Annotated in this window: 45 protein-coding genes (1 of these 45 running past the window's edge); 42 read left to right on the top strand and 3 right to left on the bottom strand. The window is 73.0% G+C overall.

The genetic code is table 11. The annotated features are described in order from the left end of the window. The first annotated feature begins 760 nt into the window (after positions 1 to 760). The 5 genes from aroC (at position 761) to GCL84_RS03605 (ending at position 5,662) form a co-directional block, all read left to right on the top strand. A complete protein-coding gene (gene aroC, locus GCL84_RS03625) occupies positions 761 to 1,951 on the top strand; it encodes a chorismate synthase (RefSeq protein WP_156753893.1) in 1,191 nt (396 codons plus the stop codon). After that, complete coding sequence (locus GCL84_RS03620; RefSeq protein ID WP_156753892.1) at positions 1,948 to 2,481, top strand: shikimate kinase; 534 nt, start codon at positions 1,948 to 1,950, stop codon at positions 2,479 to 2,481. Before aroC ends, GCL84_RS03620 begins: the two co-directional genes overlap by 4 nt. Further along, the gene (aroB, locus tag GCL84_RS03615; RefSeq protein ID WP_197522994.1) at positions 2,478 to 3,590 is read left to right on the top strand and encodes a 3-dehydroquinate synthase; all 1,113 of its coding nucleotides are present in this window, start codon (positions 2,478 to 2,480) and stop codon (positions 3,588 to 3,590) included. Before GCL84_RS03620 ends, aroB begins: the two co-directional genes overlap by 4 nt. Further along, the gene (gene aroQ, locus GCL84_RS03610) at positions 3,587 to 4,018 is read left to right on the top strand and encodes a type II 3-dehydroquinate dehydratase (RefSeq protein ID WP_156753891.1); all 432 of its coding nucleotides are present in this window, start codon (positions 3,587 to 3,589) and stop codon (positions 4,016 to 4,018) included. Before aroB ends, aroQ begins: the two co-directional genes overlap by 4 nt. Positions 4,019 to 4,159: 141 nt before the next feature. After that, complete coding sequence (locus GCL84_RS03605; RefSeq protein WP_156753890.1) at positions 4,160 to 5,662, top strand: glycoside hydrolase family protein; 1,503 nt, start codon at positions 4,160 to 4,162, stop codon at positions 5,660 to 5,662. Here the strand turns inward: GCL84_RS03605 and GCL84_RS03600 are convergent. Next, on the bottom strand, positions 5,649 to 6,089 hold the full coding sequence (locus GCL84_RS03600; protein WP_156753889.1) for a B-4DMT family transporter: 441 nt from the start codon (positions 6,087 to 6,089) through the stop codon (positions 5,649 to 5,651). The two genes, GCL84_RS03605 and GCL84_RS03600, sit on opposite strands and share 14 nt — an antisense overlap. A gap of 87 nt (positions 6,090 to 6,176) precedes the next feature. On the opposite strand from GCL84_RS03600, the gene GCL84_RS03595 reads away from it, so the two are divergent. From GCL84_RS03595 to nusB, 3 genes are read left to right on the top strand one after another with little or no spacing between them, the layout of a single operon-like run. Beyond that, complete coding sequence (locus GCL84_RS03595) at positions 6,177 to 7,244, top strand: M24 family metallopeptidase (RefSeq protein WP_156753888.1); 1,068 nt, start codon at positions 6,177 to 6,179, stop codon at positions 7,242 to 7,244. 41 nt (positions 7,245 to 7,285) lie between these two features. After that, complete coding sequence (gene efp / locus GCL84_RS03590; protein WP_156753887.1) at positions 7,286 to 7,849, top strand: elongation factor P; 564 nt, start codon at positions 7,286 to 7,288, stop codon at positions 7,847 to 7,849. 1 nt (position 7,850) lies between these two features. After that, the gene (nusB, locus tag GCL84_RS03585; protein WP_156753886.1) at positions 7,851 to 8,270 is read left to right on the top strand and encodes a transcription antitermination factor NusB; all 420 of its coding nucleotides are present in this window, start codon (positions 7,851 to 7,853) and stop codon (positions 8,268 to 8,270) included. Positions 8,271 to 8,425: 155 nt separating this feature from the next. On the opposite strand, the gene bldD is transcribed toward nusB, so the two are convergent. Continuing rightward, the gene (bldD, locus tag GCL84_RS03580) at positions 8,426 to 8,914 is read right to left on the bottom strand and encodes a transcriptional regulator BldD (RefSeq protein ID WP_018686187.1); all 489 of its coding nucleotides are present in this window, start codon (positions 8,912 to 8,914) and stop codon (positions 8,426 to 8,428) included. Positions 8,915 to 9,168: 254 nt separating this feature from the next. Between bldD and pyrR the strand changes: the two genes are divergently transcribed. The 21 genes from pyrR to GCL84_RS03475 all read left to right on the top strand — a co-directional run bounded on the left by pyrR (position 9,169) and on the right by GCL84_RS03475 (position 30,994). After that, positions 9,169 to 9,756, top strand: a complete 588-nt coding sequence (gene pyrR, locus GCL84_RS03575; RefSeq protein WP_156753885.1) for a bifunctional pyr operon transcriptional regulator/uracil phosphoribosyltransferase PyrR — start codon at positions 9,169 to 9,171, stop codon at positions 9,754 to 9,756. Further along, complete coding sequence (locus GCL84_RS03570) at positions 9,753 to 10,703, top strand: aspartate carbamoyltransferase catalytic subunit (RefSeq protein WP_156753884.1); 951 nt, start codon at positions 9,753 to 9,755, stop codon at positions 10,701 to 10,703. The genes pyrR and GCL84_RS03570 overlap by 4 nt, the downstream gene beginning before the upstream one ends. Beyond that, positions 10,700 to 11,992, top strand: a complete 1,293-nt coding sequence (locus tag GCL84_RS03565) for a dihydroorotase (RefSeq protein ID WP_156753883.1) — start codon at positions 10,700 to 10,702, stop codon at positions 11,990 to 11,992. Before GCL84_RS03570 ends, GCL84_RS03565 begins: the two co-directional genes overlap by 4 nt. Then, complete coding sequence (locus GCL84_RS03560; RefSeq protein ID WP_156753882.1) at positions 11,989 to 12,522, top strand: PH-like domain-containing protein; 534 nt, start codon at positions 11,989 to 11,991, stop codon at positions 12,520 to 12,522. Before GCL84_RS03565 ends, GCL84_RS03560 begins: the two co-directional genes overlap by 4 nt. After that, positions 12,515 to 13,639, top strand: a complete 1,125-nt coding sequence (gene carA, locus GCL84_RS03555) for a glutamine-hydrolyzing carbamoyl-phosphate synthase small subunit (protein ID WP_156753881.1) — start codon at positions 12,515 to 12,517, stop codon at positions 13,637 to 13,639. The genes GCL84_RS03560 and carA overlap by 8 nt, the downstream gene beginning before the upstream one ends. A gap of 23 nt (positions 13,640 to 13,662) precedes the next feature. Beyond that, positions 13,663 to 14,838 carry an AAA family ATPase gene (locus GCL84_RS03550; RefSeq protein ID WP_197522993.1) on the top strand — a complete coding sequence of 392 codons (1,176 nt, stop codon included), beginning with the start codon at positions 13,663 to 13,665 and terminating at the stop codon, positions 14,836 to 14,838. Further along, complete coding sequence (locus GCL84_RS03545) at positions 14,835 to 15,458, top strand: DUF4276 family protein (RefSeq protein WP_156753879.1); 624 nt, start codon at positions 14,835 to 14,837, stop codon at positions 15,456 to 15,458. Before GCL84_RS03550 ends, GCL84_RS03545 begins: the two co-directional genes overlap by 4 nt. Continuing rightward, on the top strand, positions 15,458 to 18,769 hold the full coding sequence (gene carB / locus GCL84_RS03540; protein WP_156753878.1) for a carbamoyl-phosphate synthase large subunit: 3,312 nt from the start codon (positions 15,458 to 15,460) through the stop codon (positions 18,767 to 18,769). The genes GCL84_RS03545 and carB overlap by 1 nt, the downstream gene beginning before the upstream one ends. After that, positions 18,766 to 19,587, top strand: coding sequence for an orotidine-5'-phosphate decarboxylase (pyrF, locus tag GCL84_RS03535; RefSeq protein WP_156753877.1), 822 nt, complete (start codon positions 18,766 to 18,768; stop codon positions 19,585 to 19,587). Before carB ends, pyrF begins: the two co-directional genes overlap by 4 nt. A 407-nt stretch (positions 19,588 to 19,994) precedes the next feature. Then, complete coding sequence (gene mihF / locus GCL84_RS03530) at positions 19,995 to 20,312, top strand: integration host factor, actinobacterial type (protein WP_075976531.1); 318 nt, start codon at positions 19,995 to 19,997, stop codon at positions 20,310 to 20,312. After that, a complete protein-coding gene (gene gmk, locus GCL84_RS03525; RefSeq protein ID WP_156753876.1) occupies positions 20,313 to 20,924 on the top strand; it encodes a guanylate kinase in 612 nt (203 codons plus the stop codon). 40 nt (positions 20,925 to 20,964) lie between these two features. Continuing rightward, entirely contained in the window at positions 20,965 to 21,252 is a 288-nt protein-coding gene (rpoZ, locus tag GCL84_RS03520; RefSeq protein WP_197522992.1) for a DNA-directed RNA polymerase subunit omega, read from the top strand. Beyond that, positions 21,249 to 22,502 (top strand): bifunctional phosphopantothenoylcysteine decarboxylase/phosphopantothenate--cysteine ligase CoaBC, encoded by a 1,254-nt coding sequence (gene coaBC, locus GCL84_RS03515; protein WP_156753875.1) that lies wholly within the window; start codon positions 21,249 to 21,251, stop codon positions 22,500 to 22,502. Before rpoZ ends, coaBC begins: the two co-directional genes overlap by 4 nt. A 56-nt stretch (positions 22,503 to 22,558) precedes the next feature. Next, complete coding sequence (gene metK / locus GCL84_RS03510; RefSeq protein WP_235925967.1) at positions 22,559 to 23,764, top strand: methionine adenosyltransferase; 1,206 nt, start codon at positions 22,559 to 22,561, stop codon at positions 23,762 to 23,764. Between the two features lie 75 nt (positions 23,765 to 23,839). Next, positions 23,840 to 24,265 carry a DUF5313 family protein gene (locus GCL84_RS03505; RefSeq protein WP_156753874.1) on the top strand — a complete coding sequence of 142 codons (426 nt, stop codon included), beginning with the start codon at positions 23,840 to 23,842 and terminating at the stop codon, positions 24,263 to 24,265. 21 nt (positions 24,266 to 24,286) lie between these two features. Continuing rightward, positions 24,287 to 26,302, top strand: a complete 2,016-nt coding sequence (locus GCL84_RS03500) for a primosomal protein N' (protein ID WP_197522991.1) — start codon at positions 24,287 to 24,289, stop codon at positions 26,300 to 26,302. Between the two features lie 275 nt (positions 26,303 to 26,577). Next, positions 26,578 to 27,123 (top strand): peptide deformylase, encoded by a 546-nt coding sequence (def, locus tag GCL84_RS03495; protein WP_156753873.1) that lies wholly within the window; start codon positions 26,578 to 26,580, stop codon positions 27,121 to 27,123. Beyond that, positions 27,123 to 28,052: a methionyl-tRNA formyltransferase gene (gene fmt, locus GCL84_RS03490; RefSeq protein WP_156753872.1), complete on the top strand. Its 930-nt coding sequence runs from the start codon at positions 27,123 to 27,125 to the stop codon at positions 28,050 to 28,052. The genes def and fmt overlap by 1 nt, the downstream gene beginning before the upstream one ends. Continuing rightward, complete coding sequence (locus GCL84_RS03485) at positions 28,049 to 29,485, top strand: RsmB/NOP family class I SAM-dependent RNA methyltransferase (protein WP_156753871.1); 1,437 nt, start codon at positions 28,049 to 28,051, stop codon at positions 29,483 to 29,485. The genes fmt and GCL84_RS03485 overlap by 4 nt, the downstream gene beginning before the upstream one ends. Then, positions 29,482 to 29,991, top strand: coding sequence for a flavoprotein (locus GCL84_RS03480; RefSeq protein ID WP_156753870.1), 510 nt, complete (start codon positions 29,482 to 29,484; stop codon positions 29,989 to 29,991). The genes GCL84_RS03485 and GCL84_RS03480 overlap by 4 nt, the downstream gene beginning before the upstream one ends. 28 nt (positions 29,992 to 30,019) lie before the next feature. Beyond that, positions 30,020 to 30,994 (top strand): asparaginase, encoded by a 975-nt coding sequence (locus tag GCL84_RS03475; protein ID WP_156753869.1) that lies wholly within the window; start codon positions 30,020 to 30,022, stop codon positions 30,992 to 30,994. On the opposite strand, the gene GCL84_RS03470 is transcribed toward GCL84_RS03475, so the two are convergent. After that, complete coding sequence (locus tag GCL84_RS03470; RefSeq protein WP_156753868.1) at positions 30,991 to 32,133, bottom strand: hypothetical protein; 1,143 nt, start codon at positions 32,131 to 32,133, stop codon at positions 30,991 to 30,993. The two genes, GCL84_RS03475 and GCL84_RS03470, sit on opposite strands and share 4 nt — an antisense overlap. Before the next feature lie 161 nt (positions 32,134 to 32,294). On the opposite strand from GCL84_RS03470, the gene GCL84_RS03465 reads away from it, so the two are divergent. From GCL84_RS03465 to tyrS, 13 genes are all read left to right on the top strand, one after another. Continuing rightward, positions 32,295 to 33,488 (top strand): cytochrome P450, encoded by a 1,194-nt coding sequence (locus tag GCL84_RS03465; protein ID WP_235925966.1) that lies wholly within the window; start codon positions 32,295 to 32,297, stop codon positions 33,486 to 33,488. A gap of 83 nt (positions 33,489 to 33,571) precedes the next feature. Further along, complete coding sequence (argC, locus tag GCL84_RS03460) at positions 33,572 to 34,588, top strand: N-acetyl-gamma-glutamyl-phosphate reductase (protein WP_156753867.1); 1,017 nt, start codon at positions 33,572 to 33,574, stop codon at positions 34,586 to 34,588. Further along, the gene (gene argJ / locus GCL84_RS03455; RefSeq protein ID WP_407924359.1) at positions 34,585 to 35,796 is read left to right on the top strand and encodes a bifunctional glutamate N-acetyltransferase/amino-acid acetyltransferase ArgJ; all 1,212 of its coding nucleotides are present in this window, start codon (positions 34,585 to 34,587) and stop codon (positions 35,794 to 35,796) included. Before argC ends, argJ begins: the two co-directional genes overlap by 4 nt. After that, positions 35,793 to 36,677, top strand: a complete 885-nt coding sequence (argB, locus tag GCL84_RS03450; RefSeq protein WP_156753866.1) for an acetylglutamate kinase — start codon at positions 35,793 to 35,795, stop codon at positions 36,675 to 36,677. Before argJ ends, argB begins: the two co-directional genes overlap by 4 nt. After that, positions 36,677 to 37,897, top strand: a complete 1,221-nt coding sequence (locus GCL84_RS03445) for an acetylornithine transaminase (protein ID WP_268891318.1) — start codon at positions 36,677 to 36,679, stop codon at positions 37,895 to 37,897. Before argB ends, GCL84_RS03445 begins: the two co-directional genes overlap by 1 nt. 3 nt (positions 37,898 to 37,900) lie before the next feature. After that, entirely contained in the window at positions 37,901 to 38,821 is a 921-nt protein-coding gene (argF, locus tag GCL84_RS03440; protein WP_156753865.1) for an ornithine carbamoyltransferase, read from the top strand. Then, positions 38,818 to 39,339, top strand: coding sequence for an arginine repressor (locus tag GCL84_RS03435; RefSeq protein WP_156753864.1), 522 nt, complete (start codon positions 38,818 to 38,820; stop codon positions 39,337 to 39,339). The genes argF and GCL84_RS03435 overlap by 4 nt, the downstream gene beginning before the upstream one ends. After that, complete coding sequence (locus GCL84_RS03430; RefSeq protein ID WP_156753863.1) at positions 39,336 to 40,529, top strand: argininosuccinate synthase; 1,194 nt, start codon at positions 39,336 to 39,338, stop codon at positions 40,527 to 40,529. Before GCL84_RS03435 ends, GCL84_RS03430 begins: the two co-directional genes overlap by 4 nt. 169 nt (positions 40,530 to 40,698) lie before the next feature. Then, positions 40,699 to 42,126: an argininosuccinate lyase gene (gene argH, locus GCL84_RS03425; RefSeq protein WP_156753862.1), complete on the top strand. Its 1,428-nt coding sequence runs from the start codon at positions 40,699 to 40,701 to the stop codon at positions 42,124 to 42,126. Beyond that, a complete protein-coding gene (locus tag GCL84_RS03420) occupies positions 42,123 to 42,638 on the top strand; it encodes a hypothetical protein (RefSeq protein ID WP_156753861.1) in 516 nt (171 codons plus the stop codon). The genes argH and GCL84_RS03420 overlap by 4 nt, the downstream gene beginning before the upstream one ends. After that, positions 42,626 to 43,261, top strand: coding sequence for a DNA-3-methyladenine glycosylase (locus tag GCL84_RS03415; protein WP_156753860.1), 636 nt, complete (start codon positions 42,626 to 42,628; stop codon positions 43,259 to 43,261). Before GCL84_RS03420 ends, GCL84_RS03415 begins: the two co-directional genes overlap by 13 nt. Further along, on the top strand, positions 43,258 to 43,518 hold the full coding sequence (locus GCL84_RS03410) for a DUF3253 domain-containing protein (RefSeq protein WP_156753859.1): 261 nt from the start codon (positions 43,258 to 43,260) through the stop codon (positions 43,516 to 43,518). Before GCL84_RS03415 ends, GCL84_RS03410 begins: the two co-directional genes overlap by 4 nt. A gap of 18 nt (positions 43,519 to 43,536) precedes the next feature. After that, on the top strand, positions 43,537 to 44,556 hold the 5' portion of the coding sequence (gene tyrS / locus GCL84_RS03405; protein WP_156753858.1) for a tyrosine--tRNA ligase. 264 nt of this gene lie beyond the right edge of the window; the window shows 1,020 of its 1,284 coding nt (coding positions 1-1,020); its start codon is at positions 43,537 to 43,539; its stop codon lies beyond the right edge, outside the window.

Below are 44,556 nucleotides of genomic sequence, written 5' to 3'. Positions count from 1 at the left end.
GCCCGGCCCAACCCAGCCCGGTCCAGCCCAACCCAGCCCAGCCCGGTCCAAGCCGATTCGGCCCGGCCGGCCCTGCCCGACTCAACCGGGCCCTGCCCAGCCCGGTTCGCTCTGACCCGACTCAGCCCAACCCGATCCGCTCCGACCGGTCCGGTCCCACCCAGCTCAACCCAACCCAGCGCGGTCCGATCAACGGACCCCACCCCAGCTCGGTGCGGCCAACACAACTGGCTCGCCCATCCGGCTCACCCCCTTGCCAGCCCAGCCCAGCCACCCCGAACAGTGACCCAACCAGCCCAATCCTGACCAACCGCCCTGCTTAGTTACCTGCGCACCTCAACCTGGCTCAGTCGAGTCGCACCTGACCCGACCAACCACAACCACCGCCAACACGGCACGAACCTGACGCGGTCAAACCCCGGCCCGAAGTCCCGCCACCCAACTCCACCACCCCTGCCCGCCAAGCCGGCCGACCAACCAAACCTCCAGCCCACCCGACCAATCCCACCTCTCGCCGCGCCACCCCGACACTGCCCACTCGGCCAGAACCCCCACCAGGCACGGACCAGCCCAGCCCCACCCCGTGCGGCGACCTCAGCCCCACCCCACAAGCGCCGCTCAACCCACCCACCTGCGGCACACATCACCCTAGGTCACAACCCCCAACCACCACCGGACCCAGAGATACTCACCCGGGCGCGGAGCAACCCCCAACCGGGTTGACCTCGGCGGCATCCCGCTGACATGACAGGATTCAGACGTGCTTCGTTGGATTACTGCTGGAGAGTCGCACGGGCCCGAGCTGATGGCCGTGCTCGAGGGGATGCCCGCTGGGGTGGGGGTGACCTCGGCTGAGCTGGGCGAGCAGTTGGCGCGGCGGCGGCTGGGGTTCGGGCGGAGTCCTCGGATGGGGTTCGAGACCGACCAGGTGGAGTTCGTCGGCGGGGTCCGGCACGGGCTCACCCAGGGCGGGCCGGTGGCGGTGCGCATCGCCAACGCCGAGTGGCCCAAGTGGGAGAAGGTCATGTCGGCCGATCCGGTCGACCAGGCCGAGCTGGCCGAGTTGGGGCGCAACGAGCCGCTGACCAGGCCGCGGCCGGGGCACGCGGATCTGCCCGGCATGCAGAAGTACGACTTCCCCGAGGCTCGGCCGGTGCTCGAGCGCGCCAGTGCCCGGGAGACCGCCAGTAGGACGGCGCTGGGCACCGTCGCCAAGTCGTTCCTGCGGCAGTTGCTGGACATCGAGGTGGTCAGCCACGTCGTCTCGATCGGGGGGGCGGTCGCGCCGGAGGGGCCGTTGCCGTTGCCCTCGGACCTGGCGGCGATCGATGAGAGCCCGGTGCGGGCGTTCGGGCAGGTGGGCACCGACGCGATGGTCGCCGAGGTGGAGGCGGTCAAGAAGGCCGGGGACACCGTGGGCGGGGTCATCGAGGTGATCGCCTACGGGCTGCCGCCCGGTCTGGGGTCGCACGTGCACTGGGACCGGCGGTTGGACTCGCGGCTGGCCGGGGCGCTGATGGGCGTGCAGGCCATGAAGGGCGTCGAGGTCGGCGACGGGTTCACCACGGCCACCCGGTGGGGCAGCCAGGCGCACGACGAGATCGACCGGGACCCGGGGTCGGTGACCGGGGTGAGCAGGCGCTCGAACCGGGCCGGGGGCCTCGAGGGCGGCATCACCAACGGTGAGCCGCTGCGGGTGCGGGTGGCGATGAAGCCGATCTCCACCGTGCCCAGGGCGCTGTCCACCGTCGACGTGGTGACCGGGGAGCCCGCCGTGGCGATCCACCAGCGGTCGGACGTCTGCGCGGTGCCGCGCGCCGGGGTCGTCCTCGAGTCGGTGGTGGCGCTGGTGCTGGCCGAGGCCGCGTTGGAGAAGTTCGGCGGCGACTCGCTGAACGAGACCCGCCGCAACGCCGAGGGGTACCTCGAGGCGCTGCGGAAGCGCTGGTGAGCCCGGTCGCGGTGGTGGTCGGTCCGCCGGGGGCGGGCAAGACCACCGTCGGCGAGGCGTTGGCGGACGCGTTGGGGTTGGGGTTTCGCGACACCGACGCCGACATCGTCGCCGCGCAGGGCAGGCCGGTGACCGACATCTTCGCCACCGACGGCGAGGCGGTGTTCCGCGAGCTGGAGGAGCAGGCCGTCGCCGCGGGTCTGGCCGAGCACCCCGGGGTGCTGGCGCTGGGTGGCGGGGCCGTGCTCTCCGAGCGCACGCGGGAGCTGCTGGCCGCCCACCACGTGGTGTTCCTCAACGTGGGCATGGCCGAGGGGATGCGCCGCACCGGCCTGTCGGTGGCCCGGCCGCTGCTGGTCGGGATCAACCCGAGGGCCAAGTTCAAGGAGTTGCTCGAGGCGCGGCTGCCGCTCTACCGGCAGGTGGCCTCCGTCGAGGTGCTGACCGACGGCCGGGACCCGGTCGAGGTCGCCGCCGAGCTCGCGGGCGCGGTGCGCGCGGGGACTGACACAGACCAGGAAGGGCGTTGACGGTGCAGCCGGTTCGGATCAGGGTGGCCACCGGCCGCCCGTACGACGTGGTGATCGGCAGGGGGCTGCTCGACGAGGTCGTCGCCGCCGTGGCGGGGGCGTCGAAGGTGGCGATCATCCACCAGCCGACGCTCGCGGCCACCGCGGAGGCCACCCGCGACGAGCTGGTCAAGGCCGGGCTGGACGCGCACCGGGTGGAGATCCCGGACGCCGAGGACGGCAAGGCGCTGTCGGTGGCGGCGTTCTGCTGGGAGGTCTTCGGCCGGATGGGCCTCGACCGGCAGGGCGCGGTGCTGGCCCTGGGCGGCGGCGCGGTCACCGACCTGGGCGGGTTCGTCGCCGGGACCTGGATGCGCGGCATCAAGCTGGTCAACGTGCCGACCACGCTGCTGGCCATGGTCGACGCCGCCCTCGGCGGCAAGACCGGGATCAACACCGAGGCGGGCAAGAACCTGGTCGGGGTGATCCACGAGCCCTCGGCCGTCCTGGTCGACCTGGCCACCCTGTCCTCGCTGCCGCGCCACGACCTGGTCGCGGGCATGGCCGAGGTGGTCAAGGGCGGGTTCATCGGCGACCCGGTGATCCTCGACCTGATCGAGGCCGACCCGGCGGCGGCGCTGGACCCCGAGGGCGAGGTGCTGCCCGAGCTGATCCGGCGCAAGGTCCAGATCAAGGCCGACGTGGTCGCCGCCGACCTGCGCGAGTCCGACCTGCGGGAGATCCTCAACTACGGCCACACCCTGGGCCACGCCATCGAGCGCCGCGAGCGCTACCGCTGGCGCCACGGCGCGGCGATCAGCGTCGGCATGGTCTTCGCCGCCGAACTGGCCCGGCTCGCGGGCAAGCTCGACGACGCCACCGCCGACCGGCACCGCGCCGTGCTGACCACGCTGGGCCTGCCGGTCAGCTACGACGCGGACGCGCTGCCGCAGCTCGTGGAGTCCATGCTCGGGGACAAGAAGACCAAGTCCGGCGTGCTGCGCTTCGTCGTCCTCGACGGCCTGGCCAAGCCGACCCGGCTGGAGGGCCCGGACCCGGCGCTGCTGGCCGCCGCCTACTCGGCGGTGGCGGGCGAGGGCGGCAAGGGCCCGGGGGCGGTCCTGCTGTGAGGGTGCACGTCCTCAACGGCCCCAACCTGGGCAGGCTGGGCACCCGCGAGCCGGAGGTCTACGGCTCGACCACGCACGCCGACCTGGTCGCGCTGTGCGAGGCGACGGCGGCCGAGCTGGGCATCGAGGTGCTGGTCCGCCAGACCGACGCCGAGGCGCAGATGCTCGGCTGGCTGCACGAGGCCGCCGACGAGCGCGCGCCGGTCGTGCTCAACGCCGCCGCGTGGACGCACTACTCGATCGCGGTCCGCGACGCCGCCGCCCAGCTCAACGCCCCACTGCTGGAGGTGCACATCTCCAACGTGCACAAGCGGGAGCCCTTCCGGCACACCAGCCACCTCAGCGACATCGCCACCGGCGTGATCGTCGGCCTCGGCGTCGACGGGTACGCCCTGGCCCTGCGCTGGCTGGCGGCGAACGCGGGCTGAGCCCAGGTCTCGACGGACGCCTGGCCGCATGGCACAGGGCAGGAGGGCACGGGGCAGAGGCACGGGGCTCGCACAACCCGGCCTAGACTGTTCCCGGCGCCGATCCCCGACGGCGCCACTGGCACGGAGGTCCCCACCCGCATGCCGAGCAGGCTCCGGCGCGCCCTGACCTCGACCGCGACCGTGGTCGCCCTGGTCGCCGCGTCCGGGTGCACGATCGACGCCAAGGGCATCACCGAGCCCAGCGCGCCCCCCGGCACCACCGCCACGCCTCCGCCCCAGCAGGTCAACCCGGTCGTGCTCGGCACCGACCGGCCCCGCGCCAGCGGCGGCGTGGTCGCCGCGGGCGGGCTGGACGCGGTCTACAACTACGCGCCGACGCTGATCGTGGAGAACGGGGTGCACCGGATGTGGTGGTGCAGCCAGATCGGGACCGCCCTGCCGCCCGGCGACGACGTGCTCCACGCCGAGGCCCCGAGCCCCAACGGGCCGTTCGTCGCCCCGGACGGCTCCCCGGGGATGGCGGTGTTCTCCGGCAGCACGACCGGGTGGGACGGGGTGCACACCTGCGACCCGTCGGTGATCAAGGTCGCCGGGACCTACTACCTCTACTACACCGGCGCGGCGGGCGAGCACGCCTACGGCAACGCCATCGGGCTGGCCACCAGCCCGGACGGTCGGAGTTGGACCAGGGCCAACGGCGGGCAGCCGATCGTCACCTCGGCCAACGACGTGGGCAGGGAGAACACCTACGGCGCGGGCCAGCCCGCGGTCGTGCACCTCGACGGCTGGTTCTACCTGATGTTCACCGACACCACCGGCCGCGGCGCGGGCTTCAACGGGGCGGGCCAGTTCGTCCTGCGCTCCCGCGACCCGGCCTTCGGCGCGGACGTGGAGGCGCTCGGTGAGGGCGGCTTCGCCCGGGCCACCGGCACCGAGGTCCGCGAGCGCTCGGTGGTCGACGCGTTCAGCGCCGACATCATGTGGGTCGACCCGCTCAACGCCTTCGCCATCGCCCACGAGACCAGCGACGGCACCACCCTGACCTTCTGGGACGTCGGGTTCACCCGCCACCCGCACGAGCCGGTGACCATCCCCGGCCCGTGGAAGGAGGGCCCCGGCCTGGTCCGCGACCCCGAGGGGCACGCGCTGCCGTCGTTGGAGGACCCGTGCCAGCGGCTCCCGGTCGACCTCGTGCGGGCCACCGCGCACCGCGACGCCCCGACCGACCTGCGTGCCTTCGGCGCCGACCTCACCGGCACCGCGGCCTGCCTGGACCCGCAGCGCGCGCTGCGCACCCTGGAGGGCTTCGCCATGCCCTCACCCGCGCGCACCGTCGACATGGTCGTGCACGGCGGGGTCGTGCGCATCGAGCGCCGCAGCGTCGCCGAGCGGCTGGCGCTGCGCATCCTCGACCACCGCGTCCCCGCGCTCGACGCGGTGCCGGTCGCGGCCCACCTCGGCGCCTCGGCCACCGCCATCGAGTCCCCGCCCCGCGGGATGGGGCTCGTCCTCGACGACAAGCGGCTCTGGGCCCTGTCCGACCCCATCCTGGCCGCGCTCAACGCCTCCACGTTCGACAAGGTGTCACCCCTCGAGTGGGACGCCTACCAGCGCGGCCCCGACCTCGTCAGCCGCCGTTAGCCCGCGGCCGCGGCTCGACCTCGGCGCCCACAGCGCGCCCGCCCTCCAAACGCGGCCCCACCACCAACCCCAGCCCCGCGGGCAACAACACCAACAACGCCGAGAACGCCGCCCCACCCGTCAGCGCCTGCCCCAGCGAACTGACACCGGTCTGATCCACGAACAACGCCCGCCCGACCACCGACAACACCGCGGACCCCACACCCGCCACCACCGAGGCCAGCACCCACGCCCACCCGCGCCCAGGAACCACCCGCCACCCGTCAACCGCCGCCCACACAGCGGCGACACCCACCAGCACACCGAGGGAAACCGCCTCGACCACGGTCTGCCCCGTGGGGTTGGCCGCCTTCACCCCCGCGACCACCACCGTGATGACCGCGTGCACGACCGCCAGAACCGCTCCCCGAACCACCCACAGACGCATCACCAGAGCCTAAGCGCAGGTGCGCCCCCGTGTCCGGGGCGGCGAGCGCCAACCGGGTGGAGGGCGGTCGAGACGTAGGCTCCCGGCATGGCAACCCACGCTCACCGGCGAGCCGCGCTCAGGCAACTCCTGGCGGCCCGCGAACTCGACGCGCTCCTGGTCACGGACCTGGTGAACATCAGGTACCTGACCGGTTTCACCGGTTCCAACGCCGCACTCCTCGTCACCCACGCGGAGGAGAGCAGCCTGTTCTGCACCGACGGGCGCTACATCGAGCAGGCGGCGGTGGAGGTCCCCGACCTGACCACCCTCGACGGGCGCGCGAGCGCCCAGGTCCTCGCCGAGCGGGCCGCGGGCGCGGTCGGCTTCGAGTCGCGGCACGTGACCGTTGACGGCCTCGACGAGTTGCAGGGGCGCAGCCGGGCGCGGTTCACCCGGGCGCCGGATCTCGTCGAGCGGCTGCGGCTGGTCAAGGACGAACGCGAGGTCGAGGCGCTGCGGATGGCGTGTGCCGCCGCCGACCGGGCGTTGGCCGACCTGGTCGAGCGCGGGGGGCTGGTGGGGCGGACCGAGCAGGAGGTCGCGCTCGACCTGGAGCGGCGGATGCTCGACCACGGCGCCGAGGAGCGGTCGTTCCCCAGCATCGTGGCCGCGGGCGCCAACTCCGCCGTCCCGCACCACCGGCCGGGCGCCGCGGTGCTGCGGACCGGCGACTTCCTCAAGCTCGACTTCGGCGCGACCGTCGACGGCTACCACTCCGACATGACCCGCACCCTCGTCCTGGGCAAGGCGGCCGACTGGCAGCGGGAGGTCTACGACCTCGTCGCGCGGTCGCAGCAGGCGGGGGTGGACGCGCTCGCGCCGGGCGTGGCGGCCAGGGACGTCGACCGGGCCGCGCGCGCGGTGGTCGAGGCGGCGGGGGAGGGGGAGCGGTTCGTCCACGGCCTCGGCCACGGCGTCGGACTGCAGGTCCACGAGGCCCCCAGCCTGGCCAAGACCGCCGAAGGTACACTCTCCGTCGGTATGGCGGTCACCGTCGAACCGGGTGTGTACCACTCCGGCCGCGGCGGCGTCCGCATCGAGGACACGCTCGTCGTGCGGGACACCGGTCCCGAGCTCCTCACGCTGACCACCAAGCAGCTCATGGTCGTCTGACCCACGGCCATCCACGCGCTGATTACAGGAGATCGAAGCAAGTGGCCTCGACGAACGACCTGAAGAACGGCCTGGTGCTCAACCTCGAGGGCCAGCTCTGGACCGTCACCGAGTTCCAGCACGTCAAGCCGGGCAAGGGCCCCGCCTTCGTGCGGACCAAGCTCAAGCACGTGATGACCGGGAAGGTCGTCGACAAGACCTTCAACGCCGGGGTCAAGGTCGAGACCGCCACCGTGGACCGCCGCGACATGACCTACCTGTACAACGACGGCACCGAGTACTACTTCATGGACGGCGACACCTTCGAGCAGATCGGCATCTCCGTCGAGGTGGTCGGCGACGCCGCGAAGTTCCTGCTCGAGAACGGCAAGGCCACCATCTCCTCGCACGAGGGCGTGCCGCTGTTCATCGAGCTACCGACCTCGGTCGAGCTGGTCATCGAGCACACCGACCCCGGCCTGCAGGGCGACCGCTCCACCGGCGGCACCAAGCCCGCCAAGCTGGAGACCGGCGCCGAGATCCAGGTGCCGCTGTTCGTCACCACCGGCGAGAAGGTCAAGGTCGACACCCGCGACGGGCGCTACCTCGGCCGCGTCAGCAGCTGACGTGGGAGCCCGCAGCAAGGCCCGCAAGCGCGCCGTCGACCTGCTGTTCGAGGCGGCGGTGCGCGGCAGCGACCCGGTGACCATCATGGCCGACCGGGTCGGCTCGCCGGACGTGCCGCCGATCAACGACTACACCGTGGCGCTGGTCGAGGGCATCAGCTCGCACCGCACCCGGATCGACGAGCTGCTCACCGAGCACGCCGAGGGCTGGTCGCTGGCCAGGATGCCCGCGGTCGACCTCGCCGTGCTGCGGCTGGGCCTCTACGAGCTGCTCTGGGCCCAGGACGTGCCCGACGCGGTCGCGATCGATGAGGCCGTGCAACTGGCCAAGTCGCTGTCCACCGACGACTCGCCGCGGTTCATCAACGGCGTGCTCGGCCGCATCGCCGGTATCGCCGACCGCCTCCGCGCCACCCTGTAGCGCTGACGCCGGAGAAGCCCGCACACGGACCTGTGTGCGGGCTTCTCCGGCGTCTGGAACGCCCGACCCGCTCGCGCCGCCAGCCGCACGTCCCCACCTGGGCCGGGGACGGCACCGGGTGGGGAAGTGGGGGCGGGAGGGCGGCAGCGCTCGGCTCAGTCCTCCTTGGAGGGCCTGGCCTCGGGCGGGAGCACCCCCCAGTCGATGAGCTGCTCGGTGAGCTCACCCGGGGTCATGTCGTAGATGATCGCCAGCGACCGCAGGTCCTCGGTGCGGATGGACAGGACCTTGCCGTTGTAGTCGCCGCGCTGGCTCTGGATGGTCGCGGCGTAGCGGGCCAGCGGGCCCACCTTCTCGGCAGGGAGCTGTTGCAGCCGCTCCAGGTTGATCACGATCTTGGTGGCGGGCTCGGCCCCGGAGGGAACGCGGCCCTCCGGCAGCAGCTCCACCACCGGGACGCCGTAGAAGTCCGCCAGTTCGGCGAGCTTCTGCACGGTCACCGCGCGGTCGCCGCGCTCGTAGGAGCCGACGACCACCGCCTTCCAGCGGCCACCGGACTTCTGCTCGACGCCGTGCAACGACAGCCCCTGCTGCTGGCGGATGGCACGGAGCTTGGCTCCCAGCGCCTTGGCGTAGTCGCCCATACGGCGGTTCTCCATTTCCTTCGCCCCGTCGGCGCTCAAGCCCGCCGCGGGTAGCTTCACCTCAACACGCAGAGTAATGGTTACCCACAGTTGCCACCAGGTCAAGCCGATCCGGCGTCCGGGCGTCGCCGAAGCCACATCCACCACCCGTTCGAAACCGGCTGTGACCCTGATACGGTCGCACCGATCCCAGGTCAGAGGATCGACCGACATCCTTTAAGGACCCGTCCGGTGAGGCGGGGAAGGAGTCCGCCGTGCCGCCGCGAGACCGTGGCGCGCCGGAACCGGCCGGGCAGCGCGAGCTGCTGTCGGCCGGAGACGTCGCGCGCACCATCGCCCGAATGGCCCATCAGGTCATCGAGAAGACATCGCTCGGTGCTTCCGGCGCCGCGCCGGTCGTCCTGCTCGGCATCCCCACCAGGGGCGCGCCGCTGGCGACCAGGCTGGCCGAGCGGATAGCCGAGTTCTCCGGTGTGAGCGTGCCCACCGGCGCGCTCGACATCACCCTCTACCGCGACGACCTGCGCCGCAGGCCGACCCGCCCGATCGGCGAGACCGCGCTGCCGCCCGGCGGCGTCGACGACGCCCTGGTCGTGCTCGTCGACGACGTGCTGTTCTCCGGCCGCACCATCCGCGCCGCCCTCGACGCGCTGCGCGACGCGGGCCGCCCGCGCGCGGTGCAGCTCGCGGTGCTGGTCGACCGCGGCCACCGCGAGCTGCCCATCCGCGCCGACTACGTGGGCAAGAACGTGCCCACGGCGCGCTCGGAGGAGGTCCGCGTGCTGCTGGCCGAGACCGACGGCCGCGACGGCGTCGTGCTGTTCCGGGAAGGAGACGGGTGAAACACCTGCTGGGCACCGAGGGCCTCGACCGCGACACCGCGCTCGCCGTGCTGGACACCTCGGACGGTCTCAAGCGGACGCTGCTGGGCCGGGAGGTGCGCAAGCTGCCGACGCTGCGCGGCCGGACCGTGATCACGATGTTCTACGAGAACTCCACCCGCACCCGCGTGTCCTTCGAGATCGCCGGGAAGTGGATGAGCGCCGACGTGGTCAACGTCTCCGCAGGCGGGTCCTCGGTGAGCAAGGGCGAGTCGCTGCGCGACACGGCGCTGACCCTGGCCGCCGCGGGCGCCGACTGCGTGATCGTGCGCCACCCCGCCTCCGGGGCCGCGCACCGGCTGGCCGGGTGGCTGGCCGAGGCCGGGACCAGCGTGGTCAACGCGGGCGACGGCACCCACGAGCACCCCACCCAGGCGCTGCTGGACGCGGCCACGCTGCGGGACCGGCTCGGCGACCTCGCGGGCAAGCGGATCGGCGTGGTCGGCGACGTGCTGCACAGCCGGGTCGCCCGGTCCAACGTGCACCTGCTGACCACCCTGGGCGCGGAGGTCGTGCTCATCGCCCCGCCGACCCTGCTGCCCACCGGGGTGGCGGGCTGGCCGGTCGGCGCGGGCGGGTCGCTGGTGGTCACCCACGAGCTCGACGCCGAGCTGCCCGGCCTGGACGCGGTGATGATGCTGCGGGTGCAGGCCGAGCGCATGCACGGCGGGTTCTTCCCGTCGGCCCGCGAGTACGCCATCGCCTACGGCCTCAACGCGAACCGGCTCTCGCTGCTGCCCGCGCACGCCCCCGTGCTGCACCCGGGCCCGATGCTGCGCGGCATGGAGATCTCCGCCGCCGTGGCCGACTCGCCCCGGGCCGCCATCACCCAGCAGGTCACCAACGGCGTGCACGTGCGCATGGCCGTGCTGTACCACCTGCTGGCCGGAGAAGAGGATCAATCGTGAGCAGCCTGCTCATCCGGGGCGCCAAGCCCTACGGCGAGGGCGAGCCGGTGGACATCCTGGTCCGCGACGGCGTCATCGCCGCCATCGAGCCCAAGATCGATCACGACGCCGACGAGGTGCTGGACGCGGGCGGCCTGGTCGCCCTGCCCGGGTTCGTCGATCTGCACACCCACCTGCGCGAACCCGGCCGCGAGGACACCGAGACCATCGAGACCGGGTCGCGGGCCGCGGCGCTGGGCGGGTACACCGCCGTGTTCGCCATGGCCAACACCGACCCGGTCGCCGACAACGCCGTGGTCGTCGAGCACGTGTGGCGGCGCGGCCGGGAGGTCGGCCTGGTCGACGTGCACCCGGTCGGCGCGGTCACCGTCGGGCTCAAGGGCGAGCGGCTCGCCGAGCTGGGCACGATGGCCCGGTCCGCGGCGGGCGTGCGGGTGTTCTCCGACGACGGCCTGTGCGTGGCCGACCCGCTGATCATGCGCCGGGCCCTGGAGTACACCAAGGCGCTCGACGCGGTGGTCGCCCAGCACGCCGAGGAGCCCCGGCTGACCGTCGGCGCGCAGGCGCACGAGGGCGAGCTGGCCGCGCGGCTGGGCCTGGCCGGGTGGCCCGCGGTGGCCGAGGAGTCGATCGTGGCCCGCGACTGCCTGCTGGCCCGCCACGTCGGCGCCCGGCTGCACGTCTGCCACGTCTCCACCGCGGGCACCGCGGACGTGCTGCGCTGGGCCAAGGCCCGCGGCACCACCGTCTCCGCCGAGGTCACCCCGCACCACCTGCTGCTCGACGACTCGCGGCTGAGCACCTACGACCCGGTCAACAAGGTCAACCCGCCGCTGCGCACGAGCACCGACGCCGCCGCCCTGCGCGCCGCGCTCGCGGACGGCACAGTGGACTGCGTGGCCACCGACCACGCCCCGCACGCGGCGCAGGACAAGGACTGCGAGTGGTCCGCCGCGCGGCCGGGGATGCTGGGCCTGCAGACCGCGCTGCCGATCGTCGTGCAGACGATGGTCGGCCCCGGGCTGCTGGACTGGCGCGGCGTGGCGCGGGTGATGAGCGAGCGCCCCGCCGAGATCGCCGGGCTGGCCGACCACGGCCGCCCGATCGCCGTCGGCGAGCCCGCCACCCTGGCGCTGGTCGACCCGGCGGGCCGCTGGACCGTGCGCGGGGCCGACCTGGCCAGCGTCGCCGCGAACACTCCCTACGAGGGCATGGAGCTGCCGGGCGTCGTCGTGGCGACCCTGCTGCGCGGAGCCCTCACCGCCCGAGACGGGAAGGCCACCAAGTGACCCGCCTAGTGCTGACCCTGCTGACGCTGGCGGTGATCCTGCTGTTCGCCCTGCTCATGTGGTGGGGCTACCGCGGCCGCGCCCGCAGGCAGGCCGCGCAGCTCCCCGCCTTCCCGCCCGTGCCCGACGGTCTGCTGGCCAAGGCCCGCGCGGGCGAGCTGGAGGCGCTGCTGCCGCCGAGCACCGGCGTCTACGCCAGCACGGTGACCGAGGCGAGCTGGCAGGACCGGGTCGCCGTCGGCGACGTCGGCTTCCGCGCCAACGCCACCGCGCACCTGCTCCCCGACGGGGTGCTGTTCGACCGCGAGGGCGCCACGGCCGTGTGGATACCGGCGGCCGCCGTGCGCACCGCGCGCACCGAGGCCGGGATCGCCGGGAAGGTGATGGGCCGCGACGGCCTGCTCGTCGTCCGCTGGGACGTCGACGGGCACGGGTTCGACACCGGCTTCCGGGCCGACGACAAGGACGACTACGACAGGTGGGTGCCCGCTGTGCGCGCGCTGAACCCGGAGGTGAAGACCGGTGAGTGACACCAGTTCCCCCGCCGCGCTGGTCCTGGAGGACGGCCGGGTGTTCCCCGGCGAGGCCTACGGCGCGCGCGGCGCGAGCTTCGGCGAGGTGGTGTTCTGCACCGCCATGACCGGCTACCAGGAGACCCTGACCGACCCCTCCTACCACCGGCAGATCGTGGTGCAGACCGCCCCGCAGATCGGCAACACCGGCTGGAACGGCGAGGACGACGAGTCCGCCCGCATCTGGGTGTCGGGCTACGTCGTGCGCGACCCCGCGCGCGTCCCGTCGAACTGGCGCTCCACCGGGACCCTCGACGCCGCGCTGGTCGACGGCGGCGTCATCGGCATCAGCGGCGTCGACACCCGCTCGCTGACCCGGCACCTGCGCGAGCGCGGGGCGATGCGCGCCGGGGTGTTCTCCGGCGAGGCGCTGCGCGACCGCGACGCGATGGTCGCGCGCGTGCTGGAGAGCCCGAAGATGGCCGGGTCCGAGCTGGCGGGCGAGGTCACCACCGCTGAGGCCTACGTCGTGCCCGCCGACGGCGAGCGCCGCTTCCGGGTGGCCGCGATCGACCTGGGCATCAAGTCCAACACCCCCCGGATGCTGGCCGCCCGGGGCGTCGAGACCCACGTCCTGCCCTCCACCGCCACCATCGACGACGTCCTCGCCGTCGAGCCCGACGGCGTCTTCCTGTCCAACGGCCCCGGCGACCCCGCCACCGCCGACGGGCCGGTCGCGCTGACCAGGGCCGTGCTGGAGCGCGAGATCCCGCTGTTCGGCATCTGCTTCGGCAACCAGATCCTCGGCCGCGCCCTGGGCCTGGACACCTACAAGCTGCGCTACGGCCACCGCGGCGTGAACATCCCGGTGATCGACGTGGCCACCGGCAAGGTCGCGATCACCTCGCAGAACCACGGCTTCGCCCTCGCGGGCGAGCCGGGCAAGCCCTTCGACACCCCGTTCGGGGCCGCCGAGGTCAGCCACTACTGCCCCAACGACGGCTGCGTCGAGGGCGTGCGGGCGCTGGACGTGCCCGCCTTCTCCGTGCAGTACCACCCCGAGGCCGCCGCGGGCCCGCACGACGCCGCGGACCTGTTCGACCGCTTCGCCGAGCTGATGGAGGGCAACCGCTGATGGCCGCCCGGGCTGGGAAACCAGTGATCGCGAAGTTGCGAATACGCAACTACCGGGTGCTCCGCGATGTCACCTTTGAAGATCTCACGCCGCTGACGGTGCTTTTCGGTCCAAATGGAAGTGGGAAGTCCACCGTATTCGACGTTTTTGCCTTTTTGCACGAGGCTTTTACCACCAATCTGCGCCGAGCGTGGGACGGCCGCAACCGGTTGAGCGAGATTCGCAGCCGGGGGGCCGAGGGACCTGTCGAGTTTGAGCTGAAGTACCGGGAGACCCCCAGTTCGCGGCTTGTGACCTACAAGCTTGCGCTCGACGAAAGGGGGGGAGGCCCTGTCGTCGTCGACGAACGACTGCAGTGGAACACCGCTCCCGGGTCTGGGCGTCCGCGCGACATCCTCTCGTTCTCCGAGGGGGTAGGCGAGGTCTACGACGAGCAAGCGGGCATCAAGGTGTCGGAGCGGCTCGACTCGCCTGATCTGCTCGCGGTGAGCAGCCTGGGCCAGCTCAGCCGCTACCCGCAGGTCTCCGCGCTGCGGCGGTTCATCACGGGTTGGTACCTGTCGTACTTGAACATCGACCTGGTCCGGTCCCAGCCGATGGCTGGTCCCCAGGAGCGGTTGTCGGTCACCGGTGACAACTTGGCCAACGTCATCCAGTACCTCGGCGAGCAGCACCCCGACCGCCTTGCCACCATTTTCGACGTGCTGGGCAGGCGAATCCCATCGCTGGAGAGCGTCGAATCCGAGCAGATGGCTGACGGCAGGCTCTTGCTGAGGCTGAAGGACAAACCGTTCGACGCGCCCGTGCTCGCCAAGTTCGTGTCGGACGGCACGCTGAAGCTCCTCGCCTACCTCACCGTGTTGTACGACCCCGACCCGGCCTCGATTGTCGGCATCGAGGAGCCGGAGAACCAGTTGCACCCGCGACTCCTGTTCGACCTCGCGGAGGAAGCCCGTTCCGCCGCCGGGCGAAGCCAGATGCTGGTGACGACGCACTCTCCGTACTTTGCTGACGCGCTGCGCCCGAATGAGCTTTGGGTCCTTTTCCGGGATGAGACGGGCTACGCCCGGACGATGCGTGCGTCCGACATCCGGGAGCTGACTGACATGGTGGACGCGGGTGGCTCCCTGGGCAGCCTGTGGATGGAGGGCTATTTCGGGGTTGGCGATCCGCTGGTCAGGTCGGGGCGACCGCGATGACCACGGGCGAGTACCTCGAGGTCCTCGTTGAGGAGCGGTCAGCGGCTGCGGCGCTGCGGCGCCTGCTGCCCAAGATCGTTCCAGCCGTGTCATTCGAGATTCGGGAGTTCAACGGCAAGACCACCTTGTTGAAGAACCTCCCTTCTCGTCTCGCCGGTTATGCGAAGAGGTTGCGTTGGCAGCCGGTCAAGATCGTGATCTTGGTCGATCGGGACGATGACGACTGCGTCGAGTTGAAGCGCGACCTTGATCGCATGGCCGAAGACGCGGGCCTGGTCGTTACGGGCAGGCCAGGTGATGTGCACTTGGTGAACAGGATCGCGATCGAGGAACTCGAAGCTTGGTTCTTCGGCGATGTGCCCGCGATCAACCGAGCGTATCCGAAGGTTCCGCTCAGCCTGGGGAGCAAGGCGGGGTTTCGTGATCCTGACGCGATCAAGGGCGGGACGTGGGAGGCGTTGGAGCGGGTCTTCAAATCCCACGGGTACCACCAGTCCGGTCTCCGCAAATTGGAGGCGGCTGACGCCATTGCCTTGACCATGAATGTCGAGGCTAATGAATCCGCAAGTTTCCAGAAGTTCCGCGACGGTGTTCGTCGTTTGATGGAGGGCAGCAACTGATGGCCAAGCGCGAGGACATCAAGCACGTGCTGGTGATCGGGTCCGGCCCGATCGTCATCGGCCAGGCCTGCGAGTTCGACTACTCCGGGACCCAGGCCTGCCGGGTGCTGCGCGAGGAGGGCATCCGGGTCAGCCTGGTCAACTCCAACCCGGCCACGATCATGACCGACCCGGAGTTCGCCGACGCGACCTACATCGAGCCGATCACGCCCGAGTTCGTGGAGAAGGTCATCGCCGCCGAGCGCCCGGACGCGATCCTGGCGACCCTCGGCGGGCAGACCGCGCTCAACACCGCGGTCGCCCTGCACGAGCGCGGGACCCTGGCCAAGTACGACGTCGAGCTGATCGGCGCCGACATCGACGCCATCCAGCGCGGCGAGGACCGGCAGAAGTTCAAGGACATCGTCGCCGAGATCGGCGGCGAGACCCCGCGCAGCCGGGTCTGCCACTCCATGGCCGAGGTGCGCGAGACCGTCGAGGAGCTGGGCCTGCCGGTCGTCATCCGGCCCTCGTTCACCATGGGCGGCCTCGGCTCCGGCCTGGCCTACACCGCCGAGGACCTCGAGCGGCTGGCGTCGCTGGGGCTCACCGAGTCCCCGGTGACCGAGGTGCTCATCGAGGAGTCCGTGCTCGGCTGGAAGGAGTTCGAGCTGGAGCTGATGCGCGACAAGCGCGACAACGTCGTCGTCATCTGCTCCATCGAGAACATCGACGCCATGGGCGTGCACACCGGCGACTCGGTGACCGTCGCCCCGGCGATGACGCTGACCGACCGCGAGTACCAGCACATGCGCGACGTGGGCATCGACGTGCTGCGCGCGGTCGGCGTCGAGACCGGCGGCTGCAACATCCAGTTCGCCATCCACCCGCAGACCGGGCGGATGGTCGTCATCGAGATGAACCCGCGGGTGTCGCGGTCCTCGGCGCTGGCGTCGAAGGCCACCGGCTTCCCGATCGCCAAGATCGCCGCCAAGCTGGCCATCGGCTACACCCTCGACGAGATCACCAACGACATCACCAAGGAGACCCCGGCCTCCTTCGAACCCACGCTCGACTACGTCGTGGTCAAGGTCCCCCGGTTCGCCTTCGAGAAGTTCCCCGGCGCCGACCCGACGCTGACCACCACGATGAAGTCCGTCGGCGAGGCGATGGCCATCGGCCGCAGCTTCCCCGAGGCGCTGGGCAAGGCGCTGCGGTCGATGGAGACCAAGGCCGCCGGGTTCTGGACCACGCCCGACCCGGACCCGGTGACCCTCGATGGGGCCATCGACGCGCTGCGCACCCCGCACGACGGCAGGCTCTACACCCTCGAGCGGGCGCTGCGGATGGGCGCGACGATCGACGAGGTGCACCAGGCCAGCGGCATCGACCCGTGGTTCATCGACCAGATCGCCGCGCTGGAGGAGCTGCGCGCGGAGATCATCGACGCGCCCGTGCTCGACGGCCTGCTGCTGCGCCGGGCCAAGCGCTCCGGCCTGTCCGACCGGCAGATCGCCGCGCTGCGCCCCGAGCTGGCTGGCGAGGACGGGGTGCGCACGCTGCGCCACCGCCTCGGCGTGCGGCCGGTGTACAAGACCGTCGACACCTGCGCGGCCGAGTTCGCCGCCACCACCCCGTACCACTACTCGGCCTACGAGCTCGACCCCGACGCCGAGACCGAGGTGGCCCCGCAGCGCGACCGGCCCAAGGTGCTGATCCTGGGCTCCGGGCCCAACCGCATCGGGCAGGGCATCGAGTTCGACTACTCCTGCGTGCACGCGGCGATGGCGCTGCGCGAGGCCGGGTTCGAGACCGTGATGGTCAACTGCAACCCGGAGACCGTCTCCACCGACTACGACACCTCCGACCGGCTCTACTTCGAGCCGCTGACCTTCGAGGACGTCCTCGAGGTCGTGCACGCCGAGCAGGTCTCGGGCACCGTCGCGGGCGTCGTGGTGCAGCTCGGCGGGCAGACCCCGCTCGGCCTGGCGCAGCGGCTGGCCGACGCGGGCGTGCCGATCGTGGGCACCCCGCCGGAGGCCATCCACCTCGCCGAGGACCGCGGCGCGTTCGGCGACGTGCTGACCGGCGCGGGCCTGCCCGCGCCCAAGTACGGCACCGCGACCTCCTTCGCCGGGGCCAAGCGGATCGCCGACGAGATCGGCTACCCGGTGCTGGTGCGCCCCTCCTACGTGCTCGGCGGGCGCGGCATGGAGATCGTCTACGACGAGGGGTCGCTGGCCGGCTACATCGAGCGCGCCACCGAGGTCTCCCCGGAGCACCCGGTGCTGGTCGACCGGTTCCTCGACGACGCCATCGAGATCGATGTCGACGCGCTCTGCGACGGCACCGAGGTCTACCTCGGCGGCGTCATGGAGCACATCGAGGAGGCGGGCATCCACTCCGGCGACTCGGCGTGCGCGCTGCCGCCGATCACGCTGGGCAAGATGGACCTCGACGCCGTGCGCCGCTCCACCGAGGCCATCGCCTTCGGCGTCGGGGTGCGCGGCCTGCTCAACGTCCAGTACGCGCTCAAGGACGACGTGCTCTACGTGCTGGAGGCCAACCCGCGCGCCAGCCGCACCGTGCCGTTCGTGTCCAAGGCGACCGCCGCGCCGCTGGCCAAGGCCGCCGCCCGGGTGATGCTCGGCGCCACCATCGCCGAGCTGCGCGCCGAGGGCATGCTCAACGCCGTCGGCGACGGCGCGGAGCTGCCGGAGGGCGCGCCCGTCGCGGTCAAGGAGGCGGTGCTGCCCTTCCACCGGTTCCGCACCAAGGACGGCCAGGGCGTCGACTCGCTGCTGAGCCCGGAGATGAAGTCCACCGGCGAGGTCATGGGCATCGACTACTCGTTCGGCACCGCGTTCGCCAAGTCGCAGACGGCCTCCTACGGCTCGCTGCCCGGCAGCGGCAAGGTGTTCGTCTCGGTGGCCAACCGGGACAAGCGGGCGATCATCTTCCCGGTCAAGCGGCTCGCCGACCTGGGCTTCGAGATCCTGGCGACCTCGGGCACCGCGCTGGTGCTGCGCCGCAACGGCATCCCGTGCACGGTGGTGCGCAAGCACTTCGAGGGCGCGGACAACATCGTCGACCTGATCCGCGCGGGTGAGGTCGCCATGGTCGTCAACACCCCGTACGGCAACCACGGCCCGCGCGTCGACGGCTACGAGATCCGCACGGCGGCGGTGTCGCGCGACATCCCGTGCATCACCACGATCCAGGGCGCCGCGGCCGCGGTGCACGGCATCGAGGCGATGATCCGCGACGACATCGGGGTCCGGCCCCTGCAGGAGCTGCAGCGGGCCCTGCGCGCCGAGATGGCGGGCGAGTGAGCCCGTTCGGCGCCCGCCTGGCCGCCGCGGTGGCGGCCAGGGGGCCGCTGTGCGCGGGCATCGACCCGCACCCGGGCCTGCTGGCCGACTGGGGCCTGCCGCGCGACGCCGCGGGCCTGGAGCGGTTCGCGCGCACCGCCGTGGAGGCGCTGGCGGGCGAGGTGGCCGTGGTCAAGCCGCAGTCGGCGTTCTTCGAGGCGTTCGGGTCCCGGGGCGTGGCGGTGCTGGAGCGGGTCATCGCCGAGTCGCGGGCCGCGGGCGCGCTGGTGCTGCTCGACGTCAAGCGCGGCGACATCGGCTCGACCATGGCCGCCTACGCCGAGGCGTACCTGTCCGACGGGTCGCCGCTGGCCGCCGACGCGGTGACGCTGTCGCCGTTCCTCGGCTTCGGCTCGCTCGACCCGGCGCTGGACCTGGCCGCCGAGACCGGCCGCGGCGTGTTCGTGCTGGCGATGACCTCGAACGCGGAGGGCGCCTCGGTGCAGCGCGCGGTCGACGACCGCGGCCGCACCGTCGCGCAGAACGTCGTCGACGCCGCCGCCGCGCGCAACACCGGCGCGACCCCGCTCGGCTCGGTGGGCCTGGTCGTCGGCGCGACCGTGGGCGCCACCGGCCTGGACCTGTCCGCGCTCAACGGCCCGGTGCTGGCCCCCGGCCTCGGCGCCCAGGGCGCGGGGCCCGAGGACCTGCGCCGGGTGTTCGGGCCGTCGCAGGCGCACGTGCTGCCCGCCAGCTCGCGCGACATCCTGCGGCACGGCCCGGACCCGGTCGCGCTGGCGGCGGCCGCACGGGCGGTGAACGCCTCGCTGCTCGCCTGACTGGCGGGTTCGCGACAGAAGTCGATCATCGCGACGCGGCGCGGAAGAAGCGGCGAAATGGGTATTTGATGCCCGTTTCGCCGTTTTTTTCGGTCAAATGGCGTCTTCGCAGGTGAGAGGCCGCATGAAGCGAGTGGTCTGTCCGGGTGGGACCGTGCCGCGCTCCGGCGTGTCGCGCGCGACACTTTCGCCCCCCGCAGCCGTCCGATCGCGGTCGGTCACCGGACGGAGCCGATCATCCGCGCTATGATCGCCGCAGGTCGTAGCCCCGGTGTCACTGTTCGTTGATCAACTTTTCGGCTCCGGTCACGGTGCGCACAGGGCGGACCCGCGTTGTCTCCCCTGGCCAGGGGTCGGTAACGTCGCGGCACCGATCCGGAAGAAATCCCACCCCCACGGAGGAAATCGTGGCCCTTCCCCAGCTGACCGAGGAGCAGCGGGCCGCAGCGCTGGAGAAGGCGGCTGCCGCCCGTCGCGCGCGAGCCGAACTCAAGGAGCGCCTCAAGCGCGGCGGCACCACTCTCAAAGAGGTGCTGGCGCAGTCCGACAATGACGAGGTCCTGGGCAAGATGAAGGTCACCGCGCTGCTCGAGGCCCTCCCGGGCGTCGGCAAGGTGCGTGCCCAGCAGATCATCGAGCGCCTCGAGATCGCGCCCAGCCGCCGTCTGCGCGGCCTCGGCGACCGTCAGCGCAAGGCCTTGCTCGCCGAGTTCAGCGGCGAGTGAGTGAGCTCCTCAGCAGGCTTTGAGCCGAGGCCGGGCACCACCCGGCCTCGGCTCACTGTTGTGTCCGGCCCGTCCGGCGTCGGCAAGTCCAGCGTGGTCGCCGCGCTGCGCGCGCTGCACCCGGACCTCTACTTCTCGGTCTCGGTGACCACCCGCCCGCCCCGCCCCGGCGAGGTCGACGGGCAGCACTACCGGTTCGTCGACAAGGCCGAGTTCGACCGCCTCGCGGGCGCGGGCGAGCTGCTCGAGCACGCCGAGTACGCGGGCAACCACTACGGCACCCCCCGCGCCGCCGTCGAGGCGGCGCTGGACGCGGGCAGGCCCGCGGTGCTGGAGATCGAGCTGCAGGGGGCGCGGCAGGTGCGTGCCGCGATGCCCGAGGCGCAGTTGGTCATGCTGGTGCCGCCGTCCTGGGAGACCCTGGTCACCCGGCTCGTCGGCCGCGGCACCGAGGACGAGGCCCTGATCGCCAAGCGGCTGGCCGTGGCCAAGGACGAACTGGCCGCCGAATCGGAGTTCGACAAGGTGCTCATCAACAGCGATGTTCGGGTTGCCGCCAGCGAGTTGCTAACCTGGGTGCTCACAGACAGTTCTGAGCAGGGTCGGTCCTGAGCCGCCCCCTGCCTTCTTCTAGCTAGTTGGAGCGTTGCGCGTGATCACCTCTCCCGAGCTGGGCGCACCCGGCGAGCCGTCGAGCACCCTCGAGGGCATCACCAACCCGCCCATCGATGACCTGCTCGACAAGGTCAGCTCGAAGTACGCGCTGGTCATCTACGCGGCCAAGCGCGCACGCCAGATCAACGACTACTACGCCCAGCTCGGCGAGGGCCTGCTGGAGTACGTCGGCCCGCTCGTCGAGCCGGGCCCGCGCGAGAAGCCGCTGTCGATCGCGCTCCGCGAGATCCACGCGGGCCTTCTCGAGCACACCGAGGGCGAGTGACCCAGCGGCCCCGCGTCGTCCTCGGCGTCGGCGGCGGCATCGCCGCCTACAAGGCGTGCGAGGTCCTGCGCGGTCTCACCGAGACCGGTCACGACGTGCGGGTCGTGCCCACGGCGGCGGCGCTGAACTTCGTCGGCGCCGCCACCTTCGAGGCGCTGTCCGGGAACAAGGTGCACACCGGCGTGTTCGCCGACGTGCCCGAGGTCCCGCACGTGCGCCTCGGGCAGGAGGCCGACCTGGTCGTCGTCGTGCCCGCCACGGCGGACCTGCTGGCCAAGGCCGCGCACGGCCTGGCCGACGACCTGCTGACCAACACCCTGCTCACCGCGCGCTGCCCGGTCCTGCTGGTCCCGGCGATGCACACCGAGATGTGGGAGCACCCCGCGACCCGCGCCAACGTCGCGACGCTGCGCTCGCGCGGCACCGTGGTCGCCGAGCCCGCCAGCGGCAGGCTGACCGGCAAGGACACCGGCAAGGGGCGGCTGCCCGCCCCGGCCGAGATCACCGACCTGGCCCGGCTGCTGATCGAGCACCCGGGCGCGCTGCCGCGCGACCTCGAGGGCCTGCGCGTGGTCGTGTCCGCTGGCGGCACGCGCGAGCCGCTGGACCCGGTGCGCTGGCTGGGCAACCGCTCGTCGGGCAAGCAGGGCTACGCGCTGGCCCGCACCGCCGTGCAGCGCGGGGCCGAGGTCACCCTGGTCTCCGCGCACACCCAGGCGCTGCCCGAGCCCGCCGGGGCCGTCGTCGAGCACGTGGGCACCGCCGAGCAGTTGCGCGAGGCCGTGCACCGGGCCGCCGCCGAGGCCGACGTCGTGGTGATGGCCGCCGCGGTCGCCGACTTCCGGCCCGCCGAGCGGGTCGAGCACAAGATCAAGAAATCCGACGACGAGCCGGACCCCGCCATCGCGCTGACGCGCAACCCGGACATCCTGGCCGAGCTGGTCCGGGCCCGCCGCGAGGTCCCGCGCCCGGCGCAGACCGTCGTCGGCTTCGCCGCCGAGACCGGCGACGGCGGCACCGGGGTGCTCGACTTCGCCCGCGCCAAGCTCGCCCGCAAGGGGTGCGACCTCCTCGTGGTCAACGCCGTCGGGGAGGGCAAGGCGTTCGAGACCGAGGACAACTCTGGCTGGCTGCTCAGCGCGGACGGCTCCGAATGGCCGATCCGACTCGGCTCAAAGGCCCGAATGGCGACCGAAGTGTGGGACGCCGTGATCAAATTGCGCACTGGGTCCGCCGATGCGCCAGGCTAGGGCCATCGGCCAGCTCGTGAATCGACCTTGAACTGCGAAACGGAGTGGGAAACGGCGTGAGTGACAACAAGGGCCTGCGGCTGTTCACCTCTGAATCGGTGACCGAGGGGCATCCGGACAAGATCTGTGACGCGATCAGCGACTCGATCCTCGACGCCCTGCTCACCGAGGACCCCCGCTCCCGGGTGGCGGTGGAGACCCTGGTGACCACCGGCCAGGTGCACGTCGCGGGCGAGGTCACCACGAGCGCCTACGCCGACATCCCGGCCATCGTCCGGGAGCGCATCCTCGACATCGGCTACGACTCCTCGGCCAAGGGCTTCGACGGCAACTCCTGCGGCGTCAACATCGCCATCGGCGCGCAGTCCCCGGACATCGCCCAGGGCGTCGACACCGCGCACGAGTCGCGGGTCGAGACCAGCGACGACGAGATCGACAAGCAGGGCGCGGGCGACCAGGGCCTGATGTTCGGCTACGCCAACACCGACACCCCGGAGCTGCTGCCGCTGCCGATCGCGCTGGCGCACCGGCTGGCCCGCCGCCTGACCAAGGTCCGCAAGGACGGCGTGCTGCCCTACCTGCGCCCGGACGGCAAGACCCAGGTCACCATCGGCTACGACGGCGACCGCGCGGTCAGCCTGGACACCATCGTCGTGTCCTCCCAGCACGCCGAGGGCGTCGACCTGGACAAGCTGCTCGGCGTCGACGTGCGCGAGCAGGTCGTGGCCCCCGAGCTGGCCAACCTGGAGCTCGACACCGACAACGTGCGGCTGCTGGTCAACCCCACCGGCCGCTTCGTCATCGGCGGCCCGATGGGCGACGCGGGCCTGACCGGCCGCAAGATCATCGTCGACACCTACGGCGGCTTCGCCCGCCACGGCGGCGGCGCGTTCTCCGGCAAGGACCCGTCGAAGGTCGACCGCTCGGCCGCCTACGCCATGCGCTGGGTCGCCAAGAACGCGGTGGCCGCGGGCCTGGCCGACCGCATCGAGGTGCAGATCGCCTACGCGATCGGCAAGGCCGCCCCGGTCGGCCTGTTCGTGGAGACCTTCGGCACCGAGAAGGTCGACCCGGCCAAGATCGTGTCCGCGATCAAGGAGGTCTTCGACCTGCGCCCGGCCGCGATCATCCGCGACCTGGACCTGCTGCGCCCGATCTACGCGCCGACCGCCGCGTACGGCCACTTCGGCCGCACCGACATCGAGCTGCCGTGGGAGGCCACCGACCGCGCCGAGGCCCTCAAGAGCCTCGCGGGCGCCTAGCGGCCCCAGCACGTTCCAACGGGCCGCCACCGGGTATACCGGTGGCGGCCCGTTGTCGTGACCAGAGGAGGTGGCATGCGCTTCGTCCGTCCCAATCCGCTGCACTGGCTCTGGTACGCCGTCGGCGGGACGCTGCCCGAGCGCAACCGCATGTGGGTGCTGTGGGACCTGACCACTCGCACCTGGGTGCTGCGGCACTTCGCCAGGGTGATGGTGCTGTTCCTGCCGATCTGGCTGGTGCTGCTGGTCCCCGGGCCGCTGTCGCTGCGGCTGTCGATGGTCGCCGCGGGCTACGCGACCGGCCTGTACTTCTCGCTGTCGTTCATGGAGGACGCGGCCGAGCGGCGGCTGGTCAAGCACGGTTTCCCGGCCGGGATCAACCGCGACATCCGCGAGGGGTCCGGCAGCCGCGACCGCGCCGAGGTCGCCGAGCTCTACGCCTCGCTGTACGCCGACGGCCCGTCCGACGGTGGTGCTGACCCGGACCGCCGCGAGCGCTGAGCGTCTGGTAGACCCTCGTCCATGGCCACCCCACCCGCGAGCGCGGACGCGCTGTTCGAGGTGACCATCCCCAAGCCTGCGCCGCCCAAGGGCGCCGCCGCGGAGCTGCCGGTGGCCCGCGTGTGCGTGGAGGTCTCGGCGCACAACGTCAATAAGCTGTTCGAGTACTGGGTGCCCGCGAGCGCGGCGGAGACGGCCGTGCCCGGCTGCCGGGTGCGGGTCCGGTTCTCCGGGCAGCTCGTGGCCGGGTTCCTCATCGAGCGGGTCGCCGAGGCCGAGTACGAGCGCGACCTGATGCTGCTCGAGCAGGTCGTGTCCCCGGAGCCGGTGCTGACCCCGCAGACGGTCGAGCTGTGCCGGGCGGTGGCCGAGCGCTACGCGGGCAACCTGTGCGACGTGCTCAAGGAGGCCGTGCCCGCCCGGCGGCCCAAGCCGGAGAGCGAGCCGCCGCCCGAGCCGGTGCCCGCCCCGCCGCGACCCGCCGCCGAGGCGTGGTCGCGCTACCAGTGGGGGCAGGCGTTCCTCAACGCCGTCAACGCGGGCAGGCAGGCGCACGCGGTGTGGCAGGCGCTGCCGGGGGAGGACTGGCCCGCCCGCTTGGCCGAGGTCGCCGCCACGGCGGCCGCGGGCGGGCGCGGCGCGGTCGTCGTCGTCCCCGACCACCGCGACGTCGCCAGGGTGCACGCGGCCTGTGTCGCCCTCGTCGGCGCGGGCGCGGTGGTGGCGTTGTCGGCCGACCAGGGCCCGTCGGCCCGGTACCGCTCCTGGCTGTCGGTGCGCCGGGGCGGCCCGCGCATCGCCGTCGGCGCGCGCAGCACCGCCTACGCCCCGGTCGCCGACCCCGGCGTGTTCGTGGTGTGGGACGACGGCGACGACCAGCACTCGGAGATCAGCGCCCCGCACACCCACGCCCGCGACGTGCTGATCACCCGCGCCGAGCTGACCGGCGCGGCGGTGCTGGTGGCGGGGTTCGCCAGGACCGCGGAGGCCCAGCGCCTGGTCGACACCGGCTGGGCGGTGCAGCTCGTGGCCGCCCGCGACCAGCTCCGCGCCGCCGCCCCCCGGGTCACCGCCCTCGGCGAGCACGACAGCCAACTCGCCCGCGACGAGGCCGCCCGCACCGCCCGCATCCCCGCGGTGGCCTTCGAGGCCGCCCGCGCCGCCCTCAGCGCGGGCCGCCCGGTCCTGGTCCAGGTCCCGCGCCGGGGCTACGTGCCCGCCCTGACCTGCCAGGACTGCCGCGCCCCCGCCCGCTGCCGCCGCTGCGCGGGCCCCCTGCAACTCCCCGGCGACAGCCCCCCCACCTGCCACTGGTGCGCCGCCGTCGACGCCAACCACCGCTGCTCGGCCTGCGGCTCCCGCAAACTCCGCGCCGCCGTCGTCGGCGCCAAGCGCACCGCCGAGGAACTGGGCAGGTCCTTCCCCGGCCACCCCATCCGCACCTCCGGCGGCTCCGACATCCTCGCGTCGGTCCCCGCCAAACCCGCCCTGGTGATCGCCACCCCCGGCGCCGAACCAGTGGCCGAGGGCGGCTACGGCGCCGCCCTCCTCCTCGACGGCTGGGCCCTGCTGGGCCGCTCCGACCTGCGCGCCACCGAGAAGGCCCTCCGCCACTGGATGGCCGCCGCCGGCATGGTCGTCCCCGCCGCCCACGGCGGCCGCGTCGTGGTGCTCGCGGATTCCACCCTGGCCCCCGTCCAGGCCCTGGTCCGCTGGGACCCCGCCTGGCACGCCAGCCTGGAACTGGCGGGCCGCACCGAACTCGGCTTCCCCCCAGCGGTCCGCATGGCGGCGGTCGACGGAACCCCCGAAGCCGTGGCGACCCTCCTCAACGCCCTGGCCCTCCCCGACAACGGCGAGGTCCTGGGCCCCGTCCCGCTGGACGACCAGGGCGCCACCGAACGCGCCCTCATCCGCGTCCCCCGCCCCCAGGGCCACCAACTGGCGGCAGCCCTCTCCACGGCACTGACCTCCCGCGTGGTCCGCAAGGACCCCACCCCCGCCCGAGTCCGCATGGACCCCCAAGACCTGGTCTAGCCAACCCCCCAGCACCGCCCACCGCCCCAACCAGGTGTGGCCTTCGGCCCCCCGGTTTCCACGCTACCGCCAGGGACCGACACTTCCGACGCCTGAGACCGAGTTGTCCACAGCCTCCAAAAAGCACCCGGCGCCCAGCAACGCGAAGGCTGGATCCAGCGCCCCCCACCACAAGCGCCCCACCCAGAAGCACCTGCTCGCCGGAGAGCACACCCCACCAGAAGCACAGCCCCCACCGGCATAGACTGGTCCCCCAGCAACCACAAAGGGGAAGCATGACCGTCCAGCCCGTCCGCCTGTTCGGCGACCCAGTGCTGCGCACCCGCGCCGCCGAGGTCACCGACTTCGACCGCGAGTTGCGCAACCTCGTGCGCGACCTGTGGGACACGATGGAGAACCAGGGCGGCGCGGGCCTCGCGGCCCCCCAACTCGGTGTCGGGCTGCGGGTGTTCACCTACCACTGCGGCACCGAGGAAGGCCACCTGGTCAACCCCGTGTGGACCGCCCTCGACGACGAGGACCAGGACGGCCCGGAGGGCTGCCTGTCGATCCCCGGGCACTACTGGGACTGCGTCCGCAAGAAGAACGTCGTCGCGCGCGGGTTCGACCTGCACGGTGAGCCGCTGGAGGTGCGGGGCAGCGACCTGCTGGCGCGCTGCATCCAGCACGAGACCGACCACCTCGACGGGGTGCTGTTCCTCGACCGGCTCGACGACGAGACCCGCAAGACCGCGATGCGCGAGATCCGCCGGGCCGAGTGGTTCGACGGGACGGCGCCCACCATCAAGCAGAGCCCGCACCCGCTGTTCGGGGCGCGCTGATGCGGCTGGTGTTCGCGGGCACGCCGGAGCCTGCCCTGCCCGCGCTCAAGGCGCTCATCGACTCCCCGGACCACGACGTGGTCGCGGTCGTGACCAGGCCGGACGCGCAGGCCGGGCGGGGGCGCAAGGTGCTGCGGTCGCCGGTGGGGGCGCTGGCCGACGAGCACGGCATCGAGGTGCTGACCCCGGTCAAGGCCAGCGAGCCGGAATTCCTCGACCGGCTGCGCGAGCTGGCCCCGGACGCCTGCCCGGTGGTCGCCTACGGGGCGATCCTGCGCAGGGCCGCGCTGGAGATCCCGGCGCACGGCTGGATCAACCTGCACTTCTCGGTGCTGCCCGCCTGGCGCGGCGCCGCGCCGGTGCAGGCCACGCTGCGCCACGGCGACGAGTTCGCCGGGGCCAGCACGTTCCGCATCGTCAAGGAGCTCGACGCCGGACCGGTGTTCGGCGTGCTGACCGAGCAGGTGCGCCCGGACGACACCGCGGGGGCGCTGCTCGCGCGGCTGGCCGAGTCCGGGGCCGGGCTGCTGCTGCGCACCCTCGACGGCATCGCCGACGGGTCGCTGGTGGCGGTGGACCAGCCCGCCGACGGGGTCAGCTTCGCGCCGAAGATCGCCGTCGAGGACGCGCGCGTGGACTTCGCGCTGCCCGGCATGGCCGTCGACCGGCTCGTGCGGGCGGTGACCCCGGACCCGGGGGCGTGGGCGCTGTTCCGCGGGGAGCGGGTGAAGCTGGGCCCGGTGACCCGGGCCGAGTCCGAGGTGGAGCTCGAGGCGGGCGAACTGCTCGTCGAGCGCAAGCGGGTGCTCGTGGGCACCGCGACCTGGCCGGTGGCGCTCGGCGAGGTCCAGCAGCAGGGCAAGAAGCGCATGCGTGCGGCCGACTGGGCGCGCGGGAGCAGGATCGAAGCGGGAGAGTCTCTGTCGTGACCCAGCAAGGCAAACGGCCGCAGCGCGGCGCCGCCAGCGGACCCCGGCGCGCGCACCCGCCGAAGCGGCCGAGCGGTCCGGCGCGCCCGCCGTCGGAGGACCAGGCCCGCCGCGCCGCGCTGGACGTGCTGCGCGCGGTCCGCGCCGACGACGCCTACGCCAACCTGGTGCTGCCCAAGTTGCTGCGCGACCGGCGCATCACCGGCCGCGACGCCGGACTGGCCACCGAGCTGGCCTACGGCGCCTGCCGGGCGCGCGGCCTGCTCGACGAGGTCATCGCCGCCTGCTGCGACCGCCCACTGGCCAAAGTGGAGCCCCAGTTGCTCGACGCGCTGCGGCTGGGCGCCTACCAGTTGCTGCGCACCAGGATCCCCGCGCACGCCGCCGTCGCGGCCACTGTGGACCTGGTCCGCAACGACCTCGGCTCGCGGGTGACCGGCTTCGCCAACGCCGTGCTGCGCCAGGTCGCCGAGCGCGACGAGGCGGCGTGGCTGGACAAGCTCGCCCCGGCCGCCGACGAGGACCCGGTGGGCAACCTGGCCGCGCACACCGCGCACCCGCGCTGGATCGCCCGCGCCTTCGCCGACGCACTGGGCACCACCGGCGACGAGCTGGCCGCCGCGCTGCGCGCCGACGACTCCCGCCCGCTGGTGCACCTGGTGGCCCGGCCCGGCGAGGTCTCCGCTGAAGAGCTGGCGGCGATGACCGGCGGCGACCCCGGCCCGTACTCGCCCTACGCGGTGCACCTGGACGCGGGCTCGGGCGACCCGGGCGCGCTCGACCCGGTGCGCGAGAAGCTCGCGGGCGTGCAGGACGAGGGCAGCCAGTTGTGCGCGCTCGCCCTGACCCGCGTTCCGCTGGAAGGCGGCGACGAGGCCTGGCTGGACCTGTGCGCGGGCCCCGGCGGCAAGGCCGCGCTGCTCGGCGCGCTCGTCGGCATCTCCGGCGGCACGCTCGACGCCGTCGAGCAGACCCCGCACCGGGCCGCGCTGGTCGAGCGGATCACCTCCGGTCTGCCGGTCAAGGTGCGCGTCGCCGACGGCCGCGACCCCGGCCTGCCCGCCGACCACTACGACCGGGTGCTGGTCGACGCGCCGTGCACCGGCCTGGGCGCGCTGCGCCGCCGCCCGGAGTCGCGCTGGCGCCGCCAGCCCTCCGACGTCGGCGACCTGACCAAGCTCCAGCGCGAGCTGCTCACCTCCGCGCTCGGCCTGGTCCGCCCCGGTGGCGTCGTGGCCTACGTGGTCTGCTCCCCGCACCTGTCCGAGACCGAGGGCGTGGTCGCCGCCGTGGCCCGCAAGACCGGCGCGACGGTCCTCGACGCGCGCCCCTCGTTCCCCGACGTCCCCCACCTGGGCGAGGGCCCGTACGTCCAGCTCTGGCCGCACCGCCACGGCACCGACGCGATGTTCTGCGCCCTGCTCCAGCGGTGACCGACCGGATCCTGGGCCTCGTCGCCGCCGCCTGCGGCGGCGGCGAGACCCGTTTCCGCGCCGAGCTGGCCGAACCGGCGGCCGCCCTGGGCTGGCGCCTGGCCATCACCGCCACCCCCACCTTCGGCCGCTGGCTCGACGCCAACGGCGAGACGGAGAGGTTGCAGGCCCTGACCGACCTCCCGGTCCGCCACCACTCCCGCCTGCCGACCGACCCCAAGCCCTACCCCCGGCCGGACGCGTTCGTCTTCGCCCCGGCCTCGGCCAACTCGGTGGCCAAACTGGCCATGGGCATCGCCGACAGCCAAGCCCTCACCCACCTCAACCAGGCCCTGGGCAGCCCGGGCGTCCCGGTGGCCGTGGGGACGCTGGTGTCGGGGGAGTCGGCGGCCCACCCGCTCTGGCCGACGCACCTGGCCACCCTGCGCGCGGCGGAGGCCAGCGTGGTCGACCTGCTCACCGTCGGCCGGTGGACCTCCCTGCTCGACCTCATCGGCAACCCCTAGCCACACCGGGCAGCGTTACCGTGAGCCCATGACGAGGATCTCGGTGTTGGCGATGGGCGGCACCATCGCGATGGCCCCGGTCGCGACCGGTGGCGTCGCCCCCGCACTCGACGCGGAGTCCCTGGTGGCCGCGATCCCGGAGCTGGCGGGCAGCGGCGTGGAGATCACCGCCAGGACCCTGCGCTCGCTGCCCAGTCCCTCGGTCGGCTTCGACGACCTCAAAGCCCTGCACGCCGCGATCGCCGCCGAACTGGCCGACGGCGCCGACGGGGTCGTGGTCACCCACGGCACCGACACCCTCGAGGAGTCGGCCTTCCTCCTGGACGCCACAGTGGACACCCCGGCCCCCGTCGTCGTCACCGGCGCCATGCGCCACCCCACCGCCGCGGGCGCCGACGGACCGGCCAACCTCCTCGCCGCCGTCCGGACCGCGGCCGACACCGCCGCCCGCGACCTCGGCGTCCTGGTGGTGCTCAACGACGAGGTGCACGCCGCCCGCCACGTCGTCAAGGCGCACACCACCAGCCCCGCCGCCTTCGTCTCACCCGGCACGGGCCCACTCGGCCTGCTCGTCGAAGGCGCCCCTGCCCTCCGCCGCCTCGCCCCGGTGCGCCCCGCGCTCCCCATCCCCGCGAACACCCCGAGGATCGGCCTGTTCACCATCTCCCTCGGCGACGACGGCGAGGTGCTGCGGCTGGCCGCCCCGGCTCTCGACGGCGCGGTCCTGGCAGCGGTGGGCGGCGGCCACGTCCCGGCGGCGATGGTCCCCGCCGTCGCCGAGGCCGCCGCGCGGATACCGGTCGTGCTGACCTCCCGGGCCGGGGCGGGCCCAGTGCTGACCGGCACCTACGGCTACCCCGGCTCGGAGATCGACCTGCTCGCCAGGGGCGTGCACCACGGCGCGGCCCTGCACCCGCTCAAAGCCCGGCTCCTGCTCCACCTGCTGGTGGCCGACGGCGCCGCCCGGGAACAGGTCGGCGCCGTGTTCGCCCGCTACCGCTAGCGGGTCACGAACGGGACGGTCTGGCCCGCCGCGCCCCGGTAGGTGCCGACCACCTGGTCCCGGTACGGGTCGAGCCGCACGGACACCTCGGTGGCGCCGTCGGGCAGCGCGATCTCCGCCCGGTCCTGGCCGCGCAGCAGGGACAGCTCGCAGTCGAGGTCGGCGTCGACCTCGACGCAGTCGCGGATCAGGACCGTCTCGCGTTCGTTGACCTCCACGGCGTAGGCGTAGGCGCCGTCCGGGGTCAGGTCGATCGGCCTGCCGTCGCGCCACATCGTCGCGTGCGAGCCCACGCCCGGGATGTAGGAGGAGCCGACCACGACCCCGGAGCCGTTGGCCCGGTGGGCAGGCGTGTACCGCCCGTCGACGGAGCCGCCGTAGAAGGCGTTCCCGGTGGGGTCGAGGGGCGGCAGCTCCGTGCGCGCGTCGCCGCGGACGACCTGCGCGTGCCAGATCGGGTCCCGACCCACCACGCGCCACTCCTGCGCCAACAGCTCGCCGGTGCGGGTGAACTCGATGGGCAGCAGCGCCGACTGCCCCGACACGGTCCGGGGCGCGCCGCCCGCCGCGTCCCACACCAGGGTCCTCTCGCTGGTGGTGGTGAACACGCGCGCGGCGACGTCGCCGCGCCTGCTGATCGTCGCCTCGCTCGGCTCGGGGAAGGGGTAGTCGGCGAGCAGGCGGGTGTGGCCCGCCCGCCACAGCGAGAGCTGGGTGCTCGTGGCCGTCGTCGCCCGCACCAGGACGTGGCCCAGGTCGCTGAGGCCGATGGCCTCGCTGGTGTCGAACCCGGCCGGGTGCAGGTCGAGGCGCCTGCCCGCGATCCACGCGGTCGCGCGGCCGTTGTGCGCGCCCGCGACAGCCCCGAGGTCGTTCGCGTCGATCACGGTGCTGACGCCGTCGAGCGGCTCTAACGGGACCACGCGGAAGCCGGTCCACCGCACGGCCCGCGATCTGCCGGGAACGCCCGCGGTGCCGTAGACGCCGGAGGCGGTGCTCTCCACAGCGGTCCCGAGGGTCGCGCCGAGCGGCAGGGGCAGGGGCCGGGTGGTCAGTGCCGGGTCGGCGGCGGCGGGCAGGGCGGTCGCGGCGAGCAGGGCGGCGACGGCGAGGGCGCAGGAGGCCAGGCTTTTTCGCATGTCGCCGACGATGGCAGGCCCGGGTGTGGGAAACATCCGCCAAGCCGGTCCACACTCACGCCCTGCGACGGGGTCGGGTCACTCATTTGCCCGATGAACCCACCCCGTCCCCGTGGCACGGTCGAGGGGCGACCCCGAACCCCACCACGATGGAGGCGCCCGTGACCCAGGCTTCCGAGCTGCCGCTGCACATGCGCCGCGAAGGCTTCCAGCTCGGCCCCGACCTGCTCGGCCTGCGCGAGACCGGGGAGGTCCCGAGGGTGCGGGTGCGGCTGGGCATGGAGGCCTGGCTGATCACCCGGCACGAGGACGTGCGCCGGGTGTTCGCCGACCCTGTGACCTTCGCCAACGACCCGCGCAAGGCCACGCGGCGGCTGGACGTCTTCGGCGCCTCCGAGGAGGAGCGGCGCCAGGCGCTGGCGGGCAACCTGCTCGCCCTCGACCCGCCGGAGCACACCCGGCTGCGCAAGGCGCTGGCGGGCGCGTTCACCGTGCGCCGGATGCGCGCGCTGGAGCCGCGGGTGGCCGAGATCGTCGACGAGCACCTGGACGCCATGCAGGCCAAGGGGCGCGCCGACCTGGTCGCCGACTTCGCCCTGCCGATCCCGTCGCTGGTCATCTGCGAGCTGCTCGGCGTCCCCTACGCCGACCGGGACTCCTTCCAGGCCCGCACCGCCAAACTGGTCGACGTCTCGCTGCCCGCCGACGAGCTGTTCGCCGAGGCCCGCCGCATGCGCGAGTACATGCTCTCCCTCGTCCGGCAGGCCAGGGCCGACCCCGGCGACGACCTGATCGGCGCGCTGGTCCAGCACGGGTCGGACTTCACCGACGACGAGCTCGCGGGCATGGGCAACCTGCTGCTCATCGCGGGCCACGAGACCACCGCCAACATGCTCGGCCTGGGCACCCTGGCCCTGCTGCGCCACCCCGATCAGCTCGCCGCCCTGCGCGCGGACCCCGACCTGATCGGCAACGCGATCGAGGAGCTGCTGCGCTGGCTGAGCATCGTGCACACCGGCACCCTCAAGATCGCCACCGCCGACACCGAGATCAACGGCCACCCCATCGTCAAGGGTGACCTGCTCGTCGTCTCGATCCCCATGGCCAACCGCGACCCCGCCGCTGTGGACGACCCCGACCGCCTCGACCTGAGCAGGCCGGACATCGCCCACCTGGCCTTCGGTCACGGCATCCACCACTGCCTCGGCGCCCCGCTGGCCAGGATGGAGCTGCGCACGGCCTTCCCCGCCCTGCTCAACCGCTTCCCGGACCTGCGCCTGGCCCCCGGGGCCGAGCCTGCCTTCCGCTCGTTCAGCGTCGTCTACGGCGTCGCGGAGCTGCCCGTGGAGTGGTGAGACGCCGGATCGGCGCTGTGCGGTTCGACACCTCCGGGTGAAGGCGATTGATTGATATTGCACGAGCGTGCATAATCATCCATATGACGATCCGGATCGCGGTGGCGGGCGCCAGCGGCTACGCGGGCGGCGAGCTGCTGCGCCTGCTGCTCGCGCACCCCGAGGTGGAGATCGGCGCGCTGACGGCGGGGGGCAACGCGGGCTCGCCCCTCGGCGAGCACCAGCCGCACCTGCTGCCGCTGGCCGACCGGGTGCTGGCCGAGACCACGGCGGAGACCCTCGCGGGCCACGACGTGGTCTTCCTGGCCCTGCCGCACGGGCGCTCGGCGGAGATCGCCGCCCAGCTCGGGGATGCCGTCGTCATCGATTGCGGCGCCGACCACCGGCTGACCGACGCCGCCGCGTGGGAGCGGTGGTACGGCGGCGAGCACGCCGGGCACTGGCCCTACGGCCTGCCCGAGTTGCCCGGCGGCCGCGCGGCCCTGCGCGGGACCAAGCGCGTCGCCGTCCCCGGCTGCTACCCGACGGTCAGCACCCTCGCCCTCGCCCCGGCCGTCGCCGCCGGACTGGTCGAGCCGGACGTCACCGTCATGGCCGTGTCCGGCACCTCCGGCGCGGGCAAGTCCAGCAAGCCGCACCTGGTCGGCTCGGAGGTCATGGGCTCGCTGAGCACCTACGGCGTCGGCGGCGCGCACCGGCACACCCCGGAGATCACCCAGAACCTGAGCGCGCTCGCGGGCGCCCCGGTCGCGGTGTCGTTCACCCCCGTGCTGGCCCCGCTCCCGCGCGGCATCCTCGCCACCTGCACGGCCAAGCTCGCCTCGTCCGAGGACCCGCGCGCGGTCTACCAGAAGGCCTACTCCGACGAGCCGTTCGTGCACCTGCTGCCCGAGGGCCGTTGGCCCACCACCGCCGCCGTGCTCGGCTCCAACGCCGTCCAGTTGCAGCTCACCGTCGACGCCGACCTCGGCAAGCTCGTCGTGGTCGCCGCCGTCGACAACCTGACCAAGGGCACGGCGGGCGCCGCCGTGCAGTCCATGAACCTCGCCCTCGGCCTCCCCGAGACGACGGGCCTGTCCACCGTGGGGGTAGCGCCGTGAGTGAGACCAGCGCCGTGAGTGCGACCAGCGCCCCGATCGACCGGGGCAGCGGGGTCGCCGCGCCGAGGGGCTTCACCGCCGCGGGCGTCGCCGCGGGCATCAAGGCCAACGGCAAGCCGGACATGTCGCTCGTGGTCAACGAGGGCCCCGCCACCGTCGCCGCGGGCGTGTTCACCCGCAACAAGGTCAAGGCCGCCCCGGTGCTGTGGTCGCAGCAGGTGCTCACCACCGGCGCGCTCAAGGCCGTCGTGCTCAACTCCGGCGGGGCCAACGCCTGCACCGGCCCCGGCGGGTTCCAGGACACCCACGCCACCGCGGAGAAGGTCGCCGAGGTCCTCGGCCTCGGCGCCGTCGACGTCGCGGTCTGCTCCACCGGCCTGATCGGCGAGCGGCTGCCCATGCCCGCCGTCCTCGGCGGGGTGGACGCCCTGGTGAAAGCGCTTGCGCACGGGGTGGACAGCTCGCTCGAGGCCGCCACCGGCGTGCTGACCACCGACACCCGGCCCAAGCAGGCCGCGCTGGCCCACAAGTCCGGCTTCACCATCGGCGGCTTCGCCAAGGGCGCGGGCATGTGCGCGCCCAACATGGCCACCATGCTCAGCGTCGTCACCACCGACGCCGACATCGACCAGCCCACCGCCGACGCCGCCCTGCGCGCCGCGATCGAGCACACCTTCAACCGCCTCGACATCGACGGCGGCACCTCCACCAACGACACGCTGCTGCTGCTGGTCTCCGGCGCCTCCGGGGTCGCCCCCGACGCGGAGACCTTCACCGCCGCGCTCACCGACCTCTGCGCCGACCTGGTCGCCCAATTGCAGGCCGACGCCGAGGGCGTCACCAAGCACGTCACCATCAAGGTCACCGGCGCGCGCACCGACGCCGAGGCGGTCGCCACCGCCCGCGAGGTCGCCCGCGACAACCTGTGCAAGACCGCCTTCTTCGCGGGCGACCCGAACTGGGGCCGCATCGCGATGGCCGTCGGCAACGCGCCCACCGAGTTCGACCAGTCCGGCCTGGACATCACGCTCAACGGCACGGTCGTCTGCAAGGACGGCTTGGGTGTCGGCGACCGGCTCGACGCCGACCTGTCCGGCCTCGACATCCTGGTCGAGATCGACCTGCACGCGGGCGAGGGCAAGGGCACGGTGCTCACCACCGACCTGTCGCACGCCTACGTCGAAGAGAACAGCGCCTACTCCTCATGACCAGCCCCACCGAGAAGGCCGCGATCCTCGTCGAGGCCCTGCCCTGGCTGCGGCGGCTGAACGGCGCGCTCGTCGTGGTGAAGTACGGCGGCAACGCCATGATCGACGACGAGCTCAAGAAGGCCTTCGCCGAGGACATGGTCTTCCTGCGCCTCGCGGGCCTGCGCCCGGTCGTCGTGCACGGCGGCGGCCCGCAGATCAGCGCCATGCTCAAGCGCCTCGGCATCGCCGGGGAGTTCCGCGGCGGCCTGCGCGTCACCACCCCCGAGACGATGGACGTCGTGCGGATGGTGCTCGTCGGCCAGGTCAGCCGGGAGCTGGTCGGTCTGATCAACCACCACGGCCCGCACGCGGTCGGCATCTCCGGCGAGGACGCGCGGCTGTTCACCGCCGAGCGCCGCACCACCGTCGTCGACGGCGAGGTCGTCGACCTCGGCCAGGTCGGCGACGTGGTCACGGTCAACCCCGACGCCGTGCTCGACATCGTCCGCGCCGGGCGCATCCCGGTGGTGTCCACAGTGGCCCCCGACGTCAACGGCGTCCCGCACAACGTCAACGCCGACACCGCCGCCGCCGCGCTCGCCGTGGCGCTGGAAGCCGAGAAGCTCGTGGTCCTCACCGACGTCGAGGGCCTCTACGCCGACTGGCCCGACCGCTCCTCGCTGCTGCCCGAGATCCGCGCGTCGCGGCTGCGCGAGCTGCTGCCGAGCCTGGAGAGCGGCATGGTCCCCAAGATGGAGGCGTGCCTGCGGGCCGTCACCGGCGGGGTGCCGCGCGCGCACGTCATCGACGGGCGCCTGGCGCACTCCGTGCTGCTGGAAGTGTTCACCGAGACCGGAGTCGGCACCATGGTGCTGCCCGACCAGGAAGGGAGTGAGTAGTGGACACGTGCTCCGTCGAATCGAATGAGGACGGCCAGCGCCGCTGGAAGTCCGCCATGCAGGACAACTACGGCACGCCCGCCCTGACCCTGGTCCGCGGCGAGGGCGCCCACGTCTTCGACGCCGACGGCAACCGGTACCTCGACCTCGTCGGCGGCATCGCCACCAACGCGCTCGGCCACGCCCACCCCGCCGTCGTCGAGGCGGTCAGCACCCAGATCGCCACCCTCGGCCACACCAGCAACCTCTACGTCAACCCGGTCGCGCTGGAACTCGCCGAGGCCCTGCTCGACGCCGCGGGCCTCACCGGCCAGGCCAAGGTCCTGTTCGCCAACTCCGGGGCCGAGGCCAACGAGACCGCGCTCAAGCTCAGCAGGCTCACCGGCCGCACCAAGGTCGTCGCCTGCGAGGGCGCCTTCCACGGCCGGACCATGGGCGCGCTCGCGCTCACCGGCCAGCCCGCCAAGCGCACCCCGTTCGAGCCGGTCACCCCCGGCGTCACGCACATCCCGTACGGCGACGTCACCGCGCTCGAGGCCGCCGTCGACACCGACACCGCCGCGCTCTTCCTGGAACCGGTCCTCGGCGAGGGCGGCGTCGTCGCCGCCCCCGACGGCTACCTGCAGGCCGCCAGGGAGATCACCGCCGCCGCGGGCGCGCTGCTGGTCCTCGACGAGGTGCAGACCGGCCTCGGCCGCCTCGGGAGCTGGTTCGCCTTCCAGCAGGCAGGCATCACCCCCGACGTGTTCACCCTGGCCAAGGGCCTCGGCGGCGGGCTGCCGCTGGGCGCCTGCGTCGCCGTCGGCGCCGCGGCCGAGCTGTTCGGCCCCGGCCAGCACGGCACCACCTTCGGCGGCAACCCCGTCTCCGCCGCCGCGGGCCTCGCCGTGCTGCGCACCATCGCCGCCGACGACCTGCTGGCGCACGCGGCCGCGCTCGGCAAGGACATCGCCGCCGGGGTCGAGGCGCTCGACCACCCGCTGGTCTCCCGAGTCCGGGGGCGCGGGCTGCTGCTCGGCATCGCGCTGACCGCCCCGGCCGCCGCCGAGGTCGCCGCCGCCGCGCTCAAGACCGGGTACCTGGTCAACAACGTCCAGCCCGACGTCGTCCGGCTCGCCCCGCCGCTGATCCTCACCGACGAGCAGGCAGGCGCGTTCCTCGCCGACCTGCCCGCCATCCTCGACAGCGTCCCCATGCCCGCAACAACACCGGAGGGCTGAGCTGTGGTCCGCCACTTCCTGCGCGACGACGACCTGACCCCGGCCGAGCAGCGCCAGGTCCTCGACCTGGCCAAGGAGCTCAAGGCCGACCCGCTCGGCAACCGCGCGCTCGAGGGCAAGTCGGTCGCGGCCATCTTCGAGAAGAACTCCACCCGCACCCGGCTGTCGTTCGACGTGGGCGTGCACCAGCTCGGCGGGCACCCGATCATCGTCGACGGCCGCACCATGCAGCTCGGCCGCGAGGAGACCATCGAGGACACCTCCCGGGTGCTCTCGCGCTACGTCGACGCCGTCGTCTGGCGCACCTACGCCCAGAAGCGCATCGAGGCCATGGCCTCGGTCTCCGACGTCCCGGTGGTCAACGCCCTGACCGACGAGTTCCACCCCTGCCAGGTCCTCGCCGACCTGCAGACCGTCGAGGAGCGGCTCGGCCGACTCGCCGGGGTCACCCTCACCTACCTCGGCGACGGCGCCAACAACATGGCCCACTCGCTGCTGCTCGGCGGCGCCACCGCGGGCCTGCACGTGCGCGTCGCCGCCCCCGAGGGCTTCCAGCCGCAGGACAACTTCATCCTCGACGCCAAGCGGCGGGCCACCGAGACCGGCGGCAGCGTCGAGGTGCACACCGACCCCGTCTCCGCCGTCACCGGCTGCGACGTCCTGGTCACCGACACCTGGACCTCCATGGGCCAGGAGAACGACGGCCGCGACCGGACCGGCGCCTTCCGCCGCTTCCAGGTCAACGCCGAGCTGCTCGGCCTGGCCAACGACGGCGCCATCGTCCTGCACTGCCTGCCCGCCCACCGCGGCTGGGAGATCACCGACGAGGTCCTCGACGGACCGTCCAGCGCCGTCTGGGACGAGGCCGAGAACCGCCTGCACGCGCAGAAGGCGCTACTGGCCTGGCTGGTGACCCAGGCGTGACCACCACCCGCGCCGCGCGCCACGCGCGCATCGTCGCCCTCATCGCCGAACGGCCGGTGAACAGCCAGACCGAGCTGGCCCGGCTGCTCGCCGAGGACGGCGTCGAGGTCACCCAGGCCACGCTCTCGCGCGACCTGGACGAACTGGGCGCGGTCAAGCTGCGCGCCGCCGACGGCGGCGCGCCGGTCTACCTCATCCCCGAGGATGGCAGCCCCGTGCGCGGCGTGCACGGCGGCACCTCCAGGCTGAGCAAGCTGCTCTCCGAGCTGCTGGTCTCCGCCGAGGGGTCGGCCAACCTCATGGTGCTGCGCACGCCGCCCGGCGCCGCGCAGTTCCTCGCCAGCGCGATCGACCGCGCCGCGCTGGTGGAGGTCGTCGGCACCATCGCCGGGGACGACACCATCATGGTCATCTGCCGGGAGCCGGTGACCGGGACAACGCTGGCCGGGCGGTTCCGCCAGATGGCCAGCCGCACCGCTCCCGAAAACGTGCACAACCAGCAAGGAGAAAGCTCATGAGTGACAGGGTCGTGCTGGCCTACTCCGGTGGCCTCGACACCTCGGTGGCCATCGGCTGGATCGCCGAGGAGACCGGCGCCGAGGTCGTGGCCGTCGCGGTGGACGTCGGCCAGGGCGGCGAGGACATGGACACCATCCGCAAGCGGGCGCTGGAGTGCGGCGCCGTCGAGGCCGTCGTCGCCGACGCCCGCGACGAGTTCGCCGAGCAGTACTGCCTGCCCGCCCTGCAGGCCAACGCCCTCTACATGGACCGGTACCCGCTGGTCTCGGCCATCTCCCGCCCGGTGATCGTCAAGCACCTGGTCGAGGCGGCCAAGTACCACGGCGCCAGCACCGTCAGCCACGGCTGCACCGGCAAGGGCAACGACCAGGTCCGCTTCGAGGTCGGCATCGGCGCGCTCGCCCCCGACCTGACCTGCATCGCCCCGGTCCGCGACTTCGCCTGGACCCGGGAGAAGGCCATCTCCTGGGCCAACGACCGCAACCTGCCCATCGACGTGTCGAAGAAGTCCCCGTACTCCATCGACCAGAACGTCTGGGGCCGCGCGGTCGAGACCGGCTTCCTCGAGGACATCTGGAACTCCCCGATCGAGGACGTCTACGACTACACCGCCAACCCGGCCGAGCCGCGCGACGCCGACGAGGTGGTCATCACCTTCGACAAGGGCGTCCCGGTCGCCATCGACGGCGAGACCGTCACCGTGCTGCAGGCCATCCAGCAGCTCAACCGGCGCGCGGGCGCCCAGGGCGTCGGCCGCCTCGACATCGTCGAGGACCGGCTGGTCGGCATCAAGAGCCGTGAGGTCTACGAGGCCCCCGGCGCCATCGCGCTGATCACCGCGCACCAGGAGCTGGAGAACGTCACCGTCGAGCGCGACCTGGCCCGCTTCAAGAAGACCGTCGGGCAGCGCTGGGCCGAGCTGGTCTACGACGGCCTGTGGTTCTCCCCGCTCAAGGACGCGCTGGACACGTTCATCGCCGACACCCAGCGGTACGTCACCGGAGACATCCGGATGACCCTGCACGGCGGCCGCGCCGTCGTCACCGGCCGCCGCTCCGACGTCGGCCTCTACGACTTCAACCTCGCCACCTACGACGAGGGTGACGAGTTCGACCAGAGCCTCGCCAAGGGTTTCGTCCAGCTCTGGGGCCTCCCGAGCAAGATCGCCGCCCGCCGCGCGCAGCGCTGAGACATCCGCCGCCCGCCACCTTCCCCGCCCGGCATCGTTCCCGGCTCGGCGGGGAAGGTGGCGGCTTCCCGGCGGCACCTCCGGGAAAGCCCCCCGCCCGGGGCGCGGACCCGCGCCCCGGCGGTCATACTCGACCACTTCACCCGCTCCGAACCCAGGAAGTCCTCCCGTGACCCAGCAGGAACCCACCGCTCTGTGGGGTGGGCGTTTCGCATCCGGCCCGTCGCCCGCCCTCTCCGCCATCAGCCTGTCGACGCACTTCGACTGGCGCCTGGCGCACTACGACATCGCCGGGTCCCGCGCCCACGCCCGCGTCCTGCACCGCGCGGGCCTGCTGTCGGACTCCGAGCTGTCCGGGATGCTCACCGCGCTCGACGTGCTGGAGTCCGACGTCGCCAGCGGCGCGTTCACCCCCGTCGTCGCCGACGAGGACGTGCACACCGCCCTCGAGCGCGGCCTCATCGAGCGCGCGGGCGCCGAGCTGGGCGGCAAGATCCGCGCGGGCCGCTCCCGCAACGACCAGATCGCCACCCTGTTCCGCATGTGGCTGCGCGACGCGGCCCGCCAGGTCGCGGGCGGCGTCCTCGACCTCGTCGACGCCCTGGTCGGCCAGGCCCAGCGGCACCCGGACGCCCCCATGCCCGGCCGCACCCACCTGCAGAGCGCCCAGCCGATCCTGCTCTCGCACCACCTGCTCGGCCACGCCCAGGCGCTGCTGCGCGACGTCGAGCGGCTGCGCGACTGGGACAAGCGCGCCGCCATCTCGCCCTACGGCGGCGGCGCGCTCGCGGGCTCGTCGCTGGGCCTGGACCCGGCCGCCATCGCCGAGGAGCTGGGCTTCGACGCCCCCGCCGAGAACTCCCTCGACGGCACCTCCTCGCGCGACTTCGCCGCCGAGTTCGCCTTCGCCACGGCCATGCTCGCGGTCAACGTCTCCCGCATCGCCGAGGACGTCATCATCTGGTGCACGGCGGAGTTCTCCTACGCCAAGCTGCACGACTCCTGGTCCACCGGCAGCTCGCTCATGCCGCAGAAGAAGAACCCCGACATCGCCGAGCTGGCCCGCGGCAAGTCCGGCCGCCTCATCGGCAACCTGTCCGGCCTGCTGGCCACCCTCAAGGCCCAGCCCATGGCCTACAACCGCGACCTGCAGGAGGACAAGGAGCCGGTCTTCGACTCCGTCTCCCAGCTCGACCTCGTGCTGCCCGCGATGGCCGGGATGATCGCCACCCTGGCCTTCGACACCGACCGGATGGCCGCGCTCGCCCCGCTCGGCTACACCCTGGCCACCGACATCGCCGAGTGGCTGGTCCGCAAGGGCGTGCCGTTCCGCGTCGCGCACGAGGCCGCGGGCGAGTGCGTCCAGGTCGCCGAGACCCGCGGCGTCGGCCTCGACGAGCTCACCGACGCCGAGTTCGCCGCCGTCGACCCCGCGCTGACCCCCGAGGTCCGCGAGGTGCTCACCGTCGCAGGCTCCATCGCCTCCCGCGACGCCCACGGCGGCACCGCCGGGATCCGCGTCGCCGAGCAGCGCGAGCGGGTCGTGCACCGGGTCGCCGACCACCGCGCCTGGGCGGAGCAGGTCATCCGCAAGTGACCCTCCCGGCCAACGTCCTGTTCCTCGGCCGCGGGTCGGGCAGCGAGCTGCTCGGCCCGCTCGCCGAGCCGGACCACGCCGTGCGGGTCCGCTCGATCGGCGGCGACCTCGCCGGGGCGTGGGCCGCCGCGCGCGAGCAGGGCTGGGACTACGTCGTGCTGCGCGCCCAGCACGACGGGGCAGCGGGCGCCGCCCGGGTCCTGGTCCCCGCCGTCCTGGCCGCGGGCGCGCACGCCGCGCTGAGCCCGGCCGACCCCGCCGACCCCCGCGCGCAGGCCGACCTGGACACCCTCGGCCGGGAGCTGGGCGCCACCAGCACCCCGGTCGCCGCGGCCTGGGCGCTGGCCGCCCGCGAGGGCGTGGACCTGCGCGGCGGCGCGGGCAGCTACCTCTCCGCGTGCGCGCTGCTCGCGGGCCTGTTCCGGCTCGACCCGCGCGGGCGCGCCGACGGCGGCCTGCCCGACGCCGCCCGGTTGCAGGACCTGGCCTGGCGGGCGGCATGCGCCAGTTGACCCGCGCCGAACTCGCCGTCGACCCGCTGCTCGCCGCGCGGGCCCTGCTCGGCGCGGTCGTCGAGTCGACCACCCCGCAGGGCGTCGTCCGCGTCCGGCTCACCGAGGTCGAGGCCTACCGGGGCGGCGACGACCCCGCCTCGCACTGCTACCGGGGCAAGACCCCGCGCAACGCGGTCATGTTCGGCCCGGCGGGGCACCTCTACGTGTACTTCGTCTACGGGATGCACTTCTGCGCCAACATCGTGAACCTGACCGATGGCGTCCCCGGCGCGGTCCTGCTCCGCGCGGGGGAGGTGGTCGAGGGCGTGGAGCTCGCCGAACGCCGCCGCCCCGCCGCCCGGGGCCGCGACGACCTCGCCCGCGGCCCCGCCAAGCTCGCGAGCGTCCTGGCGCTGCAACGCGCGCACAACGGCATCGACCTGACCGACCCGGAGTCCTCCGTGCGCCTCTACGCGGGGGAGACCGTCGAGCCCGCCTGCGTCAGCACCGGCCCCAGGGTCGGCGTCGCGGTGGCCATGGACATCCCCTGGCGCTTCTGGATCACCGGCGACAAGACCGTCAGCGCCTACAAGCGCGGCGGCAAGCGCCGCCCCGCCGCGGACCCCACCCCGGGGACATGACCGACCCCGGCCCAGAGCGCATCGCCGAGGCCCTGCGCGCCCGCCTCGACCGGGGCACCTCCGCGTGCCCCTCGGAGATCGCCAGGGCGCTGCGCCCCGACGACTGGCGGGCGCTGATGGACCCGGTGCGCGCCGTCGCCGCCGACCTCGCCGCCCGGGGCGAGCTGGAGGTCACCCAGGGCGGGCGCCCGGTCGACCCGGCCCGCGCGCACGGGCCCGTCCGCTACCGCAAACCCGGTGGAACGGGCGCTGGCTGAGCAGGGACAATGGCCGCCGTGAGTGAACACATCCTCGACGAGCTGACCTGGCGCGGCCTCATCGCGCAGTCCACCGACCTCGACGCCCTGCGCGGGGACCTCGACGCGGGCCCACTCACCCTCTACGCCGGGTTCGACCCGTCCGCGCCGAGCCTGCACGCCGGGAACCTGGTGCCGCTGCTGATGCTGCGCCGCTTCCAGAAGGCGGGCCACCGGCCGATCATCCTGGCGGGCGGCGCCACCGGCATGATCGGCGACCCGCGCGATGTCGGGGAGCGCACGCTCAACCCCGTCGACACCGTCGCAGACTGGGTCGGCCGCATCCGGGGGCAGCTCGAGCGCTTCGTCGACTTCGACGACAGCAACGGGCCGGGCACCGCCGCCATCGTGGTCAACAACCTCGACTGGACCGGGCCGATGACCGCGCTGGAGTTCCTGCGCGACGTCGGCAAGCACTTCTCGGTCAACGTCATGCTCGCCAGGGAGACGGTCAAGCGCCGCCTCGACGGCGACGGGATGTCCTACACCGAGTTCAGCTACCTGCTGCTCCAGTCGCACGACTACCTGCACCTCAACCGCACGCACGGCGCGCGGTTGCAGGTGGGCGGCTCCGACCAGTGGGGCAACATCGTCGGCGGGGTCGACCTCATCCGCAAGGTCGACGGCGGCGCCGCGCACGCGCTCACCGCCCCATTGGTCACCGACGCCGAGGGCCGCAAGTTCGGCAAGTCCACCGGGGGCGGCAACGTCTGGCTCGACCCGGAGAGGACCTCGCCGTACGCCTGGTACCAGTACTTCGTGAACGTGGGCGACGCCGACGTCATCCGCTACCTGCGGCTGTTCACGTTCCTGTCCAAGGACGAGATCGACGCCCTGGAGCAGGAGACGGCCGACAAGCCGCACCTGCGGGCCGCGCAGAAGCGGCTGGCCGAGGAGTTCACGACCCTGGTGCACGGCAGGCACGAGACCGACCAGGTCATCGCCGCCAGCCAGGCCCTGTTCGGCCGGGGGGAGCTCGACGCCCTGGACCTGTCGACG

Origin of the sequence: Actinokineospora pegani, assembly GCF_009745975.1 — a bacterium.
GTDB classification, from domain to species: Bacteria; Actinomycetota; Actinomycetes; order Mycobacteriales; family Pseudonocardiaceae; genus Actinokineospora; species Actinokineospora pegani.
This window is presented reverse-complemented; position numbering and strand designations above follow the sequence as displayed.

Coding starts and splice junctions, on each gene's coding strand:
- GCL84_RS03605 (WP_156753890.1), top strand. CDS start 4,160: ATGCCGAGCAGGCTCCGGCGCGCCCTGACCTCGACCGCGACCGTGGTC.
- GCL84_RS03600 (WP_156753889.1), bottom strand. CDS start 6,089: ATGCGTCTGTGGGTGGTTCGGGGAGCGGTTCTGGCGGTCGTGCACGCG.
- GCL84_RS03595 (WP_156753888.1), top strand. CDS start 6,177: ATGGCAACCCACGCTCACCGGCGAGCCGCGCTCAGGCAACTCCTGGCG.
- bldD (WP_018686187.1), bottom strand. CDS start 8,914: ATGGGCGACTACGCCAAGGCGCTGGGAGCCAAGCTCCGTGCCATCCGC.
- GCL84_RS03545 (WP_156753879.1), top strand. CDS start 14,835: ATGACCACGGGCGAGTACCTCGAGGTCCTCGTTGAGGAGCGGTCAGCG.
- carB (WP_156753878.1), top strand. CDS start 15,458: ATGGCCAAGCGCGAGGACATCAAGCACGTGCTGGTGATCGGGTCCGGC.
- GCL84_RS03505 (WP_156753874.1), top strand. CDS start 23,840: ATGCGCTTCGTCCGTCCCAATCCGCTGCACTGGCTCTGGTACGCCGTC.
- GCL84_RS03500 (WP_197522991.1), top strand. CDS start 24,287: ATGGCCACCCCACCCGCGAGCGCGGACGCGCTGTTCGAGGTGACCATC.
- def (WP_156753873.1), top strand. CDS start 26,578: ATGACCGTCCAGCCCGTCCGCCTGTTCGGCGACCCAGTGCTGCGCACC.
- fmt (WP_156753872.1), top strand. CDS start 27,123: ATGCGGCTGGTGTTCGCGGGCACGCCGGAGCCTGCCCTGCCCGCGCTC.
- GCL84_RS03475 (WP_156753869.1), top strand. CDS start 30,020: ATGACGAGGATCTCGGTGTTGGCGATGGGCGGCACCATCGCGATGGCC.
- GCL84_RS03470 (WP_156753868.1), bottom strand. CDS start 32,133: ATGCGAAAAAGCCTGGCCTCCTGCGCCCTCGCCGTCGCCGCCCTGCTC.
- argC (WP_156753867.1), top strand. CDS start 33,572: ATGACGATCCGGATCGCGGTGGCGGGCGCCAGCGGCTACGCGGGCGGC.
- argB (WP_156753866.1), top strand. CDS start 35,793: ATGACCAGCCCCACCGAGAAGGCCGCGATCCTCGTCGAGGCCCTGCCC.
- GCL84_RS03430 (WP_156753863.1), top strand. CDS start 39,336: ATGAGTGACAGGGTCGTGCTGGCCTACTCCGGTGGCCTCGACACCTCG.
- GCL84_RS03415 (WP_156753860.1), top strand. CDS start 42,626: ATGCGCCAGTTGACCCGCGCCGAACTCGCCGTCGACCCGCTGCTCGCC.
- GCL84_RS03410 (WP_156753859.1), top strand. CDS start 43,258: ATGACCGACCCCGGCCCAGAGCGCATCGCCGAGGCCCTGCGCGCCCGC.